The organism is Aeromonas sp. s13, from assembly GCF_040907905.1.
In the GTDB taxonomy this organism is placed as follows: domain Bacteria; phylum Pseudomonadota; class Gammaproteobacteria; order Enterobacterales; family Aeromonadaceae; genus Aeromonas; species Aeromonas veronii.
In genome coordinates, this window is sequence record NZ_JBFOCS010000003.1 from 1 (window position 1) to 44,574 (window position 44,574).

The 44,574-nt window shown below is 58.5% G+C and carries 38 protein-coding genes; 22 read left to right on the forward strand and 16 right to left on the reverse strand.

Annotated features, from left to right (window positions below):
• Nucleotides 1-91 precede the first annotated feature (91 nt).
• Nucleotides 92-577 carry a cell division inhibitor gene (locus AB5Y82_RS00170; protein ID WP_111900068.1) on the reverse strand — a complete coding sequence of 162 codons (486 nt, stop codon included), beginning with the start codon at nucleotides 575-577 and terminating at the stop codon, nucleotides 92-94.
• A gap of 230 nt (nucleotides 578-807) precedes the next feature.
• On the opposite strand from AB5Y82_RS00170, the gene AB5Y82_RS00175 reads away from it, so the two are divergent.
• Nucleotides 808-1,005, forward strand: coding sequence for a DUF4250 domain-containing protein (locus AB5Y82_RS00175; protein WP_005333612.1), 198 nt, complete (start codon nucleotides 808-810; stop codon nucleotides 1,003-1,005).
• A gap of 375 nt (nucleotides 1,006-1,380) precedes the next feature.
• Nucleotides 1,381-3,855 (forward strand): glycogen/starch/alpha-glucan phosphorylase, encoded by a 2,475-nt coding sequence (locus AB5Y82_RS00180; protein ID WP_005361122.1) that lies wholly within the window; start codon nucleotides 1,381-1,383, stop codon nucleotides 3,853-3,855.
• Nucleotides 3,856-3,919: 64 nt separating this feature from the next.
• Here the strand turns inward: AB5Y82_RS00180 and AB5Y82_RS00185 are convergent, their stop codons facing one another.
• Both AB5Y82_RS00185 and trxC read right to left on the reverse strand, forming a co-directional pair.
• Nucleotides 3,920-5,302, reverse strand: coding sequence for a DASS family sodium-coupled anion symporter (locus tag AB5Y82_RS00185; protein ID WP_111900069.1), 1,383 nt, complete (start codon nucleotides 5,300-5,302; stop codon nucleotides 3,920-3,922).
• A gap of 161 nt (nucleotides 5,303-5,463) precedes the next feature.
• On the reverse strand, nucleotides 5,464-5,898 hold the full coding sequence (trxC, locus tag AB5Y82_RS00190) for a thioredoxin TrxC (RefSeq protein WP_111900070.1): 435 nt from the start codon (nucleotides 5,896-5,898) through the stop codon (nucleotides 5,464-5,466).
• A 187-nt stretch (nucleotides 5,899-6,085) separates the two neighbouring features.
• Between trxC and AB5Y82_RS00195 the strand changes: the two genes are divergently transcribed.
• From AB5Y82_RS00195 to AB5Y82_RS00210, 4 genes are all read left to right on the forward strand, one after another.
• Entirely contained in the window at nucleotides 6,086-8,890 is a 2,805-nt protein-coding gene (locus tag AB5Y82_RS00195; RefSeq protein WP_368173503.1) for a response regulator, read from the forward strand.
• Between the two features lie 166 nt (nucleotides 8,891-9,056).
• Complete coding sequence (locus AB5Y82_RS00200; RefSeq protein WP_368173504.1) at nucleotides 9,057-10,793, forward strand: ABC transporter transmembrane domain-containing protein; 1,737 nt, start codon at nucleotides 9,057-9,059, stop codon at nucleotides 10,791-10,793.
• Nucleotides 10,790-12,541 (forward strand): ABC transporter transmembrane domain-containing protein, encoded by a 1,752-nt coding sequence (locus tag AB5Y82_RS00205; protein ID WP_110303176.1) that lies wholly within the window; start codon nucleotides 10,790-10,792, stop codon nucleotides 12,539-12,541. Before AB5Y82_RS00200 ends, AB5Y82_RS00205 begins: the two co-directional genes overlap by 4 nt.
• Nucleotides 12,542-12,708: 167 nt before the next feature.
• Nucleotides 12,709-13,182, forward strand: coding sequence for a DUF4442 domain-containing protein (locus AB5Y82_RS00210; protein ID WP_162506367.1), 474 nt, complete (start codon nucleotides 12,709-12,711; stop codon nucleotides 13,180-13,182).
• Between the two features lie 33 nt (nucleotides 13,183-13,215).
• Here AB5Y82_RS00210 and ybcJ read toward each other — a convergent pair whose 3' ends face one another.
• The gene (ybcJ, locus tag AB5Y82_RS00215; protein WP_005361116.1) at nucleotides 13,216-13,449 is read right to left on the reverse strand and encodes a ribosome-associated protein YbcJ; all 234 of its coding nucleotides are present in this window, start codon (nucleotides 13,447-13,449) and stop codon (nucleotides 13,216-13,218) included.
• Nucleotides 13,450-13,709: 260 nt separating this feature from the next.
• On the opposite strand from ybcJ, the gene AB5Y82_RS00220 reads away from it, so the two are divergent.
• The 3 genes from AB5Y82_RS00220 (at nucleotide 13,710) to pdxY (ending at nucleotide 16,170) form a co-directional block, all read left to right on the forward strand.
• Entirely contained in the window at nucleotides 13,710-14,273 is a 564-nt protein-coding gene (locus tag AB5Y82_RS00220; protein WP_005333596.1) for a hypothetical protein, read from the forward strand.
• Nucleotides 14,274-14,357: 84 nt separating this feature from the next.
• Nucleotides 14,358-15,134: a DUF429 domain-containing protein gene (locus AB5Y82_RS00225; RefSeq protein ID WP_368173505.1), complete on the forward strand. Its 777-nt coding sequence runs from the start codon at nucleotides 14,358-14,360 to the stop codon at nucleotides 15,132-15,134.
• Between the two features lie 172 nt (nucleotides 15,135-15,306).
• Entirely contained in the window at nucleotides 15,307-16,170 is an 864-nt protein-coding gene (gene pdxY, locus AB5Y82_RS00230) for a pyridoxal kinase PdxY (protein WP_368173506.1), read from the forward strand.
• Nucleotides 16,171-16,276: 106 nt separating this feature from the next.
• Here the strand turns inward: pdxY and AB5Y82_RS00235 are convergent, their stop codons facing one another.
• The 4 genes from AB5Y82_RS00235 to AB5Y82_RS00250 all read right to left on the reverse strand — a co-directional run bounded on the left by AB5Y82_RS00235 (nucleotide 16,277) and on the right by AB5Y82_RS00250 (nucleotide 19,258).
• Entirely contained in the window at nucleotides 16,277-17,395 is a 1,119-nt protein-coding gene (locus tag AB5Y82_RS00235; RefSeq protein WP_263717322.1) for a glycerol dehydrogenase, read from the reverse strand.
• A gap of 297 nt (nucleotides 17,396-17,692) precedes the next feature.
• Nucleotides 17,693-18,199, reverse strand: a complete 507-nt coding sequence (locus AB5Y82_RS00240) for an N-acetyltransferase family protein (RefSeq protein WP_368173507.1) — start codon at nucleotides 18,197-18,199, stop codon at nucleotides 17,693-17,695.
• A 91-nt stretch (nucleotides 18,200-18,290) separates the two neighbouring features.
• Nucleotides 18,291-18,683 carry an NUDIX domain-containing protein gene (locus AB5Y82_RS00245; RefSeq protein WP_368173508.1) on the reverse strand — a complete coding sequence of 131 codons (393 nt, stop codon included), beginning with the start codon at nucleotides 18,681-18,683 and terminating at the stop codon, nucleotides 18,291-18,293.
• A complete protein-coding gene (locus AB5Y82_RS00250) occupies nucleotides 18,680-19,258 on the reverse strand; it encodes a class IV adenylate cyclase (RefSeq protein ID WP_368173509.1) in 579 nt (192 codons plus the stop codon). Before AB5Y82_RS00250 ends, AB5Y82_RS00245 begins: the two co-directional genes overlap by 4 nt.
• A 299-nt stretch (nucleotides 19,259-19,557) precedes the next feature.
• Here AB5Y82_RS00250 and AB5Y82_RS00255 point away from each other — a divergent pair, with 299 nt between their 5' ends.
• The gene (locus AB5Y82_RS00255) at nucleotides 19,558-20,403 is read left to right on the forward strand and encodes a DUF5718 family protein (protein ID WP_103251154.1); all 846 of its coding nucleotides are present in this window, start codon (nucleotides 19,558-19,560) and stop codon (nucleotides 20,401-20,403) included.
• Between the two features lie 57 nt (nucleotides 20,404-20,460).
• Complete coding sequence (locus AB5Y82_RS00260) at nucleotides 20,461-20,901, forward strand: acetyltransferase (protein WP_368173510.1); 441 nt, start codon at nucleotides 20,461-20,463, stop codon at nucleotides 20,899-20,901.
• A 78-nt stretch (nucleotides 20,902-20,979) separates the two neighbouring features.
• On the opposite strand, the gene AB5Y82_RS00265 is transcribed toward AB5Y82_RS00260, so the two are convergent.
• Complete coding sequence (locus tag AB5Y82_RS00265) at nucleotides 20,980-21,300, reverse strand: DUF4377 domain-containing protein (RefSeq protein WP_019446103.1); 321 nt, start codon at nucleotides 21,298-21,300, stop codon at nucleotides 20,980-20,982.
• Nucleotides 21,301-21,392: 92 nt separating this feature from the next.
• Nucleotides 21,393-22,679, reverse strand: coding sequence for a citrate synthase (locus AB5Y82_RS00270; protein WP_005333572.1), 1,287 nt, complete (start codon nucleotides 22,677-22,679; stop codon nucleotides 21,393-21,395).
• A 442-nt stretch (nucleotides 22,680-23,121) separates the two neighbouring features.
• Between AB5Y82_RS00270 and sdhC the strand changes: the two genes are divergently transcribed.
• From sdhC to sucD, 8 genes are all read left to right on the forward strand, one after another.
• Nucleotides 23,122-23,499 carry a succinate dehydrogenase cytochrome b556 subunit gene (gene sdhC, locus AB5Y82_RS00275; protein WP_021231296.1) on the forward strand — a complete coding sequence of 126 codons (378 nt, stop codon included), beginning with the start codon at nucleotides 23,122-23,124 and terminating at the stop codon, nucleotides 23,497-23,499.
• A complete protein-coding gene (sdhD, locus tag AB5Y82_RS00280; RefSeq protein WP_005333558.1) occupies nucleotides 23,493-23,837 on the forward strand; it encodes a succinate dehydrogenase, hydrophobic membrane anchor protein in 345 nt (114 codons plus the stop codon). Before sdhC ends, sdhD begins: the two co-directional genes overlap by 7 nt.
• 1 nt (nucleotide 23,838) lies before the next feature.
• On the forward strand, nucleotides 23,839-25,605 hold the full coding sequence (gene sdhA / locus AB5Y82_RS00285; RefSeq protein WP_139471773.1) for a succinate dehydrogenase flavoprotein subunit: 1,767 nt from the start codon (nucleotides 23,839-23,841) through the stop codon (nucleotides 25,603-25,605).
• 16 nt (nucleotides 25,606-25,621) lie between these two features.
• Entirely contained in the window at nucleotides 25,622-26,338 is a 717-nt protein-coding gene (locus tag AB5Y82_RS00290) for a succinate dehydrogenase iron-sulfur subunit (RefSeq protein ID WP_005333549.1), read from the forward strand.
• A 115-nt stretch (nucleotides 26,339-26,453) separates the two neighbouring features.
• Nucleotides 26,454-29,264 carry a 2-oxoglutarate dehydrogenase E1 component gene (sucA, locus tag AB5Y82_RS00295; protein WP_368173511.1) on the forward strand — a complete coding sequence of 937 codons (2,811 nt, stop codon included), beginning with the start codon at nucleotides 26,454-26,456 and terminating at the stop codon, nucleotides 29,262-29,264.
• Nucleotides 29,265-29,297: 33 nt separating this feature from the next.
• Nucleotides 29,298-30,488, forward strand: a complete 1,191-nt coding sequence (odhB, locus tag AB5Y82_RS00300) for a 2-oxoglutarate dehydrogenase complex dihydrolipoyllysine-residue succinyltransferase (protein ID WP_236294121.1) — start codon at nucleotides 29,298-29,300, stop codon at nucleotides 30,486-30,488.
• 171 nt (nucleotides 30,489-30,659) lie between these two features.
• Nucleotides 30,660-31,826: an ADP-forming succinate--CoA ligase subunit beta gene (gene sucC / locus AB5Y82_RS00305; RefSeq protein WP_005333544.1), complete on the forward strand. Its 1,167-nt coding sequence runs from the start codon at nucleotides 30,660-30,662 to the stop codon at nucleotides 31,824-31,826.
• Nucleotides 31,826-32,698, forward strand: a complete 873-nt coding sequence (gene sucD / locus AB5Y82_RS00310) for a succinate--CoA ligase subunit alpha (protein ID WP_005333542.1) — start codon at nucleotides 31,826-31,828, stop codon at nucleotides 32,696-32,698. The genes sucC and sucD overlap by 1 nt, the downstream gene beginning before the upstream one ends.
• A 104-nt stretch (nucleotides 32,699-32,802) precedes the next feature.
• Here sucD and AB5Y82_RS00315 read toward each other — a convergent pair whose 3' ends face one another.
• From AB5Y82_RS00315 to phnR, 6 genes are all read right to left on the reverse strand, one after another.
• Entirely contained in the window at nucleotides 32,803-33,867 is a 1,065-nt protein-coding gene (locus AB5Y82_RS00315; RefSeq protein ID WP_368173512.1) for a hypothetical protein, read from the reverse strand.
• Nucleotides 33,868-34,477: 610 nt separating this feature from the next.
• On the reverse strand, nucleotides 34,478-35,884 hold the full coding sequence (locus AB5Y82_RS00320) for an FAD-dependent oxidoreductase (RefSeq protein WP_368173513.1): 1,407 nt from the start codon (nucleotides 35,882-35,884) through the stop codon (nucleotides 34,478-34,480).
• An 18-nt stretch (nucleotides 35,885-35,902) separates the two neighbouring features.
• On the reverse strand, nucleotides 35,903-37,639 hold the full coding sequence (locus AB5Y82_RS00325) for a putative 2-aminoethylphosphonate ABC transporter permease subunit (RefSeq protein WP_368173514.1): 1,737 nt from the start codon (nucleotides 37,637-37,639) through the stop codon (nucleotides 35,903-35,905).
• Entirely contained in the window at nucleotides 37,636-38,730 is a 1,095-nt protein-coding gene (locus tag AB5Y82_RS00330) for a putative 2-aminoethylphosphonate ABC transporter ATP-binding protein (protein WP_227342709.1), read from the reverse strand. Before AB5Y82_RS00330 ends, AB5Y82_RS00325 begins: the two co-directional genes overlap by 4 nt.
• Nucleotides 38,731-39,002: 272 nt before the next feature.
• Entirely contained in the window at nucleotides 39,003-40,022 is a 1,020-nt protein-coding gene (locus tag AB5Y82_RS00335; RefSeq protein WP_005352506.1) for a putative 2-aminoethylphosphonate ABC transporter substrate-binding protein, read from the reverse strand.
• A 120-nt stretch (nucleotides 40,023-40,142) separates the two neighbouring features.
• Complete coding sequence (gene phnR, locus AB5Y82_RS00340; RefSeq protein ID WP_047438836.1) at nucleotides 40,143-40,850, reverse strand: phosphonate utilization transcriptional regulator PhnR; 708 nt, start codon at nucleotides 40,848-40,850, stop codon at nucleotides 40,143-40,145.
• A gap of 265 nt (nucleotides 40,851-41,115) precedes the next feature.
• Here phnR and phnW point away from each other — a divergent pair, with 265 nt between their 5' ends.
• The 3 genes from phnW to phnX are packed head-to-tail and all read left to right on the forward strand — an operon-like array spanning nucleotide 41,116 to nucleotide 44,526.
• Nucleotides 41,116-42,258, forward strand: a complete 1,143-nt coding sequence (gene phnW / locus AB5Y82_RS00345) for a 2-aminoethylphosphonate--pyruvate transaminase (protein WP_368173515.1) — start codon at nucleotides 41,116-41,118, stop codon at nucleotides 42,256-42,258.
• Entirely contained in the window at nucleotides 42,255-43,694 is a 1,440-nt protein-coding gene (locus tag AB5Y82_RS00350) for an aspartate aminotransferase family protein (protein ID WP_111900088.1), read from the forward strand. The genes phnW and AB5Y82_RS00350 overlap by 4 nt, the downstream gene beginning before the upstream one ends.
• A complete protein-coding gene (gene phnX / locus AB5Y82_RS00355) occupies nucleotides 43,687-44,526 on the forward strand; it encodes a phosphonoacetaldehyde hydrolase (RefSeq protein WP_111900089.1) in 840 nt (279 codons plus the stop codon). Before AB5Y82_RS00350 ends, phnX begins: the two co-directional genes overlap by 8 nt.
• The last annotated feature ends 48 nt before the right edge of the window (nucleotides 44,527-44,574 follow it).

The window sequence follows — 44,574 nt, forward strand, 5'->3', positions numbered from 1 at the left end:
AGGCGCTTTTCATTTTGCCGGGATTTTACTGAGTAATGATGGCAATGGCTTTGTCGTTGCAGTCATGCCCAAGAATGGGCCAAATTTTAACTTAGTGATTTAGATAGATATCTTGCTCTGCATAGGCCAGCAGAGGTGTGCCGAGGTTAGTCCGTTTCGCGCCAAAGAAGCGGGTGAGTACGCCAGATTGCTGTCCCAGTTGCTGCAGCTTGACGTGATCCAGCTCGATCTGCTCAGGCAGCCAGGTAAATACGGCGGCGCAGTGACCATTGCCCAGACTGCGCTCCAGGGTTTGCTGCCAGTTCTTGATTTTGGGGCTATGTACCACCAGCACTCTCCTGGGATCGATACCTCGCTCTTCCAGACGGCTGACTGTGGGGCGTCCCGGCGGGGCGATCAACAAGATCCAGCCGGTATGAGCCTCCCCAAGCTTTGTCAGCTCGCTCAGAAACTGATCATCAGACTGGATAGTCACACCATAATGAGCCAACTCCGCTTTGCAGGCGGTTCTGGTTGGCCAGGGCTTGCTCATGACACGATTCATCGCAAAGGGCAGTGAGTGCAGGGGCTGGTTCATATATGGGGTTCCTGTATGAATATCCAAGCTGTATGCGCATACAGTAGTTCTATCCTGTGGCAGTGACAAGGTGTTTTTGCTGAAAAATGTGATGGTGTTGGCATGTGTCGTTAGTAACATTATGTTTTTAAACACTATTTAATATAAAGCTGGCTGGGTGTTTTTCGTACTATGGACAAACCTTGCGTAACCGCCCATGGTTATACAGGTCATTTACAGGAGGTGCCGCCATGGATATCAGTACCTTGCAACGTCTTGATGCCAACATCTTGCTGGGCATCATCAATGAGAAGCTAAGGCTTGAGTGCGACGGGTTGGAGGAGTTGCTGGCCTATTATGATATGAGTGAAGAGCAGTTGGCAGGGCGTCTGGATCAGATTGGGTACCATTACGATCCATTGAGTAATCAGTTCAAGGCACATCTTTAAGGGTGCAATGATTGCTTCATATTTATACGGTAATTTTTCAGGCACATTGAAACCGGTTTCAATGTGCCGTCTTGCTGCCTATTTTCAGGGATTTTCAAGGCTTGGCAATCTCTGAAAACCTATTCATGCCAGAATATTTTTATTATTTCATTAAGTTTATGATAATAAAGGGAATGTTTGTTTTTTTGTGATCAATTAAAGGAAAGGGTTTTCAAGCTTTTCAGGCTGTTTTTATCGGTTAAAGTGTGACTTGCGTTAACTTTTAATTCTGCCGCTTTAGTTAGTATTCTCACGCCGGTACATATTTTGAGATAACAACAGCGCCGGTCCCGCAAGCGGGATAACAATTTTATTTGTAACGAAGGAATATGGTTTATGGCTACCAAGAAGAAGACAGACCAGGATCTCCAACTGGATAAAGATCAGCTCAAGGCGAGTATCGTGCGTCACCTGCGTTCTACCTTGGGAACAAGCGAACAGAAAGCCTCTCCCGAAGCGTGGTGGAAAGCCACTGCTGCGGCTGTCAATGAACAGGTGTACGAGCGCCTGACCCGCACTCAGCAGACTCATTTCAAGAAAGATACTCGTGCGATTCACTATCTCTCTGCTGAATTCCTGATGGGACGATTGACTTCCAACAACCTGCACAACCTCTCCCTCTACAAGACTTGCGAAGAGGCGCTGGGCGAACTCGGTCTGGAACTGACCGACCTGTGCGAACAAGAGCCGGACATGGCACTTGGCAACGGCGGCCTGGGTCGTCTGGCGGCCTGCTTTATCGACTCGCTGGCCACTCTGAACTATCCGGCGGTTGGTTACGGTATCCACTACGAACACGGTCTGTTCCGTCAGGAAATCCAGGATGGCCGCCAGATCGAGCGTCCGGACTCCTGGCGTGAATATGGCAACCCCTGGGAGATCTGCCGCCCCGAGTCGGTGCAAGAAGTGCCGCTCTATGGCTACGTCGAGACCGTGTTTGGTGATAATGGCGGCCTGAAGAAGGTATGGCACGCCGGTCGCAAGATTAAAGGGGTGCCTTGGGATATTCCGGTGGTCGGTTTTGGCGGTCACACCGTCAACATCCTGCGTTTGTGGGAATCCCGCGCCTCCGAGTTTTTCGACTGGGACGTGTTCAACGCCGGTGGTTACATCGACTCCCAGGCTGAGAAAGCCCAGGCCGAGACCATCTCCAAGGTGCTGTATCCGAACGATGAGACCGATGCAGGTAAAGAGCTGCGTCTGATCCAGCAGTACTTCTTCTGTGCTTGCTCCATCAAGGACATCATGCGCCGCTACAAGCGGGTCCATGGCAGTGACTTCAGCAACTTTGCCGCGCAAATTGCCATTCAGCTCAACGATACTCACCCGACTGTCGCCATCCCGGAACTGATGCGTGTGCTGGTTGACGAGGAAGATCTGAACTGGGATGCCGCTTGGGCTATCTGCTATCAGGTCTTCTCTTACACCAACCACACTCTGCTGCCGGAAGCGCTGGAGAAGTGGTCGGTCAGCCTGTTCGAGAAAGTACTGCCTCGCCATCTGGAGGTGATTTACGAGATCAACGCCCGCTTCCTGAACGAGTTGGTGGAGCCCAAGTGGCCGGGCAACGATGCCATCAAGGCCAAGCTCTCTATCATCGAAGAGGGTGATGTACGCAAGGTTCGCATGGGCAACCTGTGCGTGATCGGTTCGTCCAAAGTGAACGGTGTGGCCGAGATCCACTCCAAGCTGGTGAAGGAAGATCTCTTCCCCGAGTATGCCGAGCTGTGGCCGGAAAAAATGTGCAACGTGACCAACGGGGTGACCCCGCGTCGCTGGCTGCTGGCGTGCAACCCGGAACTGGCTGGCCTCTACAACGAAGTAGTGGGCAAGGAGTGGCCGCTGCAACTGGACAAACTGCGTGGCGTGGTGAAGTTTGCCGACGACAAGGCGTTCCAGCAGCAGTTCATGACCATCAAGCGTCACAACAAAGAGAAGCTGGTCAAGGTCATCAAAGACGAAACCGGTATCGATGTCAGTGCCGAGGCGATCTTTGACGTTCAGATCAAGCGTCTGCACGAGTACAAGCGCCAGCAGCTGAACCTCATTCACATCATGGCACTCTATCGTCGTCTGCTGGCCAACCCGGACTATGACATGCATCCGCGCGTGTTTATCTTCGGCTCCAAAGCGGCGCCCGGTTACAAGCTGGCCAAAGACATCATCTATGCCATCAACAAGCTGGCGGATCGGGTCAATAACGATGCTCGTATCCAGGGCAAGCTGAAAGTGGTGTTCATGCCGAACTATCGCGTGAGTCTGGCCGAGAAGCTGATCCCGGCGGCAGATGTCTCCGAGCAGATCTCCACTGCAGGTTATGAAGCATCCGGTACCGGCAACATGAAGATGGCACTCAACGGTGCAATCACCATCGGGACGCTGGATGGAGCCAACATCGAGATCGCTGAAGAGGCGGGTGCCGAAAACTGTGCCATCTTCGGTCTGAACGTGGACGAAGTGAAGTCGCTGAAGGCGCGCGGTTACAACCCGTACGACTTCTACTATGCCAACTCCGAGCTCAAAGCCGTGCTGGACTGGTTTGATACCGACTACTTCACGCCTGGTCGTCCGGGTGAGCTGGCCTCCATCAAGCGCTCCTTGCTGGAAGGGGGAGACCCTTACCTGACCCTGGCGGACTTCCAGTCCTACTCGGATGCACACAAGCTGATCGATACCTGGTATCGGGATCCGGCACTGTGGGCGAAGAAGGCCATCATCAACTCGGCCACCATGGGCAAGTTCAACTCCGACCGCTCTATTCAGGACTATGTGGATCGGATCTGGGATCTGAAGGCCTGCAACATCGGCTAATCGGATTCATAAATGAGAAAACCCCCGCAATGCGGGGGTTTTTGTTTATTGGGGGGGAGGTGGATCAGAGGATATCGCCAACGAAGTAGGCCAGCAGGGCGAGCAACACGGTAAAGACCACGTTCAGAGCCATACCGGCTTTCATCATCTCCCTCTGGCGGATGTGGCCACTGGCAAAGACGATGGCATTGGGCGGCGTGGCGACTGGCAGCATAAAGGCACAGGAGGCACCGATAGCGATCAACACCGACATCACCACAGGTGATACACCCAGCGCCTCGGCGACACCGGCAAACAGGGGAACCAACAGTGCGGCGGTGGCGGTGTTGGAGACCAGCTCGGTCAGGAACACCACGAAGGCGGCCAGCATAAGCAACACAACAAAAATGTTGGCGTTGGAGAGTACGGCCGACAGATGGCTGGCCAGGAATGCGCTGGTACCAGTGGCCTTGAGAATGGCGCTCAGGGTCAGACCGCCGCCAAACAGCATCAGCACGCCCCAGTCGGTGTTCTGGTTGACGTCATCCCAGCTGGCGACACGGCTGACCACGATGGCCACGATGGCGCCCATGGCAATCAGAGTGTCGAGTTGCGGAATACCGCCAAAGGCGTTGGAGATGGGTTGTGAGCCGATCCAGAGCACTACGGTGGTCAGGAAGATTGCCAGCGTCAGTTTACGTTCGCGGGTCCAGTTGATGGTGACATCCTGGAGCTCGACGCGGTGGCTGAGACGCGGGCGGGTCACCAGATAGAGCAGGGCAATGCCACAGGGCATCAGGATCAGCACTACTGGAACACCGAATTTCATCCAGTCAGTGAAGCCAATCCCCATCTGGGCGGCAGCGATGGCGTTGGGTGGGCTACCCACCAGGGTACCGATGCCGCCGATACTGGCGCTGTAGGCGATCCCCAGCAATACGAAGACGAAGGTGGCGCGCTCTTTTTTGCTATCGAGGCGTGCCAGCATACCGATCGCCAGTGGCAGCATCATGGCGGTGGTAGCGGTGTTGCTTATCCACATCGACATGGCGGCTGTGATGGTAAAGAGCAGGATGACGCCCCAACCCAGATGACCATTGGCCAGGTGCATCACCTTGCCTGCCATCAGGGTATCCAGTCCCTGTTTTGAGAGGGCTGCCGCGAGGGCGAAACCGCCAAAAAAGAGGAACAGGATCGGGTTGGCAAAATCGGTGAGGGATTTGCTCATGTCAAACACCCCGAGCACGGTAGCCAGCAGGGGCACCAGCAGGGCGGTGATGGTGACGTGCAGTGCTTCGGTCAGCCAGAGGATGGCGATAAAGACCAGAATGCCCAGCCCCTTGTTGACCATGGGATCAAACGGGAGCCAGGCGAGCATGGCACAAAGTAGCAAGACATCCAGGATGACGATCCCTGATTTGATGTCCAGCCAGCGAGATGGAGCAGAGGGTACAGCTGATGTGTGCATAATGTTCTCTCGGTTAATTTATGGTTGTTTTTGTGTTGCCGAGATTACATCCATTCACTTGTTTGAAACAGACTCACATGTTGAAAATCAGCCTCTACTCACATACTCACTGATAAAAATGAGGAAATGAACACATAAATAAAACATGTGCGAAATATAAATCAAACATCAATGAACTGTTCCAGCCACTGCTTGAACATGTTCTTGGGCAAGGAGCCATTTATCTGGTTCACCAGTTTGCCCTGTTTGAAGACCATCAGGGTGGGGATGCTGCGAATGGCGTAACGGGCGGCAATGGTGCTCTGCTGCTCGGTATCGACTTTGACAAAGCGCATCCGTGGTTCGAGTTCATGGGCAACCTCATGAAATACCGGAGCAAACTGCTGGCAGGGGCCGCACCAGCTGGCCCAGAAATCGACCACGACTGGGATGTCTGAGTTGATCAGGGTATCGAAGTTATCCGCCTTCCCGAGGCAAGGGGTCTGGCTGAACAGGAGGGCTTTGCAGCGCCCGCATTTGGCAGATGTATCGATATGGGTAACGGGCAGGCGGTTCCTGGTAAAGCAGTGGCTACAATAAGTAGTGATAAATGACATAATTGGTTCCTTCTAAATCAGCTCTGGCCGGGGATATGATGAAAAGCCAGAATGAAGCAATCGCGAAACAATAGCGAAATATCAGAGCAATAACGGTAACACAGTGCCCAGCGGGAGTGGATAATTCCCCCAGGGTTCATTGCCTGACCGGATAATTCAGCGACCACCAGATGAGAGTCGAGACGGGATGAATAAAGGATCACGGAAAAACCGTGCTGTGCCAGGGCTGATTGTTGCCCTGCTGCTTGCCTTTTCGGGCTACTGCTGGCAGTCGCTCAGTCAGCAGCAGCAGGCCCACAACCTGAACGACGCGGCCGAGGTGGTGCTGAACAGGATCAACGCCGATACCCTCTATCTGCTTGGGCGGGAGCAGGCCAATGACAGCAATGTCCAGCAGCGCCTGAACCAGTTATCCATCACCCTTGACGGTTTTGTACGGGAAGTCAGAAGCGATCCCGAGCTGGTGCAAGACGACCTTTCCCAGGCTCTGCTTGATGACATGGACACCTATCTGATGGCGCTGGCCAAGCTTCATGCCATTGAGATGGCTATCGAGTATCTCAATGCGCCCCTGCAGGCCCAGATTAAAAAGGTGCGGGGGATAAGCCCGTCAGACAGTGCGCTTCATCGCGACCTGGAGGAGCTTGCGCAACTGAGTAGCTATTTACAGCGCAGTTGGGACAAACGTGAACAGACTGCGCTGAATCAGTTGCAGCAGCAGTTGCAATCCCGTTATGGCGATTTGCCGGAGATCGCTACCCTGATCCGCCTGAGCAGGGAGGTGAGTCAGCAGGTGATGGCCTATCACACCTTGCGTTACCAGCTCATCGACATGCATGTGATCGAGAGTCTGGTGCGCTGGAAACTCGACAAGCTGGAGCGCGCCTCCTCTTTGATGAACCGCTTCTATCTGATGGTGTTGTGCGGGGCCTTGATCTGCTTTGCGCTCGTGGCTTTCACTCTGTGGCGCCGCAACCAGAAGCTGAGCGAGTTGTCGCGCCAGACCGGCTTGCTGGCCCAGGCGAAAAGCGATTTTCTGGCCAACATGAGCCACGAGATCCGCACCCCCATGAATGCCATCATAGGTTTTAGCTCGCTGGCACTGCAGACCGAACTGGATCAGCAACAGCGGGACTATCTGGGCAAGATCAAATCCTCATCCGATACCCTGCTGCTGCTGATCAACGACATCCTTGATTTGACCAAGGTGGAGTCAGGCAAGCTGACGTTGGAGGAGATCGACTTCGATCTCAGCGAGCAGCTCGATTCGCTGGCGGGCATGTTTGCCGATCTGGCGGAGCGCAAGCACGTGGAAGTGGTTATTCGCAAGTCACCGGAGGTGCCGGTCTTTTTGCGTGGGGATCCCTTGCGATTGGGACAAGTGCTGGTCAATCTGGTGAACAACGCCATCAAGTTTACCGAACGCGGTGAAGTCGAAGTCTGCATCGAGCTGGCCAATCCTCACCCAATGCGGATCCGCTTCAGTGTGCGCGATACCGGAATCGGCATTGCCGAAGAGAAGCAGACCCAACTGTTTCAGGCGTTTACCCAGCTGGAGGCGGGCAATACCCGAAAATATGGCGGCTCGGGTCTTGGGCTCAACATCTCCCAGCGGCTGGTGGAGCTGATGGGGGGGCGGATCACCGTAGAGAGCAAGCCTGGCGTCGGCTCTCTGTTCAAGTTCGATATTCCGATGGCGCAGGCGGTCTACGGCGTCGCTGGACGGAAAGTATTCTTCGAAAACCAGCCGCTGGTGATGGTGATGGATGACAACGAACTGGTGCTGGATCTGGCCCGGGACATTCTGACTCGGGCGGGAGTGCGAGTGCTGCCGGTCAACTCCCTTTCCCGCGCCCGTCAGCTGCTCCGTGAAGAGGGATCGAATCTGCGGTTGGCGATCCTCGACTGGCGCATGGGTCAGGAGGATGGGCTCGATCTGGCGCTGGAGATGTATCAGCACAGCCAGTGGCGGCGGATCCCCATCCTGATGATCAGTGCCTGGGCCAGAGAGGGGCTACACGCTCGGATGGACAGCATGGGGCTGACCCATTTTCTGCCCAAACCGATGACCGAAAATGCCCTGCTGGCCAAGGTGGACGAACTGCTCAACGGCAGCTCCTACGAGCTCAACCTGCGCAAGGCCGAGGCACAGGGGGATCAGCAACACTTCAAATCCCTGTTGCAGGGTACCCGAGTGCTGTTGGCGGAAGACAACCGGGTCAATCAGCAGCTCATCATCGAGTATCTGCGGCGCGTCGATGCGGTGGTGTGTGTGGTCAGCAATGGTCGGGAGGCGGTGGAGCGGGTCGCCGAGCAGCCTTTTGACGTGATCCTGATGGATTTGCAGATGCCGGTGCTGGACGGACTCGATGCCACCCGCCAGATCCGCAAGATGGTCGACAAACACGATGTGCCCATCATTGCCCTCACCGCCAGTGCCATGCCCGGTGACAAGGAGCGTTGCCTGGGGGTGGGGATGAATGGCTATGTCACCAAGCCGGTGAGCAAGCTGGATCTCTACAACAACCTGCTGCAGTGGGTAAAGCCGCAAGGGGTGGAGCAGGCGGGGATCATGGAGGTGAAACCGCCGGATATGATCGGGATCCTCGATCTGCAGGATGCCCTCAAGCGGCTGGAGCAGGACAAGGAGGCATTGCAGATCCTGTTCAAGCTGTTCATGTCGGAGCACAAGGACGATCTGTGGGAGATCCGCTCTGCCCTGCGCCGTCAGCAGCCCGAGGTGGCCAGCAAGCTGCTGCACACCCTCAAGGGGGTGTCTGCCAATATCTCAGCGGCCCGTCTGCAATTGGTGGCTGGCGAGCTGGAGTGGCGCCTGCGGCAAAACGAGGTGCTAAGCGAGACGGATCTGGAGCAGTTGCAACAGGTGTTCAGCCAGACCCGGGAAGAGGTGTCACACTTCCTGTTGACCGGTGAGCAGCATGAAAATTCGTATAATCCCTATTCATCAGGGGATGATCGCATGTCACAGTGAATTAAATAGTAATTATTCTCAACCATCCCGGTTCGGGATATGATGAGCTTTCATTCGAATCGCCTCCAGCCGGAGGCGATTGTTTTCATTCTTCTATTTCTGCGTGGCTTCTCTGATGGCCGCTCCTTGGAGCGGTCACGGGCAGAGAGCGCTAAAGGTTGGTGGTGTGAGCGTATTTCTACGATTGAGCTGGTTTTTCAAGGAGCAGTGGCCCCGTTATCTGGCCGCCATCTCCCTGCTGCTGATGGTGGCCCTGTTGACCGTTATTCCGCCCAAAGTGGTGGGCTGGGTGGTGGATGGCATCACCAGGGGCGGTCTCGACAATGGTACCCTGATGCGCTATCTGGCGGGGCTGTTTGGTCTGGGTGTGCTGATTTATCTGCTGCGCTACGTCTGGCGGGTGATGCTGTTTGGTGCCTCTTACCGTCTGGCCTATGTGTTGCGCAATCGCCTTTTCAGCCATTTCACTCGGATGAGCCCCGATTTTTATCAGCGCCACCGTACTGGCGATTTGATGGCCCATGCCACCAATGACATTCAGGCGGTGGAGATGACCGCTGGCGAAGGGGTGCTGACTCTGGTGGACTCCATCATGGTCGGGGTATTGGTGCTCTCCATCATGTGCAGCCAGTACTCCTGGCAGTTGACGCTGGTCTCCTTGCTGCCGCTGCCGGTGATGGCCTATTTCATGAACCGCTTCGGCACCCAGATCTACACCCAGTTCAAGGCGGCGCAAGGAGCCTTCTCCAGGCTCAACAACAAGACCCAGGAGGCCCTTTCCGGCGTGCGGGTGTTGAAATCCTATGCGGTTGAATCGCTGGAAGATGAAGGCTTTGCCGAGCTGACCAAACAGGCGGGGGAGCGCAATATGGCGGTGGCCCGCATCGATGCCAAGTTCGATCCGGTCATCTATCTCTGTATCGGTTGCTCCTACTTCCTCGCGGTGGCGGGGGGCAGTGTGCTGGTGCTGCGCGATGAGCTTACTCTGGGTGAGCTCACCAGCTTCACCATGTACCTCGGCCAGCTGATCTGGCCGATGTTTGCCATCGCCTGGCTGTTCAACATCATCGAGCGGGGCAGCGCCGCCTACTCCCGTATCGAAAGCCTGCTGGGGGAGCGCAGCGATATCGAAGAGCCCGCCCAGCCGGCCGCGTTTACCTCTGCCTTTCCTTTGCAGATCAAAGGGGTGAGCTATCAACTTGAGCAGCGCACCCTGCTTGCGGATATCGACGTTACCCTCAAGCAAGGGGGGATGCTCGGGGTGGTGGGGCGCACCGGGGCAGGCAAGAGTTCCCTGCTCAAGCTGCTGATGCGCCTTGCCAATCCGACTCACGGTTCGATAGCCATGGGGGGCGTACCGATTGACCAGTTGCCGCTCGCCACACTGCGCAGCCAGTTTGCCTATGTGCCGCAGGAGCCATTCCTGTTTTCCACCACCATCGCTGCCAATATTGCCCTGGGCAAACCCGATGCGAGCCGCGAGGAGGTTGAACGGGTGGCGCGCATTGCCTGTGTCCACGATGATATTGTGCGTTTCCCCAAGGGCTATGAGACCGAGGTGGGGGAGAAAGGGGTGACCCTCTCTGGCGGCCAGAAACAGCGGCTGGCTATTGCCCGCGCCCTGCTGCTGGAGGCGCCCATTCTGGTGCTCGATGATGCGCTCTCGGCGGTGGATGCCCACACCGAGCAGCAAATTCTGCACGCTCTCAAAGCCCATCGTCGCACCCTGATCCTGGTCAGCCATCGCATGACGGCGGTGGAGCAGGCCGACGAGATCCTGGTGCTGGAGCAGGGGGCCGTTAGCGAGCGAGGTCATCACGGTGCCCTGATGGCGCACAATGGCTGGTATGCAGATATGGTGCGTTATCAGCGTCTCGAAGAAGCGGTGGAGGAGAGCCTGTGAATCCGACCATTAAACGACTGCTCGCCTACTGCGCCCAGTATCCTCGCTGGCTGATCCAGGCGGGGATTTGCCTGCTGCTCGCCACCGGCGCCGAAGTGGCCGGGCCGCTGCTGATCAAGCTCTTTATCGATGACTATCTGGCGCCTCGCAATATCGTGCTGCCCACCATAGCCCTGATTGCAGCGGGCTATCTGGGCTTACAGGTACTCTCGGCGGCGGGCTTCTATTTGCAATCCCTGCGCTTTAACCGTATCGCCCAGGCGGTGGTGCAAACCTTGCGCGAGCAGGTGTTTGCCACCGCTATCCGCTTGCCGGCCCGCTACTTTGACAAGCATCGATCCGGCTCGCTGATTTCCCGCATCACCAACGACACCGAGGCGATCATGAACCTCTATGTGCAGGTGATCGGCTTGCTGGTGCAAAAAGTGGTGCTCTTGTGCGGCATCCTCATCTCGATGGCGCTGCTGGATCTGCGGCTGATGCTGGTCTGCTCCCTGTTGCTGCCCGCAGTGGGTGGGGTGATGTGGCTCTACCAGAAACTGAGCGTGCCGGTGGTGCGAGCGACCCGCAGTCTGCTCTCCGACATCAACAGCCGCCTCAACGAGTCGCTGCAGGGGATGCCGGTTATTCAGGCGATGGTGCAGGAGCGCCACTTTGCCAACGCCTTTGCCGAGGTGAACCAGCAGCACTGGTCGGCACGGATCAAGAGCCTCAAGATCAACGGCATTTTGCTGCGTCCACTCATCGATCTCTTCTACATGATGGTGCTGATCGGTCTGTTGGCGCTGTTCGCCCACGAGGGGGTGAGCCACGCCGGTGCCATTCAGGTGGGGGTGCTCTACGCCTTTATCAGCTATCTGGGGCGGATGATCGAGCCGCTCATCGAGATGACCAACCAGCTTAACCAGCTGCAGCAGGCGATGGTGGCGGGGGAGCGTGTCTTTGCCCTGCTCGATGAAACCCGTGAGAGCACCGATGGCGAGATGATCCCGCTAGAAGGGCGGGTCAGTTTCGAGCGGGTGAGCTTCTCCTACGATGGCGAGCAGCAGGTGTTGCGGGAGGTCAGCTTTGCCGCAAAACCGGGCCAGATGCTGGCGCTGGTGGGCCATACCGGCAGCGGCAAGTCCACCATTATCAGCCTGCTGATGGGCTTCTATCCGCTGGATCAGGGACAGATCCGCTTCGATGATCACGCACTGGATACCCTGTCGCTGGCGGCGGTGCGCCGCAGCATCGGGTTGGTGCAGCAAGATCCCTTTATCTTCGTCGGCACCCTGGCGGAGAACCTGCGTCTCGGCCGCGCCGGCATAGATGACGCGCGGCTCTGGCAGGCGCTGAGCGAGGTGCAGCTGGCCGAGTTTGTGCGCAGCTTGCCACAGGGGATCAACACCCTGATGGAGGAGGGTGGCAAGAACCTCTCCGCCGGTCAGCGGCAACTGCTCTCCTTTGCCCGTGCACTGGTGGGAGATCCGCGTATCCTCATTCTGGATGAAGCGACGGCCAGCGTGGACTCCCAGACCGAGTTGGCGCTGTCGCAGGCGATCTCTGCTGCCCGTCGTGGCCGCACCACCATCGCCATCGCCCACCGCCTCTCGACCATCGTCGATGCGGACGAGATCCTGCTGCTCTCCCGCGGTCAGGTGAATGAGCGGGGTACCCATGGTGAGTTGATGGCCCTCGGCGGTCACTATGCCCAGCTGTTCGAGATGCAGAGTCAGGGGGCTTGGCTCGAAGAGAAGCGCGCCTGATCGGCACATTTGCTGTAACAGCGACATGAGCGAAAAGAGGGAACCGGTGCGGTTCCCTCTGTTTTTTTGGGTTGGGCAAAAGGTCGTAACCGTGATCCCTGTGCTTGTCGAATGGCGCAGATGCAGGCAACATGTTGTTTACATTAACTCATCGGATCAGTTCGCATATGGATTTGCAACGTTTCAAAGCCAATCTGGCGCTTCGGCTGTTTGCCTGGCGCTACATTCCCGTCATCGGTTTTTGTGCCCCGATCATCGAAGAGATGAACGCCAAGGCGCTGCGCATTCGCATTCCCCTTGGCTGGCGTACCCGCAACCACCTGGGCAGCATGTATTTTGGCGCGCTGGCGACCGGCGCCGATCTGGTAGGTGGTCTGCTGGTGATGGAGAAGGGGCGGCAGCGGCGCAAGAAGGTGCACTTCGCCTTCAAGGATGTGCAGGGGGAGTTTTTGAAACGACCGGAGGGGGATGTGCAGTTCGACTGCGCAGCGGGGGAGGAGATTGACGCCATGATCGACGAATCGCTGGCAAGCGGTCAGCGCATCAATCGCCCCATCCAGGTGGTGGCCACCTGTCCGTCATTGAACGGGGATGAGGCGATGGCGCGTTTTGTGTTGACCCTGTCAGTCAAGGCCAGCTAGCGGGTTGCCGGAGAGTGGCTCCCCGAAACGGGTTTAGCCAATCTCCGGGCTGACGCCCTCTTTCACCACGACCTTCATGCCGTTGAAGTTGACCACCTGTTCGGCCACGATCTTGCAGCGCTTGCGGGTCTCAACCTGACCGTCCACCTCGACCAGCCCTTCGGCAACGAGGGCTTTGGCGGCGCCGCCACAATCGGCCCACCCCTGATGTTTGATAAGGTCACACAAGGCAACGAAGGGGTGACCTTCGAGCAGAAACGTCTCCATGGGAAATCCTCTAGATGGATGAATGCCGGATACAGCAGGGCGACTATTTTAGGCAGTTCGCTCAGGCAAAGAAAGGAAGAGGGGCCACTCGCTGCGAAAAAGTGGCCGATTGTCCTTGAGGTGGCGCTTTCGCAAGACCTGATGGAGAGGTGAGAGGGCCACCCGTGACGTATCGTGACGCACCTCGTCCCTGCTGGTGTGCCCACTCTCGCCCCTGACTGTTAGGATCGGGCCACTTTCAATGGCCCAAGGAACTTTCCATGACACTCTCCCGCCTGCTGCTGGCATGCAGCGCCCTGACTCTGTGCGGTGTCGCGCAGGCCAGTACCCCGGTGCAGGTTTCGCTGCCCGGTGTCAACCTGCCCGCGTCTCATCAGGTGGAAGGAGCGCGCGCCTCGCTGCTCTACGGTCGGACCGGTCAGGTGAAGGGTATTGATCTGCCAATCTTCGCCCTCTCCGATGTGGATCAGTTCAGCGGCCTGCAGCTCGGGATCTTTCTCGGTGCCGGTAGGGTGCGCCACCAGTTTGGCGGGGTCGCTATCAACGCCATCAACTGGCACGAAGGGCAGGATACCGGCGTCAATCTGGGGCTGGTCAACCTGACCAACAATGTACAGGGGCTCAACTGGGGGGCGGTCAATATCGCCAAGGGCAATGCGCTGGCCAACGTCGGCTTCGTCAACTATGCCGAGCGTACCACCTTCCAGATTGGCTTTATCAATGCGACCAAGCACCTCGATGGCTTGCAGATCGGGCTGGCCAACTATGCCGCCAACGGCGTGTTCCCCATTCTGCCGCTGGTGAACTTCCAGAAATCGTTCTGACCAAGGCAGTTCGCTTTGCGTTAAAGGCATCTGCTGATTACCCTGTGCCTCTTGCAACTTGTGACAGGCGAACAGAGGTAATTGATGACGGCAGGGCAGATGAGTGCAATCGGGATCGGCTGGGATGTGCGTGGCTGGCAGGGCAGTGCCCAGGCTGTGGCCGTGGTGGGCTGGCAGGCCGACTCCAACCGCCTGCACTGGCTCGGGGTGTCGCCGCTGTTTCGTCTGAGCTCGCGGGTGGCGCCGGATCTGGCCGCCCTGCTGCGTCCGGCCCTGCAAAACGAGCTGACCCTGATGCAGGTAGAAGCCTGCCCGCAACTGGCGCTCGGTATCGATGCGCCGCTCGCCTTTCCCCGTGCCTTGCGGGATCTGCTCAACGGCCAGCCACATAGCTGCGCCGTGCCCGAACGGGAGATAGACAACCCCTATGCTTATCGCGACTGCGAGCGCTGGTTGTATCAGCAGTATGGCAAGAAGCCGCTGTCGGCCACCTTCGACCGGCTCGGCAACAACGCCACTCTGGCGCTCTCCATGCTGCCGCAGCTCTCTGATCTGCAACTGGTGCCGACCGTTGCCCCGAAGGCCAGTCGTGCCGTGCTGGAGGTCTATCCGGCATTGGCCAAAGTGGGCGGCAAGGCCTCCCCGGCACGGCCCGAGCTGGCGGCCTTGCTGCCCGCTGGCGTGCTGGTCGGCACCGATCGCTATGATGCGGCGCTCTGCGCCCTGATGGCGCTGCAATATGCCGCTGGTGGCAAGGTGACTGTGTTGCCTGAGCTGATTTCGCCACCCAGTGACATGCCGTGTGATGAGGGATGGGTCTATCACTTTGCCCGTCATGGCGTTGAGTACAACGGGATGTGACGGACGGACGCGGCGCATCATGGCTCCGCTCACCTTGTTGACGTGGGCCAAATGGCGTAAAAAACCTGTCTTTAGTCAGGAAATTGCCTGTTCATCCCGCGCCAAGGTGGCGCATCGTTATCTTCATCCGATATATTGCCCACCTTGCTGATCCTTTGCTGTGGTATTCCCGATGAAATCCGTTCTCTCTATTCAGTCCCACGTGGTCTTTGGTTGTGCCGGCAACAGCGCGGCCGTCTTTCCCATGCGTCGCCTCGGCATGGATGTATGGCCCATCAACACGGTGCAGTTTTCCAACCACACCCAATATGTCCAGGGGTGGCAGGGAATGGCGATGCCGGCGGGCCATATCAGTGCACTGGTGAACGGATTGGGCAATATCGAGGTGCTCGGTGGCTGTGACGCCGTGCTGAGTGGTTACCTTGGCTCCGCCGAGCAGGGGGACGAGATCCTGACCGTGGTCAACGCCGTCAAGGCGGCCAACCCCGATGCCATCTACTTCTGCGACCCCGTGATGGGTCATCCGGAGAAAGGGTGTATCGTTGCTCCCGGCGTTACCCGTTTCCTGACCGAGCAGGCGTTGCCGGTGGCCGACATGATGGCCCCCAACCTGCTGGAGCTGGAGACCCTCTGTGATACCCATCTGGCAGATCTGGATCAGACCCGCGCGGCTGCCCATCAGCTGCTGGCCCGCGGCGTCAAGCTGGTGCTGGTCAAGCATCTCGGTCGTGCGGCGCAGGACTCCAGCCGCTTCGAGATGCTGCTGGCCACCCCGCAAGGGGATTACCTGATTGCCCGTCCGCTTTATGACTTTGCCCGCCAGCCGGTGGGGGTTGGCGATCTTATCAGCGCCCTGATGCTGGCGAATTTGCTGGCCGGTCACGATGCGGTCAGCGCGTTCGAGCGCACCAACGCCTCGGTGGATGCGGTGCTGCAGGAGACATGGCGCCAGCAGGCTTACGAGCTGCAACTCATCGCCGCGCAAGATGCCTTCGCCCTGCCAGAGGTTGCGGTGCGAGCGGTGAAACTGCCCTGAGTCAGCGCGGACGTTCGTCTATCCCGACAAGGGATGGGATGCAAATGAAAAAGGCTTGCCAATGGGCAAGCCTTTTTACTGTTTGCCTGTTTAGTGCGGCAAGCAATCAGGCGCGGGGATGGCGGAGGCGATAACGCTCAGCCATGGCATTGGCCGCTACCATGGCGGCGTAGACATCCTGTTCACTCACTGTCATCGGCATGTTGCCCATGGTATCGAGGGGATCGCAGGCCAACTGCGCCACCTTGCGCCACTCGCTTTCATCAAAGTGGGTGAGCCCCAACTCTTGCAGCGTCATGGGCAGACCTGCACAGTCGATGATGCGAAACACCTCATCAAGTTCGTGTTGCGGGGCGCGCTCAAGCACGAGTTGGGTCAGCAGGCCGAAGACTACTTTCTCGCCATGCTGGGCACGATGGAGCTCCGAGATCAGTGACATGCCATTGTTGATTGCATGAGCGGCGGCCAGTCCACCGGCTTCTGCGCCGACCCCGCTAAGGTAGATGGTGGCCTCGATAACCTGCTCCAGCGCCGGAGTCGAGACATGGTGGCGTATCGCATCCATGGCCAGCTCGATGTTTTCACCAAGCAGCTCGTAACAGAGCTTTGCCAGACCAAGGCCAGTGCGTGAAGGACGCTTGCCGACCAGATTGAGCCCGTCCGCCCGATAGCAGGCGCGCGCCTCGAAATAGGTGGCCAGGGCATCGCCGACGCCTGCGGAAAAGAAGCGGGGAGGGGCGGCGGCAATGATGGCCGTGTCAGCCAGCACCACGTCCGGATTTTGCGGCAGGAACAGATAGCGTTCAAATTCACCCGCCTGGTTGTAGATCACCGCCAGCGCCGTACAGGGGGCATCCGTAGAGGCAATCGTCGGGAACAGCACAACCGGACGGCGCAGATAGAAGGCCACGGCCTTGGCGACATCCAGCGTCTTGCCGCCGCCGATCCCGACAATCACGTTCGCACCATATTGCTCTGCAAGGTGGGTCAGGCGGTGGATCTCCTGTTCGGTGCATTCGTAGCGAAACTTGTCGACCACTCCCCTGAGACCTGCCTGCAGGAGCCCCGCCAAAGCTTCTTCCCGTACCCGCTCCAGAATGAACTCATCGCTGATGAGCAACGCATAGTCACCAAAATCTTTAACGTGCTCATGGAGTTGCGGGAGAAGGTGTTGACCGATGATGAACTTTTTGGGGGAGGTAACTGTACGGGGCAAAGTGGGCATCCATTATTCCTCAAGGCAGTGAATAACATAAAATTGATTATCAAATGGGTCTCTTACGATACGCCTGATGAGGCAATAGATGAAGAAGAAAAGGGGGGCGTTTTAATCATTAATTAGTCTTTCTATTTGTTTGGCTGTATTTTGGGGCGGCGATTGGCGGTGTTGAGGCATACAGGAGCACTGGCCGTATCGTGGCAATCCGTCGCAAGCCATATTGCTGCAACAAACAGTCAAGCTGGAAACAAGCAGGGCCGCTTGGTGCGGCCCTGCTGTATTTGGATAAGGGATAGGGGATGGTCAGAGCGGTTTGTAGAAGATGACGGTCGCAGCAAGAGAGCCATCGGCGTTGCGTGCAAAGCTCGGGATCTGGCCCGCCTCCAGATAGCCGAGTTGACGATAGAGGTGGGAGGCCACATCACCGGTGCGAGTATCCAGCACCAGCAGCGAACGGCCCGCGGCATGGGCGCCTTGTTCCAAGGCCTGCATCAGCGCACGACCGACACCTTTACCTCTCGCCGTTTGCAGTACCATCAGTTTTTCCACTTCGGCCCGGTGGCGACCGTTGGCCTTGCCACAGAGCGCGAGCTGAACCGCTCCCACAATCTGTTGTTGCTCAAGGGCAAGCCACAGCTTTCGGTGACCTGCTGCCAGATCCGCTTCAACTCCTTGCCAGTAGCGGGTAGATTCCTCCATGGTCAGCGGCGGTAAAAAACCGACCGAGGCGCCGCTATCGACACAATCTTGCAGCAGGGTGATGAGCGCACTTTGGTAGGTCGCTGCGCTTTTAACTTCCACAATGTCCATCTGGCATCCTTGTCGTTGCGCTGTTATGTGGCTGATTGCCACCGTTGGTTCATATGAGGTGGATATGTATGCTCGCCGCGAGTACGACTTGTCAGCGGATCAACCCTTGCTCAACCAGCCAGACAAACAGCAGGCGGGAGACGGGGGAGAGCTCATCGAGGTGAGAGCTGTCGAGCCAGCGCAGCTCGGCAATTTCTGCCGAGGCGATCGGGGTGCCGCTCGCTTCGCCGGTGTAACAGCGCAGTCGCACCTCGACTCCTGCCGGTTTGCCATCGGCCTGAGCGCTGAACTCGCAGACAAAGCGCAGGGTATCGGGTTGCAGGGTGACAGCCAGCTCCTCTTCAATCTCGCGGATCAGCGCCGCCTCGTCGCTCTCGCCCGGTTCCCGCTTGCCGCCTGGGATGTAATAGATGTCCTTGCCGTGGGAGCGGGCGCAGAGCAGCTGCTGATCTTTAAAGGTGAGCCAGGCGAGTTTGTCGATCATTGAGTTGCATCCTCTGGTTGTGTGGTGTGTATTGCCTGCATGTGCAGGGTGCGGTAGGAGCGAGGCTCCTGCGCATCGGGAGAAAGTCCCAACTGATCTGCCAGCGCGAGCAGTTGCTGGCGAAACGCCGGGAGGCGTTCCTCGTCATCGGTCATGATGGCGAGCTCTGCAAAATCCCCGATCTCGGCCAGATGATCCAGGGTGACGTGAAACGGGCCAATGAAGTAGATGCTGCGCCTTTTGGTGATCTCGAGTATCTGCCGGTAGTTCATGGTCAAGAGCATGCTGACGGCCTTGTCCGCATTATTGATAGTGACCGCCTCGCAGCGATCCTTCTCGGGCCCCTTGACGATCCAGAGCTGGATGCCGGAGGGCTGCATGGTGCGGATAGCCAGACTTTTGCCAGCCTGGGCAAGGGCATCATCCGGGGTGTCGAAGTAGCGATCCTGCTCCAGATTATCCTCCAGCATGATCTCCGGATTGAGGGCAAGCAGTGCCTTGAGGAAGGCGGGGCGATCCGTCAGCTGATATTTGAACTCGACTTCGAAGCGGCCCTGAAAGTGCGCCTGTGACATCAAGAAGATCCCTCTGTGAGCCTGTGTGGCAGGCAGCCTAACAAAGATGAAGTTGAGTCCCAAGGAGAAAGAGGGGATAGGCCGGAAACGCACTGTTTCCAGCGCGGTGACTGCGTAGCTGAATGAGGGCGCAATCGCTGGTTCGCCACAGCCTTCTCGTCCCTAAAAAAGTGGACTGGCGCACACCACGACAGGACCGGACTGGGCGAAGGCGGGGCCCTTGTGGTTTAATCTTGCCACTTTAGCGGTAGTGGGCGACGGGCCTGCTACCTTGCGTGGGCAAGATGCAGGTGAGCAAGATGCAGATAGCAGCAGAGAGCAAATTTATCGGACTCGGGGTCGCGGGCAATTTCGCCGGTCATCTGGAGCAGGCGGGTGAAGCGTCGGATTTCGTAGCGGTAGTCGTGCGCGATACCACGGCGCCCAAGGCGCTCTTTCCCTTCTTTGTGCCGGGCCATCCGGGTCAGCTCGGGGTATTCCCGTTGAGCGACAAGGCGATCTTCCTGCCGGAAGCGGCGGTCAGCGGTGACGAGAAGGTGCAGATCGAGCCGGAAGTAGCCCTCTGGTGCGAGCTGGAGTATGCCGACAAGCAGGTGGTGGCGATCCATCCCCGTGCCTTTGGTGCCTATAACGACTGCTCCATCCGTCGTCCCAACGCCAAGAAGATCAGCGAGAAGAAGAACTGGGGCGAAGAAAGCAAGGGGCTGGCGGACAAGCTGCTGCCGCTTTCCGGTTTTGCCGCCGGTTGCGAGCTCGATGACTATCGTATCGCCTGCTATCTGGAGCGGGACGGTGAGCTGCACGCCTACGGGGTAGACAGCGCCGCCATCGACTACAGCTACTTCCACGGCAAGCTGCTCGACTGGGCCATCGACAAGTTCAATCATCAGCAGGATGAAGGGCCGGCGGAGCACATTCAGGGGCTGCTGGCGCAGGCGGGACATCCTCCCCATGCGCTCATCAGTATCGGTGCCACTCGCTATACCCCGTTTGGCGAGACCCACTTCCTCAAACCGGGCGACACCTCCTGCGTGGTGGTCTACCCGGGCAGCCGTTATAGCGAAGCGGATATTCGCGAAGCAATCCGCAGCCGCAACTTTGGCGCTGATATGTCGGTGCTGCTGCAAGCGGTGCAGGCGCGCTAATCACCGTTGCCAGCGGGAAGGTGTCTCTTCCCGCTGGTTATCATATCGAGTCATTTCATGACGATTGTTCCGGTATCCCGGGCCGATTATCCGGCCCTGATCGATCTGTGGGAGGCCTCTGTGCGGGCGACCCACCACTTCCTGCCCGAGGCCGAGATCCTCGCGCTTAAACCGCTTATTCTGGAGCACTACTTCGATGCGGTGACACTGCACAGTGCCCGCACAAAAGAGGGGCAGATTACGGGTTTTAGCGGAGTGTACGAGGGCAAGCTGGAGATGCTGTTTGTGGCTCCCGGGGCGCGCGGTAGTGGCGTGGGGCGTTTGCTGGTGGCCCATGCCATCACGCAGGGCGGCGCGACGCAGGTTGACGTCAACGAGCAGAACGAACAGGCGGTGGGCTTCTATCTGAAGATGGGATTCACCGTGACGGGTCGTTCGCCGCTGGATGGTCAGGGCAAGCCCTATCCGTTGCTGCATATGGCGTTGGCGCCGATCTGATCGTGCCTGATGAGGCGCAGTACCCATAAACCAACGGGGGATGGCATCAGCCATCCCCTGTTTTTTTGATCGTGTTTGTTACTTGCTGGCGACCTTGTTCACTACCTTGATCAGCTGATAGCGCACGGAGGGGGCATCGGCCGGCACATCGGTGAGCTGCTCCTTGCTGACAGTGAGCTGGTAGCGATAGCCAGGCTCGAACTGGAAACCTTCAATATTCTGGTAGAACAGCGTCCAGGGCTGCTGCTCATCACTGCGAACCTGCATGCACTGCATTGGGCCAACCCCGACGCAATCGACCAACTGGCTGTTGATATAGAGGGTCTCCCCCTGTGACGAGGCGGGGGCGCTCTGGCAGGCGGTCAGCAGCAAGGCTGCGCTGATAAACAGTGGTTTCATAATGGACTCCTTAACGCGAAAGGGGGCATTAGAGCGGCAAACAAAAAGGCGGTCAATGACCGCCTTTGTAACAAACCATATCAGCGCAGTGGTTAGCGCTGCTCGAGTGGAGTGAACTCGCGCAGCGGGTGGCCCACGTAGAGCTGGCGTGGGCGACCAATCTTGCTGTCCGGGTCTGAGTGGAACTCGTTCCAGTGCGCAATCCAGCCGATAGTGCGGGAGATGGCGAAGATCACGGTGAACATGCTCATCGGGATGCCGATCGCCTTCATGATGATGCCGGAGTAGAAGTCCACGTTCGGGTAGAGTTTCTTCTCGACGAAGTAGGGGTCGGAGAGCGCAATACGCTCCAGCTCCATGGCCACGTCCAGCAGCGGATCCTTGATCTGCAGTTCAGTGAGTACTTCGTGGCAGGTTTCGCGCATCACAGTGGCACGAGGGTCGTGGTTCTTGTAGACACGGTGACCGAAGCCCATCAGACGGAACGGATCATTCTTGTCCTTGGCCTTGGCGATGTACTCGGGGATGCGATCCACCGAGCCGATCTCTTCCAGCATGCGCAGGCAGGCTTCGTTGGCACCACCGTGGGCCGGTCCCCACAGGGAGGCGATCCCCGCGGCGATACAGGCGAACGGGTTGGCACCGGAGGAGCCAGCCAGACGAACGGTGGAGGTGGAGGCGTTCTGCTCGTGATCCGCATGGAGGGTAAAGATACGATCCATGGCGCGTTCAACGATGGGGTTGACCTTGTACTCTTCGGTCGGCACACCAAACATCATGTGCAGGAAGTTACCGGCATAGGAGAGGGCGTTACGCGGCTGCATGAACGGCTGGCCGATGGAGTACTTGTAACACATGGCGGCCAGAGTCGGCATCTTGGAGAGCAGACGGAAGGCACAGATCTCGCGATGCTGCTCGTTATTGATGTCGAGGGCATCGTGATAGAAGGCGGAGAGGGCGCTGACCACACCGCACATGATGGCCATGGGGTGGGAGTCACGACGGAAGCCGCGGAAGAAGAAGGCGATCTGCTCGTGCACCATGGTGTGGCGGGTGACCAGGCGTTCGAATTCGGCATATTGCGCCTTGGTCGGCGCTTCGCCGTACAGCAGGATATAGCAGACTTCCAGATAGGTGGCCTGGGTGGCCAACTGGGCGATGGGGTAACCACGGTGCAGCAAGACACCCTGATCCCCGTCAATGTAGGTAATGGCAGATTTGCAAGAACCGGTGGCCATAAAACCGGGGTCAAAGGTGAAATACCCCTGTGATCCCAATTTTCTGACATCGATGACATCCGGGCCAATGGTGCCGGAGAGGATCGGCAGTTCGACCGGATCTTTTCCGGGCAGGTGTAGGGTGGCTATCTTATCAGCCATAGCACGTCTCCTTTGCTCTTTATAATTTGGTTCCAGTCCTACTCTATTACGACTTTTATGACGCTGGCAAAGGTTGTTACCCATACCGAAGTGGCTGGAGCGCCTTATTTGAAACAGAGTTCCTTATCAATGTCAATTTTGCTGGAACCCCATTAATGGCATTAATGAAATGTTAAATTAAATATGCGATCGAGTTTGCGGTTTTGTGTTTTCTTTGTAGCTAATTGATTGTCTTCGGTTAAGGCCGCCGATATACTGCGCCACGTGGGTCATGGCTGCGGGTGTTTGAAACGCTTTGGCAAAGCCTGATGTGAAACCGAAAACTCGCGTTTTGGCTTTTTCAGAGTGTTTTGGTAACAAAAAACCAACAATCACCATTCCGTGCCCTCAAGTGTGAGTTAAAACAATAACTAACGTGCTCAATGGAGCTGAGTGGGCAAGCGTGAAAAACAAACAGAGACCGGTCAACCTCGACCTACAGACGATCAGCTTTCCTGTCACTGCCATTGCATCCATCCTGCACCGTGTTTCAGGGGTCATTACCTTTGTTGCACTGGGCATCTTGCTGTGGATGCTTGGTACTTCACTCGCCTCTCCCGAAGGGTTTGCAACCGTGGTTGCCATCATGGACAACTTCCTGGTCAAACTCGTGCTGTGGGGGATCCTGACTGCGCTGGCATACCACATTGTGGGCGGCTTGCGTCATCTGGTCATGGATATGGGCTATTGGGAAGAGCTGGAATCCGGCAATCAGAGCGCCCGCGTGGCCTTCGTGATCACCGCGATCCTGGCTGTATTGGCGGGAGTGCTTGTATGGTAACCAATTCTGCAACCTTCGGGCGCAGCGGCGTTCACGATTACATCCTGATCCGCGCCACCGCCCTCATCATGACCTGTTATGTCCTCTATCTGGTGGGCTTTGTCGCGTTCAACGACATCACCTACGAGGTGTGGGCAGGCTTCTTCGCCAAAACATTCACCAAGGTATTCACCCTGTTGACCCTGCTCTGCGTACTGATCCACGCCTGGATTGGTCTGTGGCAGGTGCTGACTGACTATATCAAGCCGGTAGGGCTGCGCGGGGCGCTGCAATTTGCCCTGGTCGTGGTGCTGTTTGTCTATCTGATGACGGGTTTCGTCGTGCTGTGGGGTGTGTAAGGTGACTATTCCAACTCGTGAATTTGATGCGGTGGTGATTGGTGCCGGTGGTGCCGGTATGCGCGCCGCGCTGCAGATTGCCCAGTCCGGCAAGAGCTGCGCTCTGTTGTCCAAGGTTTTTCCAACCCGTTCTCACACTGTCTCCGCCCAGGGCGGGATCACGGTTGCGCTGGGCAATGCCCACGATGACAACTGGCAGTGGCATATGTATGACACGGTAAAAGGTTCCGATTACATCGGTGATCAGGAAGCCATCGAGTACATGTGCAAAACCGGTCCCGAGGCTATCTATGAGCTGGAGAACATGGGGCTGCCCTTCTCCCGTTTCGATAACGGGTCTGTCTACCAGCGTCCGTTTGGTGGTCAGTCCAAGAATTTCGGTGGCGAGCAGGCTGCTCGTACCGCAGCGGCCGCCGACCGTACCGGCCACGCCCTGCTGCACACCCTTTACCAACAGAACGTCAAGAACAAGACCACCGTTTTCTCCGAGTGGTATGCGCTGGATCTGGTGAAAAACCAGGATGGCCATGTGGTGGGTTGTACCGCCATCGATATGGAGAGCGGTGAAGTGGTCTACTTCAAGGCCAAGGCCACCGTGCTGGCGACTGGCGGTGCCGGTCGTATCTACCAGTCCACCACCAACGCCCACATCAATACAGGTGACGGTGTCGGTATGGCGCTGCGTGCCGGTGTCGGCGTGCAGGACATGGAGATGTGGCAGTTCCACCCGACCGGCATCGCCGGGGCAGGGGTGCTGGTAACTGAAGGCTGCCGTGGTGAAGGTGGCTATCTGCTCAATAAAGATGGCGAGCGCTTCATGGAGCGTTACGCGCCGAACGCCAAGGACTTGGCCGGTCGCGACGTGGTGGCCCGCTCCATCATGATCGAGATCCGTGAAGGCCGTGGCTGCGATGGTCCCTGGGGCCCGCACATCAAGCTGAAGCTGGATCACCTCGGCAAAGAGGTGCTGGAATCCCGTCTGCCGGGCATCTGCGAGCTCTCTCGCACCTTCGCCCACGTGGACCCGGTCAAAGAGCCGATCCCGATCATCCCGACCTGCCACTACATGATGGGCGGCGTACCGACCAACGTGAATGGCCAGTGCCTGACCCAGGACAAGAACGGCAACGATGTGCCGGTGGTCGGTCTGTTTGCGGTGGGCGAAATTGCCTGTGTCTCCGTACACGGTGCCAACCGTCTGGGCGGCAACTCCCTGCTGGATCTGGTGGTGTTCGGCCGCGCGGCCGGCATGCATCTGGTCAACACCCTGGGCGAGATGGATCACGGCCGCGATGCTTCCGAGTCGGATCTCGATGCCGCACTGGCCCGCTTCAACCGCTGGGAAAATACCCGCAACGGCGAAGACCCGGTGCAGATCCGCAAAGACCTGCAGCGCTGCATGCAGAACAACTTCTCCGTATTCCGCGAAGGTGCGGCGATGGCAGAAGGGTTGGCCGAGCTCAAGGTTATCCGCGAGCGCCTCAAGTCAGCCCGTCTGGATGACACCTCCAAAGAGTTCAACACCCAGCGCATCGAGTGCCTGGAGCTGGACAACCTGATGGAGACGGCGTTTGCCACGGCGGTTGCCGCCAACTTCCGTACCGAGAGTCGCGGTGCTCACTGCCGCTTTGACTTCCCGGATCGCGACGACGAGAACTGGCTGTGCCACAGCCTCTATCATCCGGACACCGAGTCCATGACCCGTCGCGCTGTCAACATGTCACCCAAGACCCGTGAGGCGTTCCCGCCCAAGGTCCGGACTTACTGATTGCGGAGCCAGCCCTATGAACGTCACATTCTCTGTCTACAGATACAATCCGGATGTTGATAACGTCCCCCATATGAAGGAATATCGTCTTGATATTCCTGAAGGTTCCGACATGATGGTGCTCGACGCACTGATCCAGTTGAAAGAGCTGGATCCCACGCTCGCCTTCCGCCGCTCTTGCCGCGAAGGGGTCTGTGGATCAGACGGTCTCAACATGAATGGCAAGAACGGTCTTGCCTGTATCACCCCGCTCTCCGACCTGCTGAAGAAGGGCAATAACGTCGTTATCCGCCCCTTGCCCGGCCTGCCGGTGATCCGTGATCTGGTGATCGACATGACCCAGTTCTACACCCAGTGGGAGAAGGTCAAACCCTTCCTCATCAATGATGACAAGTTGCCGCCGGTGCGTGAGCACCTGCAATCCCCCGAAGAGCGCGCCAAGCTTGACGGCCTGTACGAGTGCATTCTCTGTGCCTGCTGCTCTACTTCGTGCCCCTCCTTCTGGTGGAATCCCGACAAGTTCATCGGTCCGGCCGGGCTGCTCGCCGCCTACCGCTGGCTGGCTGACAGCCGCGACACCGCGACCACCGAACGACTTGGGAATTTGGACGACGCATTCAGCGTGTTCCGCTGCCATGGCATCATGAACTGCGTGAACGTCTGTCCGAAAGGCTTGAACCCGACCAAGGCGATTGGCCAGATCAAGTCGATGTTGCTCAATCGGGCTGTTTAGTATCAGGGCCGGCCAGGTGCTGGCCCGACCTCTGGATAGCCATCCCACCCGTGGCAGGATGGCTATTTGACCCCTACAAGCTGCGCAGCAGTAACAAGAAGTACAAGGGATAGAAATGCATAACGGCGTGATGAAGGCCTGGTTGGAGTCATCTCACCTGGCTGGTGCGAATGCAAGCTATATCGAGGATTTGTACGAATCCTTCCTGGAAAATCCTGACTCCGTGTCCGACGAGTGGCGCAGCCTGTTTAGCGAGCTGCCCCAGGTCAATGGCCATGCGGTTGAACAACCCCACTCCCAGGTCCGCGATTATTTCCGTCGTCTGGCCAAGGATCCCTCTCGCTACAGTGTCCCCGTCTCCGATCCGCAAGTGGATGCCAAGCAGGTGCGGGTATTGCAGCTGATCAACGCCTTCCGTTTCCGTGGTCACCAGAATGCCAATCTGGACCCGCTGGGCCTGTGGCAGCGTGAAACCGTTGCCGAACTGGAGCCTGCGTTCCACAACCTGCAGGGCGCAGATATGGAGGCCACCTTCAATGTGGGCTCCTACGCCATCGGTCGTGAGACCATGGTGCTCTCCGACCTCTACGCCTCGCTGAAGAAGACCTATTGCGGCTCCATCGGCGCCGACTACATGCACCTCACCTCCACGGAAGAGAAGCGCTGGCTGCAACAGCGTCTCGAATCCATTGAGGGGAAGGGGAGCTACACCCTCGAAGAGAAGACCCGTTTCCTCGAGAGCCTGACTGCCGCCGAAGGGCTGGAGAAATATCTGGGCGCCAAGTTCCCGGGAGCCAAGCGCTTCTCGCTGGAAGGTGGCGACGCCATGATCCCCATGCTCAAGGAGCTGATCCGTCGCGCCGGTGAGCAGGGCTGCAAAGAGGCCGTTATCGGTATGGCCCACCGCGGTCGCCTCAACGTGCTGATCAACGTGCTGGGCAAGCGCGCTCAGGATCTGTTCGACGAGTTTGCCGGTAAGCATGGCGAATCCTGGGGCACCGGTGATGTGAAGTACCACATGGGCTTCTCCTCCGACTTCGCCACCCCGGGTGGCAACGTCCACCTTGCGCTGGCGTTCAACCCCTCTCACCTCGAGATCGTCAACCCTGTGGTCATCGGCTCGGTCCGTGCCCGGATGGATCGTCGCGGTGACAAGGATGGCTCCAGCGTGTTGCCCATCACCATTCACGGTGACTCGGCCATGGCCGGTCAGGGCGTGGTGGCCGAGACCTTCAACATGTCCCAGACCCGCGCCTATGGTGTAGGCGGGACGGTGCGCATCGTCATCAACAACCAGGTTGGTTTCACCACCTCCTATATCCGTGACCTGCGTTCCACCGAATATTGCACCGACATCGCCAAGGCGGTGCAGGCGCCGGTGCTGCACGTCAACGGGGATGATCCGGAAGCCGTGGTGCTGGTGACCCAGATTGCCTTGGATTACCGCAACACCTTCAAACGCGACGTGGTGATCGAACTGGTCTGCTACCGTCGTCACGGTCACAACGAAGCGGACGAGCCGAGCGCGACCCAGCCGCTGATGTACCAGAAGATCAAGCAGCACCCGACCCCGCGCAAGATCTACGCCGATCAGCTGGTGGCTGAGGGGAGCCTCGCCCAGGAGCGGGCGACCGAACTGGTCAACGAGTATCGCGAAGCGCTGGATCGCGGCGAGCGGGTGAGCAAGGAGTGGCGGCCGATGGAGCTGCACTCCGTCGACTGGACCCCTTATCTGGGCCACGACTGGAACATGGCCTATGAGAGTGCCGTGCCGATGGATCACCTCAAGAGCCTCGGCGAGCGGGTGAGCCAGTATCCGGCCACTCACGTGCTACAGCGTCAGGTCGAGAAGATTTACGAAGACCGCCGTCTGATGGCCGCTGGCGAGAAGCTGGTGGATTGGGGCTTTGCCGAGACCCTGGCCTACGCCACTCTGGTGGACAAGGGCTCCCGCATCCGCTTTACCGGTGAAGACTCCGGCCGTGGCACCTTCTTCCACCGCCACGCTGTGCTGCACAGCCAGACCGATGCCAGCACCTATACCCCGCTGTGCAACCTGCACGATGAGCAGGGTCCGTTCGAGGTGTATGACTCTGTGCTGACCGAGAACGCGGTACTGGCCTTTGAATATGGTTACGCCAGCGCCGAGCCGGCTGGCCTCACCATCTGGGAAGCCCAGTTCGGCGATTTCGCCAACTGTGCCCAGGTAGTGGTGGATCAGTTCCTCTCCTCCGGTGAGCAGAAGTGGGGCCGGATGTGCGGCCTGACCATGTTGCTGCCGCACGGTTACGAGGGGCAGGGCCCGGAGCACTCCTCCGCCCGTCTGGAGCGTTATCTGCAGATGTGCGCCCAGCACAACATGCAGGTGTGCGTGCCCTCTACCCCGGCGCAGGTGTTCCATATGCTGCGTCGTCAGGTGGTACGTCCGATGCGCCGTCCGCTCATCGTCATGACGCCCAAATCCCTGCTGCGCCATCCGCTGGCGGTGAGCAAGCTTGAAGAGCTGGCGGAAGGTACCTTCCAGAACGCCATCGGCGAGATCGATGCGCTGGATCCGAAAGCGGTCAAGCGCGTGGTCTTCTGCTCCGGCAAGGTCTACTACGACCTGCTCGATGCCCGTCGCAAGGCCGAGCAGCAAGATGTGGCATTGGTGCGAATTGAGCAGCTCTACCCCTTCCCGGAAGAGGAAGTGCGCGCCATTCTTGCCGATTACAGCCACGTCACCGACTTTGTCTGGTGCCAGGAAGAGCCGCAGAACCAGGGCGCCTGGTACTGCACCCGTCACAACTACGATGACGTGCTGCCGACCGGAGCCACCCTGCGTTATGCCGGTCGTCCGGCGTCCGCCTCACCGGCCGTTGGTTACATGTCCGTCCACGCCAAGCAGCAGAAAGCCTTGGTGGAAGATGCCCTTACTCTGGCCTAAGCCCTGAACAAGAAGTAACAAGGAACTGATTAGATGACTATCGAGATCAAGGTACCGGACCTGCCGGAATCAGTGGCGGATGCCACCATTGCCACCTGGCACAAGAAGCCGGGTGATATGGTTGCCCGTGACGAAGTGCTGGTCGACATCGAGACCGACAAGGTGGTGCTGGAAGTGCCGGCACCGCAAGCCGGTGTGCTGGGGGATATTCTGCAAGGGGAAGGGGCGACCGTGTTGTCCCGTCAACTGATTGCCATCCTCACCGCCGCCCCGGTGGCCGGTGAAGAGACCAAAGAGAAACCCGCTGAAGCGGTTGCCGATGATGGTGCCGATGGCTTGAGCCCCTCGGTGCGCCGCCTGATTGGCGAGCACGACATCGACGTGACCAAGCTGACTGGTACCGGCAAGGGCGGTCGCATCACCAAGGATGATGTGGAAGCCTTCATCAAGGCCAAGAGCCAGCCTGCGGCAGCCGCACCGGTCGCCGCTGCCGTTCCGGCAGCCAAGGTTGCCCCGCTGGGTGGTCGCACCGACAAGCGGGTACCGATGACCCGTCTGCGCAAGCGCATTGCCGAGCGTCTGCTGGAAGCGAAAAATACCACCGCCATGCTGACCACCTTCAACGAGGTCAACATGAAGCCCATCATGGATCTGCGCAAGCAGTACGGCGAGATCTTCGAGAAGAAGCACGGCATCAAGCTCGGCTTTATGTCCTTCTACGTGAAGGCGGTAGTGGAGTCCCTCAAGCGCTATCCGGAAGTGAACGCGGCGCTCGATGGCGATGACGTGGTTTACCACAACTACTTCGACGTCAGCATCGCCGTCTCTACCCCCCGTGGTCTGGTGACGCCGGTGCTGCGCGACTGCGACAACATGAGCCTGGCGGACATCGAGAAGGCCATCAAGGATCTGGCGGGCAAGGGCCGTGACGGCAAGCTGACGGTGGATGAACTGACTGGCGGCAACTTCACCATCACCAACGGTGGCGTGTTCGGCTCCCTGATGTCCACCCCGATCATCAACCCGCCCCAGAGCGCCATTCTGGGCATGCACAAGATCCAGGATCGCCCGATGGCCGTTGACGGCAAGGTCGAGATCCTGCCGATGATGTATCTGGCGCTCTCCTACGATCACCGTCTCATCGACGGACGCGAATCGGTAGGCTTCCTGGTCTCCGTCAAGGAGCTGCTGGAAGACCCGACCCGTCTGTTGCTGGACGTCTAAGCCTGTGGCACCCGGGCAAGGGGTTTGCGCCCCGAGCGGAGTGTGCCGCTGGACGTTTGAGTAATACCCGAGCGATTGAAAGATAACGAGGGGCCGCCCAGGCCCCCATTCACAGGGGATTGAGAAACACCAGCCCCGGACGGAAATACCTACAACACGGATAGAGCATCTATGAATCTGCATGAATATCAGGCAAAACAGCTGTTTGCCGAGTATGGCCTGCCGGTCTCCGAAGGTTATGCCTGTGCTACCCCACAAGAAGCGGCCGAAGCGGCCGACAAGATTGGCGGCAATACCTGGGTCGTCAAATGCCAGGTACACGCCGGTGGCCGCGGTAAAGCGGGCGGCGTGAAAGTGGCCAAGAGCAAGGATGAGATCCGTGCTTTTGCCCAGAACTGGCTTGGCAAAAATCTGGTGACCTACCAGACCGACGCCAACGGCCAGCCGGTCACCAAGATCCTGGTGGAATCTTGCACCGACATCGCCAAAGAGCTCTACTTGGGCGCCGTAGTTGACCGTGGCTCTCGCCGCGTGGTCTTCATGGCCTCGACCGAAGGTGGCGTGGATATCGAGAAGATCGCCCACGAAACCCCACATCTGATCCACAAGGCGGCTATCGATCCGTTGGTGGGTCCGCAGGCTTATCAGGCCCGCGAATTGGCCTTCAAACTGGGTCTGGTCGGCGATCAGATCAAACAGTTCACCAAGATCTTCATGGGTCTGGGCCAGATGTTCCTGGATTGCGATTTCGCGCTGCTGGAGATCAACCCGCTGGTGATCACCGCGCAGGGCAACCTGCACTGCCTGGATGGCAAGATCAATATCGACGCCAACGCACTGTATCGTCAGCCCAAGCTGCGCGAGATGCACGACCCGTCACAAGATGACCCCCGCGAAGCGCACGCTGCCCAGTGGGAGCTCAACTATGTGGCCCTCGATGGCAACATCGGCTGCATGGTCAACGGCGCTGGTCTGGCCATGGGCACCATGGACATCGTCAACCTGCACGGCGGCAAGCCGGCCAACTTCCTTGACGTCGGCGGCGGCGCCACCAAGGAGCGCGTAACCGAGGCGTTCAAGATCATCCTCTCCGACAACAACGTCAAAGCGGTGCTTGTCAACATCTTCGGCGGCATCGTGCGCTGCGACATGATCGCAGAAGGCATCATTGGTGCGGTCAAGGAAGTGGGGGTCAAGGTGCCCGTCGTGGTCCGTCTGGAAGGCAACAACGCCGAGCTGGGTGGTATCAAGCTGGCCGAGAGCGGCCTCAACATCATTGCGGCCAAGAGTCTGACCGATGCCGCGCAGCAAGTCGTCAAAGCAGCGGAGGCCAACTGATGAGCGTACTGATCAACAAGGACACCCGAGTCATCTGCCAGGGCTTTACCGGCGGTCAGGGTACTTTCCACTCCGAGCAGGCGCTCTCCTACGGCACCCAGCTGGTGGGCGGCGTCTCCCCGGGCAAGGGCGGTACCACCCATCTGGGCCTGCCGGTGTTCAACACCGTCCGTGACGCGGTCGAAGCGACCGGCGCCACCGCCTCCGTCATCTATGTGCCGGCGCCGTTCTGCAAGGATGCCATCCTGGAAGCGATCGACGCGGGCATCAAGCTGATTGTCACCATCACCGAAGGCATCCCAACGCTGGATATGCTGGACGTCAAAGTGAAGCTGCAAGAGACCGGCGTGCGGATGATCGGCCCCAACTGCCCGGGCGTGATCACTCCGGGTGAGTGCAAGATCGGCATCATGCCGGGCCACATTCACAAGCCGGGCAAGGTGGGCATCGTTTCCCGCTCCGGCACCCTGACCTACGAAGCGGTCAAGCAGACCACTGACGAGGGCTTTGGCCAGTCCACCTGCGTCGGTATCGGTGGCGACCCCATCCCGGGCTCCAACTTTATCGACATTCTGGAGATGTTCCAGAACGACCCGCAGACCGAAGCGATCGTGATGATCGGCGAGATCGGCGGCAACGCCGAGGAAGACGCGGCCGCCTATATCAAGGCCCACGTCACCAAGCCGGTGGTCTCCTATATCGCCGGTGTTACTGCCCCTCCCGGCAAGCGGATGGGCCACGCTGGCGCCATTATCTCCGGTGGCAAGGGTACTGCCGCCGAGAAGTTTGCCGCGCTGGAAGATGCTGGCGTGAAAACCGTCCGGTCGCTTGCCGATATCGGCAAAGCCCTGCGCGAAGTAACCGGCTGGTAATTCCTGTTAGCCCGTTATCTCTAATAAAAAACCGCCCAATGGGCGGTTTTTTAATTAAAGTGGTATTTTTTACACCAGCTTACGAGTGTATATTACCATTGAAGTTATTTTGTCAAAAACATGAAGCCATAGTTACCTATAATTCCAGCGGCAATACTTGCAACATATGAAAATATTATGATTATCATAGTGTTTTTACTTTTCTTATCTATAGAGTCTTTTAACTTAATTGCTTTGCTGGAAAGTAATACATGTGATTGTCGTGCGCTACGAGTGAAAGCTAAAAACAAGGCAGTGATTATCGGTGCGAAAAACAAGCAGGCCAGCCACCAAAGAGTCTTTGATCTTTTTGAAGCTTCAATCTGAGAGACAGCATCAAATATAGTGTCTAGTTTTTTATTTATGATCGAAATATCAATATTTTCAATTTTTATAAGAGATTGGTATTCTTGTTGTAGGGTATGTAGTGCATCATTTCCAGAATTTATTTCGTTATAGATGGGATAAAATGTCATTAGTCCGAATATAGCCAATGCCATAATTAGTCGGGATAATTCAACTATCGTATCTCTCAAACGGCGAGATTCTGTGACCTCTTTAATACAGGTGGAAATAATGTTTTCTATATCATCACCCCATGTCCGTTCTGTATGGTCAATCTGAATGTTAATAAGGGAATCTTTAGTGCTAAATAGGAAAAGATCCGTGTACCTCTCGACGAGTAGAGATTTCTCTGATGGTTTTTTATTGTAAATTAAGGCAGTAAACGAAATCTGTTGTTTTTCTGGGTGAGGCCGGTTAGGAAATTGAACAAGATATTCCCAGACAATCTTCACACAGTTTGAAATTTCTGGTTTTGTTTCATTATAAGCGCGAAATGAGTCAACTGTTGTGATAGTTCTTTTTACCCCATTGTCGAAGTAAACAACAGCAGTAAAATTTATTAAATGTGAGTTTGCTTGTTGTGAAATACGTTGATCTATCATCTCATGTAAATTTATAAGCCATGAATGATCTATTTCAAATATAACATCGTAAGTTCTTTCGAGAGATTGTTTTTGACCTAGCAGATCACTTATAAAGCCACCTAAGTCTCTTTTGCTGACAGGTATTGATAATACAGTGCTTGATTCATCGTCATAAGTATTGGAAGTAATGCTAGTATTCACGGCTATATATCCCTTGTTATCTTTAGAACGTTCTGTATGTTGTATGTTTTTAATTTTTTAAATATTACGCAGTCATTATTAGTTATCCCCGATTTTAGTGGGTGAGGATTAGCATAAATAAAGTTCGATGACCGAAGTAATGGTTTTCAACTGAGGCATGTTAACTGAGCTCTTGGGCGTATGAAACTCCTGAAAACAAAAAAATAAAAAACAAAATAAATTATTGATATAAGTCATTTTTGTTGATGAGTAGTACAGTTTTTATCTCGTATGTTGGGCTAAAAAGGGTAGGTTGGTGCTGAACGAAGTGAAGCCCAACGTTTACCGTGAAATATGTCTGTAAATCTGTTTTATGGTTCAGCCACATCCTTGTTTATCCCGTTCTGGTTGGCATAATCATGCTCGCCTGTTGGGCTTCGCTACGCTCTGCGCCAACCTACAAATCACGCTATCTCAACCCTGCCGCCGCTGGGGCCCATCAGCGGATCACGCTTGGCGATAATGCTCCCTCAGATTTCACCTGTAAAAATGCCGACCCTCGGGTCGGCAGTTTCAAGAAATAGGGTGTGGGGCGAAACAGTATGAGAAATGGTTACCCTCTATCGCCGGGCTATTTATCCGCCTTGCCCGCTGCATCGGCAAGTTTGGCCAGCTGTTTGTCATACCAGGCCACCGGGCGGTTATCATCTTCCGCCCGCTCCTTGCGTCGGATGGCGTTGCGCACCGCCATGGCCCCCAGCCAGCGAAACGGCTCGGGCGGGAAGTAGCCACGCGGGCCGCTGACCAGGGCGCATTCACGCCAGGGTTTATCCTCCTCCCGCACCTCATCTCTCACCAAAGCCGCCAGGATCTGGCCGCCGATCCAGCTTTGCGCCACTCCGTTGCCAGAGTAGCCGAGGCCATAGACGATATTGGGCTGCCCTCGCCAGTGGCCGAAGAAGGGGAGGCCATCTACCGAGCGGTCGGAGGCGCCGCACCAGCTGGCGGCGATGGGCACCTCTTTGAGCGCTGGAAAGAAGCGGCGCAGGGTGCGGGTAAGGGGGGCAAGATAACGGCTAGGGGCATCAAACTCGGCCAGATGGCGGTTGGCAAAGGCGAAGGTGTTGCCCCCCTTGCCCAGCATCAGCCGCCCTTGTGGAGTGGAGCGGTAGTAATGGACAAAGGTGCGGCCATCCACCACGCTGCGGCCGTGCGCAAGCTGCTGGGCAGCCAGTGCATCCGGCGCGGGGTCGGTTATCACCATATCGGAGGAGACCAGCACGATACTGCGGCGAAACTCGCGAAAGTGCTGCACCATGGCGCTGTTGATGGCCAGCACCACCTTGCGGGCACGCACCTCACCTTGCGGTGTTTTCACCCGTGTCGGCTGGCCCGCCTCAAGGCGCTGCATGGGGGAGTGTTCATAGACCTCGACCCCCAGTTCCCGCGCCACCCGCAGCAGGCCGCGCACCAGCAGTGCCGGTTGCACCGAACCCGCGTGGGGGCTGTAGAGCCCCTCCAGATGAACGTGGGAGCCGCTCTGGCTCGCCAGTTTATCCTCTTCAATCGCCTGCCACTGGTTAAGGTCTGCGCGTTTGAGTTCCTGCAATACCGGCTCCATCAGGCCGCGCTGGGCCTCGCTGGTGGCTGTGTAGCAGGTGCCCTCGACCCTCAGCTGTGCTTCTATGTTGTGCGTTTCGCAGAAGTGGGCGATCTCGTGTACCGCCTGCTCGGATCTTTGTACCAGCCAGGCGGCCTGCTCTTCGCCAAAGAGGCGCTTTAAGGTCAGGTATTTGGCCGACCAGGTGAGCAAACAGCCGCCGTTGCGCCCCGAGGCACCGCTGCCGCAGCGATCTTTTTCCAGCACCAGGATACGTAAGGCAGGTTCGGCCTGTTTAAGGGCGATGGCGCTCCACAGCCCGGTAAAGCCGCCACCGACGATGCAGACATCGACCTCGTGGTTGCCGACCAGGGGCGTGGGCGGCGCGGGTTGTTCGGCGGCGAGCGCCTCGGCCAGCCAGAAGGGGAGAGTGGACATGATGACTCCTCGATATGGTTATTGGTGGCGCCAGCGCTGGGTGCGATCCAGCAGGGCGCGACTTAAAAAGAGCTGGAGCAGCTTGACGGTGGTGGCGGCCAGCAGGATCAGGGTGGCCATGGCGGCGGCCGCGGCGGTATCGCCGGAATCCTCCATATTGAGCACGGCGATGGAGGCGAGCACGCTGTCGCTCGAATAGAGGAAGATCACCGCCGAGGTGGTGGTCATGGCGTTGACGAACAGATAGATGAAGATCTCCAGCAGCGCGGGCAGGGAGGCGGGCAGGGTGACTCGCCAAAACGCCTTCCAGAGCGGAATGCGCAATGAGATGGCCACCAGCTCCAACTCCTTGGGCAATTGCTTGAGGCTGGTCAGCGCCGTCATATGACCCACGGTGTAGTAGTGGATGACGCAGGAGAGCACCATCAGTGGCAGAGTGCCATAGAGGCTGCCAAAGAGCGGATTGCCGTTGAAAAAGAAGATATAACCTAGCCCCAGCACCATGCCGGGCACCGCCAGCGACAGCATGGCAAGCAGATGTAGCAATTGGCGCAGCGGCGCAAAGTGGCGCCCCTTCTCCTGCGCCCAGGCCAGCACCATCACCAGCACGGTGCCGATAAGCGCGGTATAGAGGCCCAGCTGCAAGGTGTTGGTAAAGGGCTGCCAGCCGTAGACGCTGTTGCTGTCAAAGGCGTAGTGATCCAGCGTCAGCTCGAGGTTGTAGGGCCAGAACTGCACTAGGGAGCCGTAAACGGCCATCCCCACCAGCGCCAGAAACAGCAGGGCCCAGAGCGTGCACCAGCCGAGCGCCAGCAGGTCACGCAGCCGATGGGGTTTGGGCTGATAGGGCACCGCCTTGGTGCTGCTCTGCTCCTGCATCTTGCTGCGCACTCTGTGCTCCAGGGCAAAGCTCAACAGTGCCGGCAGCAGCAGGGTGACGCTGGCCACTGCGCCGAGGGAGAAGTTCTGCATCCCGATCACCTGCCGGTAGATATCGGTAGCCAGCACGCTGTACTGGCCGCCAATCACCTTGGCTACCCCGAAGTCGCAGATGGTGAGGGTGAAGACCGCGATGGCTGCGCTGAGCAGGCCATAACGGGCGGTAGGCAGGGTGACGGTGACAAAGGTGCGCCAGCCGCTGCTGCCCAGCACCCGGGAGGCTTCATAGAGGCGGGCATCGCTCTGACCCAGCGCCGTGATAAGGATCATCAGGGCGTGAGGGAAGCACCAGAAGCCAAGACTGATGACGATGCCGATGGGGCCGTAGATGCTCTCGCCGCCAAGTAGCCCCTTGGCGATCCCCTGATTGCCAAACCAATAGACCAGACTGATGGCGGGCAACAGGGAGGGCATCAACAGCGGGATCAAACCGATCAGGCGAAACAGGCTCTTGCCCGGCATGCAGGTGCGGGTGAGGGCATAGGCGTAGCCAAAGGCGATGGTCACCACCAGCGCGGTGATCAGCACCCCGAGCCAGAGGGTGTTGCCTATGGTGCGCCCCAGATGAGGGGAGTCGAAGTAGGCGCTGAAGTTGGCAAGGCTCACCCAGAGGCCGTTCTCATCCTGCAGACTCTTTTGCAGCATGGTGAGCAGTGGCAGCAACAGACCGCCGGTGAGCAGGGCGATGCCGAGCACCAGCAGGATCAGTTGCAGCAGCTGATCCCGGCTCCAGCCGCGACAGAGCCGCTGCCAGCGAGAGTCTTGGCGGGCTGTCACTGGTGGCTGCAGGGAGGAGGTCGCGAAGGGGGCTGTCATGGGCGATCTCCTTCAAACAGTTGCATCGCCCCGGCGGGCCAGTGCAGCGAGCAGCGCATGCCGCTGCGCCAGCCACCCTGTTCGTGGCGGGGCAGCTCGTGGGTCGGGCGCTCCACCAGAATTTGCTGTGGGCCCAGATAGGTGTCGGCGGTGCAGATAAGACGCTGGGCAGCGCCGAGAAACTCCACCTGATCGATGGTTGCTTCAACGCCATGTTGCCCAAGATACGGCTCGCTCGGCGCACTCAGGGTGATCGCCTCGGGGCGGATCGCCACCTGCAATTTGCTGCCGGCCGTGGCCTGATTGGCGAGTTGCAGCGGTTGTTCGTTGAGGCGCACCTGATTGGGGCTCAGCACCAGGGTCTCGAGGAAGTTCATGGTACCGACAAAGCTTGCCACGAAACGGCTGGCAGGCTGGTGGTAGATCTCCTGCGGGGTGCCCACCTGCACGATGCGGCCGCCCTCCATCACCACGATGCGATCGGCCATGGTCAGCGCCTCTTCCTGATCGTGGGTCACCATGATGGTGGTGATGCCAAGGCGCTGCTGCAGGGCGCGGATCTCGCTGCGAAGGTGGGTGCGCACCAGCGCATCCAGCGCGCTGAGCGGTTCGTCCAGCAGCAACAGACCGGGGGAGAGGGCGAGCGCCCGGGCCAGCGCTACGCGTTGCTGCTGGCCGCCAGAGATCTGGCTCGGGTATTTGTGGGACTGGGCAGTGAGATCCACCAGCCCCAGCCAGTGATCGACTCGCTCCTTGATAAGATCCCGCGCCAGCCCCTGATTCTCAAGGCCAAAGGCGATGTTCTGGGCCACCGTCAGGTTGGGGAAGAGAGCATAGGACTGAAACACGATGCCAAAATCGCGCTCCTGGGGCGGCAGGCGGGAGATATTGCGCCCCCCTTGCCAGATCTCGCCGCTGTCCGGCAGATCCAGTCCGGCGATGGCTCTGAGCAGAGTGGTCTTGCCGCAGCCGGAGGGGCCGAGAAAGCAGATAAACTCCCCTGGCTCAATGGTCAGAGAGATCCCTTTAAGGGCCTGAAAAGCACCGAACTGCTTGTTGAGATGTTGAATGTCCAGATAGGGCTGGGTCATGGTTCGACTCGCTACTGATTTGGTATATACCAGTTTGCGGGTGAAGTGTGACGGTCAGGTGATCGGGGGATGACAGCTTGATGACAGTCAAATGACATCGGGTCGCCAGCAAGTGGCTGGGCACTGTGCGAATGGACTAAGCATCGCTAATTGAAGGCAATACAAACTCGGGAAGTTAAAACCAAAAAGCGAAGGCCAACAGCTGTTGGCCTTCGACTGGCAGTTTATTGGCGGTGGTGTGTCTGGCGTGAACAAACCGCCGCCCTTCACGCTTACTGTTTGGCTTCGGTCTTGCCGTCGAAGCTGGCGCTCCACTGGGCCAGGATGGCGTTGCGCTCGCGGGCTGCCCAGCTAAAGTCGTTGTCGATCATCTGGCCTTTGATATCCGCCGGATAGCCCGCTCTCGGTTGGGCTACATCGGGAATGGCGACCACGGCGAACGACTTGTTGTAGAGGGCGTTGGCCTGTTCGGTGGCGGCAAAGTCGAGCAGCTGTTTGGCGGCTTCCAGCTTGGGAGTGCCCTTGATGATGGCGGCGGCTTCCATATCCCAGCCCGAACCCTCTTTCGGGAACACCACCTCGATGGGGGCACCCTTGGCCTTGAGGCTGGTAGCCGGGAAGTCGAAGGAGATACCGATCACCGTCTCGCCGCTGGCGGCCAGCTTGCAGGGGGCTGAGCCCGAGTGGGTGTAACGGTCGATATTCTGATGCAGGCCGTTCATAAATTGCCAGCCCTGCTGCTCGCCCATGGTCTGCAGCCAGCCCGCAACGCTCAGGTAACCGGTACCGGAGGAGCTGGGGTTGGGCATGATCACCTTGCCCTTGTAGATGGGCTTGGTGAGGTCGGCCCAGCTGGTGGGGGCCGGGATCCCCTGTTTTTCTGCCTCTACCTTGTTGAAGCAGATGGCGCTGAAGAAGGCGTCCAGACCGATCCAGTGCGGCTCGGCCTTGCTGTCGCGAAAGCGGCTGTCGAGCTTGTCCAGCCCTTTCGGTGCATAGGCATTGAGCATCTGCTGCTGATCGAGCTGCATCAGGCTGGTGGCGGCCAGTCCCCATACCACATCCGCTTTGGGCTGGGCCTTTTCTGCCAGCAAGCGGGCGGTGACCACGCCGGTGGAGTCACGCACCCACTTGATGTTGATGTCCGGATGCTGGCGCTCGAACGCGGTTTTCAGCTCGTTGAGCTGCTCCGGTTCGAAGGCGGTGTAGACGGTGAGATCGGTCGCGGCCAGTGCCGGGGCGGTCATGGCAGCCAGCACGGCGGCAGCCAGCAGATGGGTTCCCTGTTTCATCCTCTTCTCCAGTTAAATTGGTTTGGTATAAACCAGATTGGTCGAGAGAGAGGCTAGGGGATCTTTATGACGTGACCGTGACAGCCCCGTGACGTTTTGCCGTTCCTGATTTATCCGTGACTAATCCTGGGTATCCACCTCGATCTCCAGACTGTCGTGACGCCAGTACTCCAGATCGAAGTCGAGTACCCGGCCGTGCTGATCGAAGTTGAGTCGCTCGAGGCGCAGGGCGGGTAGACCGGCGGTGGCCCCCAGCGCCTTGGCCACCTCGTCCGGCAGGGCGGTGGGGAAGAAACGTACCTGCATGCGGGCGTAGTGGAGATCGTAATGGGCCTGGTAGATCTCGGTCAGACTGCCGTTGAGATCCAGCTCCAGCAGGCCGGGTACCCGCTCAGGCAGGCAGTGGTTCTCGCAGTAGCAGATGGCGCGCCCGTTGGCGTAGCGCAGCCGTTTTAGCAGAAACAGGCTGTCGAACGGCTTGAGCTGCAGCTGCGCCATCAACGCGGGCGGTACTGCCTGGCGGCTTTTCTCCAGCAGCTCGGTGTGCGGTTCTCCCCCTTGCTCCCGCACTATCTGGTGAAAGTTGGAGGTGCGTCTGGGGTTCAAGCGAAAGCGCGGCGGGGTGACGAACCAGCCGCGGCGATCCTCCCGATAGATAAGGCCGTTCGCCTCCAGCTGCACCAGTGCCTCGCGGATGGTAACCCGGGTGGTGCCATAGAGTTCCCCCAGCAGCCGCTCGGAGGGAAGCTTGTCGTTGGGGGCCAGACCCCCTGCCAGGATCTGGTTGGCGAGGGCATCCTTGATCTGCAGATATTGCGGTTTGCTCATGAAAATCCCTGATTGTGCAATGAGTTGTGCAATGAGTTGGGCAATGGGCTGGGGACAGGGCAGGTCATCTGCCCGGTCGTTTCACGGCAACATCAACATGCGTTGGTAGATACCAGAATCGCCCCTGTTGTTCAGGCTTCCTAGATTATCGCGATCCCTGCGCTGAAAATGAATTTTTTGTTGCACGTAGCGCCACCCCTTTGACCTTGGCGGGGCAGTTACCCACAATGTGCTCATTCTGGTATATACCAAAAGGAGCGAAGTCATGACCCATATTCCTGCGGCCCCCGCCGCCGTTGATTACCTGCTGCTGACCCCGGGCCCCCTCTCGACCACCGCCACGGTGCGCGCCGCCATGCTGCAAGACAGCTGTACCTGGGATGCGGACTACAATCAGGGCGTGGTGGAGCCCATCCGCCGCGAGCTGGTGCGCCTCGCCACTGGCCCTGAATATCAAAGTGACTACAGCGCCGTGCTGCTGCAGGGGAGTGGCAGCTATGTGGTGGAGAGTGTGCTGGGCTCGGCGATAGGCGTCGATGAGTGTCTGCTGATCATCAACAACGGCGCCTACGGTGCCCGCATGGGGGAGATGGCCCGCTGCCTTGGCCTACGTCACCATGAGCTGGACTGCGGCGAGACCACCCGCCCGGAGCCCGCCGCCATCGAGGCGATGCTGGCGCGCCACCCCGAGATCACTCATCTGGCCATGGTGCACTGCGAGACCACCACCGGCATGCTCAATCCGCTCGATGAGGTAGCTGCGCTCTGCCAGCGCCGCGGCATCCGCCTGATCGTCGATGCCATGAGCAGCTTTGGCGGTATACCCATCGACATGGGACACCTTGGCATCGAGTTTCTCATCAGCTCTGCCAACAAGTGCATTCAGGGGGTGCCGGGCTTTGGCTTAGTCATCGCCCGCCGCGCCGCGCTGGCGGCCTGTGCCGGGCGCGCCCGCTCGGTCTCCCTCGACCTGCACGCCCAGTGGCAGACCATGGAGCAGCAGGGGGGCAAGTGGCGCTTTACCTCGCCCACCCATACCGTGCTCGCCTTTGCCCAGGCGCTGCGCGAGCTGGATGAGGAGGGGGGCATTGAAGCCCGTCATCAGCGTTACAGTGAAAATCAGCGCACGCTGGTGGCGGGGATGACTGCCCTCGGCTTTGCGCCACTGCTGCCAGAACAGTGGCAATCTCCCATCATCACCGCCTTCTACTCTCCGACCCACCCTGACTACCGCTTCGCCGACTTCTACCAGCGGCTCAAGGCGCTGGGCTTTGTCATCTATCCGGGCAAGGTCTCCCAGGCCGATTGCTTCCGTATCGGCAATATCGGCAACGTGACCCCGGAGCGGGTGTGCGATCTGCTCGCCGCCATGGCCAGCGCCTGCTACTGGCAAGGGGACGCGCGATGACCAGCATGCTGGCTCAGGGTCGTGACCTGTGTGGCCGCGATTTGCATGACCATAAGCTGCACGGCAGCGGCCGTGCCGATAGCGAAGGGGATATCAACCTCGGCGAGGGGCGGGCGCGCTGGTGGGCGGGCCAGAGCGAAGATGTACGGGCCGGATTGGCGGAGGATAGCCGCTACTTCCTCCATCAGGCGCTCTCCACCCCCTGTCTGGATTTGATCGAGGGGGCGCAGGGGAGCTGGTTGACCAGCGTATCGGGCAAGTGTTACCTCGATTTTCACGGCAACAGCGTCCATCAGCTGGGCCACGGCCACCCCAGGGTGGTGGCCGCGGTGCAGCAGCAACTCGCCGATCTGCCGTTTGCGCCCCGCCGCTACACCCATCAGGTTGCCATCGACTGTGCCCGCACCCTGGCTGAACTGGCCCCCGGCGATCTCAACCGGGTTCTGTTCGCCCCCGGCGGCAGCGAGGTGGTGGGGATTGCCCTGAAGCTTGCCCGCTTTATCACCGGCAACAGCAAGGTGGTATCCCTGTGGGATGCCTTTCACGGCGCCTCCCTCGATGCTATCTCAGTTGGTGGCGAGGCCTGTTTTCGCGCCGGTATGGGCCCGCTGATGGCCGGAGTGGAGCGCATTCCGCCTCCCACCCGTTATCGCGGTGTCTGGTACCGCGGGGAGGGGGATGACCTGCACTACGCCGATTATCTGGAGTATGTCATCGAGAAGGAGGGGGGGATCGGCGCCTTTATCGCCGAGCCGATCCGCAACACCGATGTACAGGTGCCCTCGAAGGCCTACTGGCAGCGGGTGCGGGAGATCTGCGATCGCCACAAGGTGCTGCTGATCGTCGACGAGATCCCGAATGCCCTGGGTCGCACCGGCCACTGGTTCAGCTTTGAAGAGTTCGGCATCGAGCCCGACATCATCTGTCTGGGCAAGGGGCTGGGGGGCGGGGTGGTGCCGTTTGCAGCGCTCATCACCCGCGACCGGTTCAATCAGGCCGCAGCTATTTCACTCGGTCACTACACCCACGAGAAGAGCCCTATCGGCTGCGCGGCGGCGCTCGCGACCATCGCGACCATCCGCGAAGAGGGGTTGCTGGCAAAAGCGCAGGAGGATGGCCGTTTTATGGCGGCCGAGCTCGGCAAGTTGGCCGAGCGTCACCCGCTGATAGGACAAGTACGCGGTATCGGCCTCCTGTGGGCGCTCGATCTGGTGGTCGATCATCAGAGTCGCGCCCGCAATAGCCAGGCCGCCGAGCGGCTGCTCTACCGCTGTCTGGAGCTGGGGCTCAGCTTCAAGATCTCCCAAGGGAACGTTATCCAGCTCTCGCCACCGCTCAATATCGCCCGCGCCGATCTGGTGCGCGCCATCGCTATTCTCGATCGCGCCCTCGGCGAGATCGCACTTTCACCGAAACAGGAACATCACCATGACTGACTTGCAGATTGTTGTAGACCCGACCACCGACGTAGAGGTGCTGATCCTCGACTGGGCCGGCACCGTCGTCGATTTCGGCTCCTTCGCCCCCACCTCCATCTTCGTCGAGGCCTTCGCCCGCGCCTATGACTTCCCCGTGACTCTGGATGAGGCGCGCCAGCCCATGGGGTTGGGCAAGTGGGATCATATCGCCGCGCTGGGCCGTCTGCCCTCGGTGGATGCGCGCTGGCAGGCACGCTTTGGCCACCCCATGAGCCACGCCGAGGTGGACCACATTTATCACACCTTTATGCCGCTGCAGATTGCCGCCGTGACCCGCTTCGCCGACCCCATCCCCGGCGTGTTGCCGGTGCTGGATGCTCTGCGGGGTCAGGGGATGAAAATCGGCTCCTGCTCCGGTTATCCCCGTCCTGTGATGGAGGCGCTGGTACCTGCTGCGGCCGATCACGGCTATCGGCCGGATCACTGGGTCGCCACCGACGATCTCAAAGCCGGTGGTCGCCCCGGCCCCTGGATGGCGCTGGCCAACGTGATTGAGCTGGGAGTGAGCTCGGTGCATCGCTGCATCAAGGTGGATGACGCCGTGCCGGGTATTAGCGAAGGGCTTAACGCGGGCATGTGGACGGTGGGATTGTCGGTTTCCGGCAACGAGTTTGGCGCCACCTGGGACGAGTTTGTCGCCATGAGTGAGGCTGAGATCGCCGCCCGGCGCGCACCGGCCGAGGCCAAACTGCGGGCGGCGGGGGCACACTATGTGATTGATACCCTGGCCGACATCGCCCCGGTTATCGCCGATATCAACCGCCGTCTGGCCGCTGGCGAGCGGCCGTAGGCCATCTGCTTGGTCTAACAAAAGCGCTTGGCTGGCTTTAGATACAAC

Excerpts from the sequence above, each read along its gene's own strand:
- phnW (WP_368173515.1), top strand. The coding sequence starts at position 41,116 with ATGACCCATATTCCTGCGGCCCCCGCCGCCGTTGATTACCTGCTGCTG.
- AB5Y82_RS00185 (WP_111900069.1), bottom strand. The coding sequence starts at position 5,302 with ATGCACACATCAGCTGTACCCTCTGCTCCATCTCGCTGGCTGGACATC.
- sucA (WP_368173511.1), top strand. The coding sequence starts at position 26,454 with ATGCATAACGGCGTGATGAAGGCCTGGTTGGAGTCATCTCACCTGGCT.
- AB5Y82_RS00240 (WP_368173507.1), bottom strand. The coding sequence starts at position 18,199 with ATGGACATTGTGGAAGTTAAAAGCGCAGCGACCTACCAAAGTGCGCTC.
- AB5Y82_RS00260 (WP_368173510.1), top strand. The coding sequence starts at position 20,461 with ATGACGATTGTTCCGGTATCCCGGGCCGATTATCCGGCCCTGATCGAT.
- AB5Y82_RS00250 (WP_368173509.1), bottom strand. The coding sequence starts at position 19,258 with ATGTCACAGGCGCACTTTCAGGGCCGCTTCGAAGTCGAGTTCAAATAT.
- AB5Y82_RS00170 (WP_111900068.1), bottom strand. The coding sequence starts at position 577 with ATGAACCAGCCCCTGCACTCACTGCCCTTTGCGATGAATCGTGTCATG.
- AB5Y82_RS00220 (WP_005333596.1), top strand. The coding sequence starts at position 13,710 with ATGACACTCTCCCGCCTGCTGCTGGCATGCAGCGCCCTGACTCTGTGC.
- AB5Y82_RS00245 (WP_368173508.1), bottom strand. The coding sequence starts at position 18,683 with ATGATCGACAAACTCGCCTGGCTCACCTTTAAAGATCAGCAGCTGCTC.
- AB5Y82_RS00210 (WP_162506367.1), top strand. The coding sequence starts at position 12,709 with ATGGATTTGCAACGTTTCAAAGCCAATCTGGCGCTTCGGCTGTTTGCC.
- AB5Y82_RS00270 (WP_005333572.1), bottom strand. The coding sequence starts at position 22,679 with ATGGCTGATAAGATAGCCACCCTACACCTGCCCGGAAAAGATCCGGTC.
- AB5Y82_RS00180 (WP_005361122.1), top strand. The coding sequence starts at position 1,381 with ATGGCTACCAAGAAGAAGACAGACCAGGATCTCCAACTGGATAAAGAT.
- AB5Y82_RS00255 (WP_103251154.1), top strand. The coding sequence starts at position 19,558 with ATGCAGATAGCAGCAGAGAGCAAATTTATCGGACTCGGGGTCGCGGGC.
- sucC (WP_005333544.1), top strand. The coding sequence starts at position 30,660 with ATGAATCTGCATGAATATCAGGCAAAACAGCTGTTTGCCGAGTATGGC.
- sdhD (WP_005333558.1), top strand. The coding sequence starts at position 23,493 with ATGGTAACCAATTCTGCAACCTTCGGGCGCAGCGGCGTTCACGATTAC.
- AB5Y82_RS00235 (WP_263717322.1), bottom strand. The coding sequence starts at position 17,395 with ATGCCCACTTTGCCCCGTACAGTTACCTCCCCCAAAAAGTTCATCATC.
- AB5Y82_RS00175 (WP_005333612.1), top strand. The coding sequence starts at position 808 with ATGGATATCAGTACCTTGCAACGTCTTGATGCCAACATCTTGCTGGGC.
- phnX (WP_111900089.1), top strand. The coding sequence starts at position 43,687 with ATGACTGACTTGCAGATTGTTGTAGACCCGACCACCGACGTAGAGGTG.
- AB5Y82_RS00265 (WP_019446103.1), bottom strand. The coding sequence starts at position 21,300 with ATGAAACCACTGTTTATCAGCGCAGCCTTGCTGCTGACCGCCTGCCAG.
- AB5Y82_RS00325 (WP_368173514.1), bottom strand. The coding sequence starts at position 37,639 with ATGACAGCCCCCTTCGCGACCTCCTCCCTGCAGCCACCAGTGACAGCC.
- ybcJ (WP_005361116.1), bottom strand. The coding sequence starts at position 13,449 with ATGGAGACGTTTCTGCTCGAAGGTCACCCCTTCGTTGCCTTGTGTGAC.
- AB5Y82_RS00320 (WP_368173513.1), bottom strand. The coding sequence starts at position 35,884 with ATGTCCACTCTCCCCTTCTGGCTGGCCGAGGCGCTCGCCGCCGAACAA.
- pdxY (WP_368173506.1), top strand. The coding sequence starts at position 15,307 with ATGAAATCCGTTCTCTCTATTCAGTCCCACGTGGTCTTTGGTTGTGCC.
- AB5Y82_RS00330 (WP_227342709.1), bottom strand. The coding sequence starts at position 38,730 with ATGACCCAGCCCTATCTGGACATTCAACATCTCAACAAGCAGTTCGGT.
- sucD (WP_005333542.1), top strand. The coding sequence starts at position 31,826 with ATGAGCGTACTGATCAACAAGGACACCCGAGTCATCTGCCAGGGCTTT.
- AB5Y82_RS00195 (WP_368173503.1), top strand. The coding sequence starts at position 6,086 with ATGAATAAAGGATCACGGAAAAACCGTGCTGTGCCAGGGCTGATTGTT.
- AB5Y82_RS00335 (WP_005352506.1), bottom strand. The coding sequence starts at position 40,022 with ATGAAACAGGGAACCCATCTGCTGGCTGCCGCCGTGCTGGCTGCCATG.
- trxC (WP_111900070.1), bottom strand. The coding sequence starts at position 5,898 with ATGTCATTTATCACTACTTATTGTAGCCACTGCTTTACCAGGAACCGC.
- phnR (WP_047438836.1), bottom strand. The coding sequence starts at position 40,850 with ATGAGCAAACCGCAATATCTGCAGATCAAGGATGCCCTCGCCAACCAG.
- AB5Y82_RS00225 (WP_368173505.1), top strand. The coding sequence starts at position 14,358 with ATGACGGCAGGGCAGATGAGTGCAATCGGGATCGGCTGGGATGTGCGT.
- AB5Y82_RS00290 (WP_005333549.1), top strand. The coding sequence starts at position 25,622 with ATGAACGTCACATTCTCTGTCTACAGATACAATCCGGATGTTGATAAC.
- AB5Y82_RS00350 (WP_111900088.1), top strand. The coding sequence starts at position 42,255 with ATGACCAGCATGCTGGCTCAGGGTCGTGACCTGTGTGGCCGCGATTTG.
- odhB (WP_236294121.1), top strand. The coding sequence starts at position 29,298 with ATGACTATCGAGATCAAGGTACCGGACCTGCCGGAATCAGTGGCGGAT.